This is a genomic window from Bacillus cereus, from assembly GCF_015071065.1.
Lineage (GTDB): Bacteria > Bacillota > Bacilli > Bacillales > Bacillaceae_G > Bacillus_A > Bacillus_A cereus_BA.
In genome coordinates, this window is record NZ_VOVA01000010.1 from 1 (window position 1) to 57,671 (window position 57,671).

Below are 57,671 nucleotides of genomic sequence, written 5' to 3' on the forward strand. Positions count from 1 at the left end.
ATCATCGATTGCTGGTAATAAAGATAATTGTTCCATGAAGGAATCCCCCTATTTCGAATTTGTAATTTTAATATCACATAAGGTACGTGAAATTTTAATATCTCCTTGTTGAATAAGGGAACATCACGCATTAACATAGCCCCCACCACACTATTGCACGTTGTTCCTTTATCCATTAAGCCTTTAATAACTTTCGTTTCTTGGTACTCATCTTCTCTTTCGCTGCTTCTATATTATTAGCAATCCTTGCATGATCCTGATCTAACTGAATCATTCCATCTAACACCCCTGGAATCAATCCTGATTCATCGATGTATTGTAAGTAATCAACTGGCGCTCGCTCCATCTGATCTACCAGGTATCCATAAATATTAAAGTCTGCTCTCGGTATAGACTTCTTGCCCTTCGGTTGATGAGACATCTTTACATAAGATTGGATCACTGATGACGGTACAAGAAATATCGCTTGATCTTTACTAAACTCTATAAGGAAGAAACAAACCGCTCCCATCTTCTCTGCTTTCTCCAAGTAATCTAATTGATGCTGTGCAATGTTACTTAAATCAAATCGTGTAAGATTCTGGGTTCTGTTGCAAAGTTTTTGAAAGTAAGCTAAACTTTTGCAAAACAAAGTGAGGAGAATCATAAATGAGATATTTTAAAGGAAAACAATTCAGGAAAGATATTATTTTGGTAGCCGTCGGCTATTACTGTCGTTTTTCTTGAAGTTATCGAGATGTAACTGAAATTCTGAAAGAACGTGGTGTATTGGTCCATCCCACAACCATCATGCGATGGGTCCATGAATATCCAAATTAAAATTCTTACTGCTATTTCACCAAGTCGTATTCTTCGATCAATTTTACGATTTCTTTTTTCATAAATCTCAGCCCTTTCTTGCTATGTATTTCATCTATGTATATCCACTTCCCCATCAAAAAAGTTTTCAGACACAGTGTCTATTTTCAGACAAGATGTTGTTTTTTACACTCATGTGTATTAACGTCCAATGCTAAAGGTCAAATTTACCCACTTCAAAAGGTACAAATTTTAAAGCATGTTTAACTTTCATATAGTGAAAATTAGTTTTGTAAAAGCATGAAAATAGAAAATTAATGAAAATGATTTGTTTTTATTGTAAATACGAAAGTAAACTTTTAGATAGAAGTTTACTTTCAGTTTCGTCAATAAGAAAAACCACAGCAATCGCTGTGGTTTTGACCAAAACTATGTTGTAAATGCTCATAGCATTGTATGTTGGATTTCAATTGCAAGTTCCAATGTAAACTTTTCAATATTAGTTTACTTTCAAATATTTATATTATTAATTTTTAATGAGATAATTAAAATACTTTAGGAGGTTGATGCACTTGATGAAATTTTTCTTTATATTATCCGCTCTTTCAGCAATAATATTACCTTTACTAAATAAAACATCATTAGCAATTTTATTTACAAGTTTATTTTTTATACTTGCTATATTTTTTAGTAAACCCCGGTTTATAAAAAAATAATACAATAGTTAACTCCCCAAGATTGTTATAAAAACTGAGATTTCAACTTATATTACCCTTTCTTGCGAATGTAAACTTTTTATTATTAGTTTACATTCATTTCACCTAAATCATTGACTTCATCCCAATTCCCCTGATATCCTCTAAATTAGCAAGGAAAGTATACATTCAAAACACTATAAATAAAGAGGTCCAAAATCCATGAATAAAAAATCACATCTTATTGACGTCCAACCCATACGAAGTAAAAAACAGATCGAAGATATGAAATGGGCTCTCAAACGTCACTGTTCTGAACGAGACTATATTTTATTTCTTATTGGAATTCATACAGGACTACGCGTTAGCGATCTACTCCAACTCGAAACACGAACTATATTAGAATTAAGACGAAAAAAAAGAAAAGAATTTAAAATCAAAGAGGGAAAAACGAAGAAAGAACGCATGATTAATCTCACTTCTATTTTTGATGAAGTTCATTCGTATGCCCAAACACTAGAAAGTACCTGGTTATTCCCTTCTCGAAAAGGAGAGCAACCCATTAGTAAAATCCAGGCTTATCGACAATTACAAAAAGCCGGAGATTTTGCCGGTGTAGAATCCATTGGTACTCACACCATGCGCAAAACCTTCGGCTATTGGTTCTATAGACAAACAAAAGATGTTGCTATGTTGCAAGACATACTCAATCACAGTACGCCACAAATTACACTTAAATATATTGGTATCAATAAAGAAGAGAAAGATAATATCTTAGATACATTTCAAATTTAAAAAATAAACCACGCTAAGCAAAAAATAAAATAAGCTGTCCATATGGACAGCTTATTTACATAATTATCGAAAGCGGAAGTTAAAAGTTTTTAGTTTCTTGCTCAATTAAAGCACCCGTTACTTTAAGTGTATTTCTTCACAATCTTATTTTTAAAATTAGAAAAAGATTTTACTCTTTTTTAAAAATAAAGCCAGTAGTTAATCAACGAGGGTTCAATCTCAATATTTTCTTGATTTAATGATAATAGAAGATGGTCTCCGTTTTTCATTTATTAATTCTGGCATTTTTTCTAATCCTGTTGGAGTTGACTCTGGCTCAATAATTTTCTCAATTACAAGACCGTTGTCTATAAGAGTATTAATTAATGTTGAAATTGTTCTGTGATATTTAACAACATCATCTATCCACCAATGTTCCTCCCTTTTTCCTTCTTCTTGGTAATTATCTAATGCCCAATGCAATCTGTTTCCATTATTATCCTTAAACCAATTATTCATTTCCTTTCGAGCTGTTACTATTGGATGTTCTGTTGAAAAGATAAATTCACCATCATTTTTTAACAGACCTCTTATTTTCTTAATTAGATGTGAGTAATCTTCTATGTAATGTATAACTAAAGAACTTGTTATTAAGTCGAATTTTTGATTTGGAAAATTAAGTTCTTCTATTGGTACACACATATAATCTATTTTTTCGTTTTTGTTATACATTTCAGCTTGTTCAATCATATTTCTTGAGATGTCCACTCCTATAACTTTCGAGGCACCACTTTCTACACAGTACATAGAAAAATGACCAGTTCCACATCCCAAATCTAATACAGACTTATCTGTAAGATTAGCAATTATAGATTTAATTGCTGGCTGTTCAACAAAATCATTAAAGGTAAATCCAGTTTCACGTAATGACTTATACTTTTTAAAGAAAAACGGATTATCATAAATGTTTTGTTTCATTATATACCTCCTATAATACAATCTATATTTTTTATATTCTAGGGGCATCCAAAAAATTCCTATATTAACCAAAATACACTTCAACTAACCTGCCATTTAGTTGAATAAGGAACAGTGTATATCCTATACATGTTAGGTTGACATAACGTATCATTATCGGTAGCAAAGAAAAAGGCGAGTCCCTTACTTCCATAAGGGATTCGCCTTTTTTTCTTTTTATCAATCTATGCAATTTTTTATACATTCCTATCATAGTGTGGGTTTTCGGGTTCTCATTTGTTATTGGATTAGCCAAAAAACTGTATAAAATCTTGCATGCTCTTAGCGTGGGTTTTTTCCAAAATGCTGGCGGTACCCCATTGCCATCAAGCTAAGGTTTCATGATGCCCCCAAAACGAAAATTTTGTGTCTTTTATAGCAACGAAGTTCATTTTTATCGTTTTTGGGGTAACCGGTTCTATTAGGTTGATGGGCATGTGGTAGCACCACACATCCATCAACTTAAGGATTTAGACTATTCTTGAAGTTAAAAGCACGTTACTATTCTTTTATATTAACGAGAAAGAGTGACGTACTTTTTATGCATAATTTCAGTGTACACAATGACATTATTTTTTGCACCAGAACCGGATAAACTACTGGTGTGCTATATTAATCTCCACTTTCCTCGTTATTACAAGCTAATAATGGTTCGTACATCATTATAGCGTGATTCTCAGTTACATATTGATCTTCTACAAACTGTTTCTGTTGGCTATATACTCTACGTTGAATAACATTGTGTCGTATATAACCACCCCAGTATGCAGATTGGATTGAGTGTTCTTTTTCATAAACTTCATATTGATAAAGCTGCGGATAGGCTGTTCTCCATTCACCAACTAAATGTTTATCTGTGATATAAAGGTGAAGTTGATACGATTGGTCCGTTTCATTTTTAATTTGCAAGTCCAAATAGTTATAGGAACAAGTCGCTCCGCTTCCAAACGGCTGGGTCCGCTTGGAATCAGGAAAGACATCAAAGCTATGACGATATCGCTCTGTTACTGTCAATGGTGTATGTAAGGTCATCCAATATATTAAATTTGAAAGCTGACAAAGTCCCCCTCCAATGCCTGCTTGAAAAGATCCATAGTGTAATATCATACCTTCTACATACCCTTTTCTCCTAGTAGGCTTACCTATTAAACGCCAGTAAGAGAATGTTTCTCCCGGTCTAATGACGATACCATCTAGCTGTTTAATGGCAATCTTTAAATTAACAACTTTATTCTGTTGATACCACATATCTACATCCTTGAGCTTACGAAGTAGTATCGTTCGGTGCTGAATCGCTGTACAGGGTAACTTTTCTTGTTGTAAAGTTTTTGCGTATGTTTTTCCGTCTGCTAACCACTGGATGTACCTCTTTGTAGAGTAATACCATGTTCCTAGCATAATACGATACTTAGACCGCTGTTTAGGACGTAAGTTCACTATATTCATTTTATTTTCTCTCTCTATCGTTTTCATATTTTGACCTGGTCAAGAAAAACTAGAACACTATTTTCTATTTCAGCATGGAAAGCATAACCTTTTCTAATTCAGCTTTATTTAAAATACTAACGGTGATTACTATTTGATACGCACTTTTTCCATCTTTCGCAGGAACAATCATCTTCATTCCTGTTATATTACTATCACTGGACTTACCAAAGGTCACTTGGTTTCCACCAAACATCTCCATACCTTGTACAAACTCTAGTTCATATTCTTCAAACATATGGAATCCTTTGCTAGTCCAAGGATCTTTTTCCGCTCCTAGGACTTCGGATTGTTCGATGATGATTTGGCCATCATCCCCATCTACATTTATATATTCAGTTCTAACTAAAGGTTTTGGTTTCTCTATTGTAATGTCTGAGTCAACCTGTTCTTTCACTAGATGGTATCCTTCTGGCATATAATTTGGTTGTTTTATCGGAAAATCAACTAGTTTTTTCGCATCTTCTATTGTAGAGGGGAAATGTTTCCTAACTTTTCCCCACAATGGGCCAAGAGATTTTCCAATTTCCTCCGATTTTTTTTCATCTTCTGGCTCTAAGTTCCCATGGATACCTAAAGCTACTATCTTTTTCTCTATGATATACGACTCTGTTTGCCCTTTAATCAATCGATCAAATTCATCCCTTGTCAAAAAATTTCGCGCCACTTCAAATTTTTCAAGTATAGATTCATATTGACTCTCAGAAACATGAAATTCTGTAAATGCTTGTTCTTTTGTACCAATCATCTTTTCTACGATTTGCTGAATAGGAACTTTAGTTTGTGTTTTTGCTTCTTGAATATTATTTTTCACTTCCGTTTGTTCTTTTTTCGGGTTAGTTGGTATATCTGCACGTGCATTTAATAAAGATACAGATGATACAGCAATAATAGCTACAATCCCCAATGCAGACCAACGATAAGAATTCTTTTTGAACTTTTTAATCATAAGAATTCTCCTTTTTAATGTTCTTTTATTTCTACTTAAGTTCGCTAAGCTTGGTACTTGATAATAACCTGAGTTCTGTTCTAAAAGGGTAATAATGGTATGACCATATGCAAGTTTTTCCTCTGAATCTATAAATGTAAGAGCAAACGCATCGCATGCCAGTTCCTGATCTTCCCGCATGCATGCGTAGGCATACCAAAGAATTGGGTTAAACCAATTTAGAATGAGTAAGCCATGCATAAGCCAATTCACACCAACATCTCTGCGTTTGATATGAGCCAATTCATGATGAAAAATGTATCGTAACTGTTGCTCATCTAATACTTTCATATGTACAATTGACAATAACACCTTTGGCCGAATAAATCCGAACACAGTTGGACTTGAAATCTTCCCAGCCAAAAGTAGTGGGATATCCTGTTGAACGGACATAGATTGTTTGCAGTTCTTAAAGATTTTAACAATTCTTTGTTCTGTAATTACAGGTTGTTTTTTTATGTAGAGTAATAAACGCCTATTCATAATGATGGTAGTAAAGCTCAGAATGATAATCCCAGCAAGCCAAATATATAAAAGGATTGTATAAAATGAAAACGTCACATCATCTTGCTTTTCATTATTGTGCGTTTGTTTCTTACTTTCCTCATCTTTTTGTGTTGAACTAGATGTATAGGTATCTTCATTTGTGATTACCTTTGTATCACCTATATCTACCGATCCTTGCATACGTTCTTTTGTAGGAGAAACAGTTACAGGGTCTTGGTGAAAGATAACTGGAGTTCCATTACTGTACGAAAGGATAGAATAGATACTATAGGAACTATCTGGTGACCATGGTAATAGAAGTCTTACAATTAAAATCATCCATAACATGTACTGCCATCGTGGAGTTAACTTGTTTCTAAGCAAGATTTTGACACATAAGATTAGACCAACTAATATACTTGCCATAATGGATGTTTCTATCACCCAATCAAAAAATCGAGGTAGATAGACGTTTACAAACATATCTATCATCATTATCTATCCTTCCTCTGATTTTCCTCAGACTTCTCATCCAGAATACGTTTGAGTTCGTTAATGTCTTCTGAAGATAGTTTTTCTTCCTTTAAGAAATTCACAAGTAAAGGTTTAAATGCCGCACCGTAGAAACGTTTGAGGAGGGATTTTGTTTCTACTTGTAGATATCTATCTTGCGACACTAAAGGATAATATTCATACATACGCCCTTTATCTTGCTGGTAAGAAACAGCTTCTTTTTGGACTAATCGATTAATAAGCGTTCGAATTGTTTTCGGTTTCCAGTCCATTGTTGCCTCTAGCGCTTCAATAACTTCGTTCGCTGTTTGAGGAGATTTTGACCAAAGAACTTTCATGATTTCCAATTCAGCTTCCGATATTTTAGGTAATTCTTTCATTATATAAAATTCCACCCCTCGTATTACATTTGTAATCTATAAATAAATATTACAAATGTAATCATTAATTGTCAACCATATTTTGGGTTTGTAAATACATTTTCATGAAAATTAAGAAATCAGCCCCAAAAAACAATGAAAATACGCTATTCTTTTTGTAGAAATATACAGGAAGGACGGTGTTTTTGTATGAATCTATCGATTCAAGATGAGTTTCATTTATTCGCTGAAGAACTACAGCGATATCTATCTCCACATATTCTTCAACAACTTGCACAAGAGACAGGTTTTGTAAAACATAAAAGTAAGTATGGCGCACGTGATTTGGCTGCTTTATGTATCTGGATTAGTCAACAGGTAGCAAGCGATTCTCTTACTCGATTATGTAGTCAGCTTTATGCAAATACAGCTACACTTATGAGTCCAGAAGGACTTAATCAACGTTTTAACCGATGCGCTGTTTTATTTCTACAGCGTGTATTTTCCCTTTTAGTCAAAAGCCAACTAAACGATTTGTCTCAAATCCCAAACCAATACACTTCTTATTTTCAACGTATACGTATTTTAGATGCTACTATTTTTCAAGTACCCAATCATTTAGCTCCTATTTATCCTGGTTCAGGAGGATGTGCACAAACAGCGGGTATTAAGATTCAACTAGAGTATGATTTACATAGTGGGAAATTCCTCAATTTTCAAATGGAGCCAGGTAAAAATAATGATAAAACCTTTGGTACAGAGTGTTTGGGTACCTCACGACCAGGAGATTTGTGTATTCGAGATTTAGGATATTTTTCTCTAAAAGATTTAGACCAGATGGATCAACGAGGGGTATTCTACGTTTCACGGCTGAAATTAAATAATAGAGTATATGTAAAAAATGAATCGCCAGAATTCTTTCGGGATGGGACAGTTAAAAAGCAATCTTTATATGTTTTACTTGACCTTGAAGATATCATGCATCAGATAAAACCAGGGAATACTTATGAAATTCGACATGCCTATGTTGGACAACAAAAATTACCCTCACGAGTTGTAATATACAGACTTACATCAACTCAAATTCATAAACGCAGGAAAAAGCAATCTTATGTTGAAAAGAAAAAAGGCGTTACATACTCTGAAAAAAGTAAACGTTTAACAGAAATCAATGTTTATATTACCAACATACCATGGGAAATTGTTCCGATGGAACAGGTTCATGAGATCTACTCACTACGTTGGCAAATAGAGATTGTATTTAAAACATGGAAATCTCTATTTGGTATCAATCATTGTCACAACATTAAGCGAGATCGTCTAGAATGTCATCTTTATGGACAGTTAATCGCTATTTTTCTTTGTTCTTCCACTATGTTCAAAATGCGACAGCTGTTACTACAGAAAAAACAAAAAGAATTAAGTGAATATAAAGCAATTTATATGATTCAAGATCATCTGCACTTAGTATATGAAGCTATACAAAAAAACACCCAAGAAGTATCAAAAATTTTCCTTCGTCTGTTTGCCCTCTTACAGAAAAACGGACGGAAATCCCATCGATATGAGAAAAAGACAGTCTTTGATATTTTAGACTACAAACACCATTTGTCCCTATTGATTCTTTCAATCCTTTAATACCACCCCAATTTATTTGTATACCGGCAGCTACAATAAGAATTTCATACTCAAGGATAGTTTCATCATCTAAAAGAATCTTATTTTCAGACGGAAACAACTTAACAACACTTTTAGGAGTCCAAATCGCTCCGTTGGGAACAAGTGAATCTTGATCACGCATCGTACATTCCTTTGAAACAATTCCCCCCCCACTAAACTCCACAGTGGTTGATAAAATAATGTTTTTTTGATGAATCAATAATCGCTATACTTCCTTTGAATAGGGATACATTACGTAATAAATGTGCAGTAAAGGAGAGTCCCGCAGTCCCAGCACCAATTACAATAATTTTATAACTATCTCTGGTCTTCATTATCCTCTTCCTATCTGATTTTAATTGTTTGGCTAATTTGTTATTATCCATATTTTAATCCTATTAACACTAATATAAGTTAATATCCATTTATTTTCATCTTATTAAAATGAATATTTAGTTAATTTTAACCATTAACGTTATACAAACATCGCTAGGTTAACTATGCACTTTGAAAACCTGAAAACTATACTCATGCCTCTTTATTATAACTTGTAAATTTACATTTTTAGTTAAAAATTCCAAACAAACCATTTTCTCAACTTTTCATTTCCCAAATAAACATACGCACACCCTCTTAATATTTCTTTTAGGTGTGCGTGTTTTTACATAGAATTATGATTACTTCAAAAAGTGTTCCTTTTGGGACGTAAAATAAGCCCAAATAAACGTGAACTACTCGCCACTTAGCTAAGCTTGAAGTGGGAGCTTCTCAGTTCCATGACGAAAGTAACCTTTCGTCTCCCTGAGCGTTACTTCGGGGTGTTCCCCCCCTAGATGTCCAACGCTTGGATGCTCTTTTGGTACGGTTGATATTTTACGCAGGAACCGAATGGCTTGGTTTTCGCACTCTATTTTCTTCCTGCAACCTCATATATCAAGTTATCAAAGAACTTCATATAGCTAGTTTATCAAAAGTTTTTGGCTATGCCAAACCGAAATTCATCTCCCACCTACCGTTGGGCTATCGCCCTTCACACGCTTGAGGAAGGAGAATTCTTTCGGTAAATTCGTTAAAGCATATAGGGTTCCCATCCAAGTTTCATTTCACTATATTCATTTATAAGTTTAAATAGTTTAATGTGAATTTCAGATAAAGGGTGATACCTAATTGAGGTCCATATTGATGAACCCATCGCATAATCGTTGTGTGTAATCTTCCTTCCTCCATCATCCCCACCAAATCACGAAAACTGAGGTTGTACCGTTAACAAATTAATATCCGGATGATAATGCTTCCATTTGAATACATTTTCCTTTTCCATCCCAATCACGCATCATTTCTAGAGTAATCGTATCAGTATGTCCAAGATTTATTGCAAGTGTCTTGAAGTTTTTGCACCAGAACCAAAAATCCGGTACTGATGATTCAGCACCGGATTCCTTATGAAAGAGTAATATAATTGCGACCTGTTGACTAAGCTATACACATTAAGCAACTAGCTCCTGTGCTTGATTTTGAAGGGCTCGCTCTCGAAATTCTCCATTCTTTCCAAAGTTATTCTTTCACAGGAATAACAGCACCGTTATATTCCTTATTAATAAAGTCTTCAATTTCTTTCGAATGCAATATTTCTACAAGTGCTTTAATTTCTTTCTTATCTTTATCACCTTTACGAACTGCAACTACGTTTACATATGGAGAATCATTACCTTCAATCGCGATTGCATCTTTCCTTGGATTTAATTTTGCATCAATTGCATAGTTAGCATTAATTAAAATAGCATCGCCTTCTTTATTTTTATACATTTGTGCTAATAAACCAGGCTCAATGTCTGTTTTGAATTTCAAATTTTTCGGGTTTTCTGCAATATCTTTTACGGTTGCTTTTACAGGGTCTATACCATCTTTAATTTTCAAAATACCTTCTTTTTGTAAAATCGCTAAACCACGTCCATGATCAGTAATTGCATTACTCATAATAATTGTTGCACCATCTGGAAGCTCTTTTAGGTTTTTATATTTTTGAGAATATAAACCGATTGGTTCAATGTGTATTTTTCCAGCTACTTCAAAATCATATTTTTTGTCTTTCATCTCTTTCTCTAAGTATGGAATACCTTGGAAATAGTTTGCATCTAATTCTTTATTCGCTAATGATTTATTTGGTAATACGTAGTCTTGGAATTTTTTAATTTCTAGCTTTACACCTTTTTTCTCAAGTAACGGTTTTGCTTTTTCCAAAATAACTGCATGCGGTACATTAGAAGCACCAACAACAAGCTTATCTTCACTTTTTCCTCCACAAGCAGCTAAACCAAAAATTGCCGTTGTAATAAATGCTGATAGTAATAGTTTTTTCATGTTGTAAACACCCTTCTTCTTTTTTATGTATTTATTTTTTTATCAATTCACGTTGTAACAAAATTGCTAATCCATTGAATTAGCAAAACAATGAGTAATACACAAATTGTTGCATTGATTGTCACATCGTTATTCCTGTGCTGAAATCCTTCTAAATAATCAAGTCTCCCTTGTCTACCAGCACTGATAACACCAGCCATTGCTGTATAATCTACAAGAGCGATTGGCGTTATTGTAATACCAACTACTAGTGCTAGTAAGGATGCCAGAATCAATACCTTCCTAATAATCGTGCTCGTTTTGCTCCTATTGCGTTTAAAGCTTCAATAACTTCTTTATCAATTTCAACCATTCTTGCATAGAATGGTGCTACTCCAATAATTAAAGCTGGCAGTTCTACACTTACCCCGAGGAGAATCTTCGTAAACGGAATCAATAAAATAACTAAACAATCAAAATATTGAATATAGAATGGAACAAAAGATTTTTATAAATACTCCCAATCACTGTATAAATCGCTATGTTTTCTCACAAAATATCCTTCACTCTCATTCGAACAACAAAAAACCTTTCTGCTTTTAGAATGAGCAGAAAGGTTTTTATGCATATATCAACATTATCCCTTCCTCTCATCTCTCAAAGCATTTGCTTTGCAGGAATTAGCACCATTCCAACGTAAAAGTTGATGGTTGCTGGGTTTCACAGGGCACAGTCCCTCCACCTCTCTTGATAAGAGAAATCAGATCTAATTTTCGTCTGATTTAAAATTTATGAAATTGTCTATATTTTATGAATTAAATTTTATCAATATACATTCGTTATGTCAATAGGAATTTTTGCAAAAAACAAAACTTCAAAATACCGTGCACCGATTTACATTATTTTACGCACATAGAACATCGGTTGAATTTTATGGTTCTGGTGCGAAAACTTCAAGATAATTGCAAGTAATCTCTAAATCTTGGATATACTGATATTATCACTCTAAAAAAGGTGCGTGATCAGTATGGAAAAGCGAAATCTATTCAAATGGAAGCATTATCAGCCTGATATTATTTTGTTAACGGTAAGATGGTATCTACGGTACAACCTCAGTTTTCGTGATTTAGTGGAAATGATGGAGGAACGGGGCTTATCCATTTCTCATACAACGATTATGCGTTGGGTTCATCAGTACGGTCCTGAATTGGACAAACGAATCCGACGTCACCTTAAACAAACAAATGACTCCTGGAGAGTCGATGAAACATATATCAAAGTAAAAGGTCAATGGATGTACCTGTATCGTGCTGTTGATTCAAAAGGAAATACAATCGATTTTTACCTAAGCAAAACAAGAGACCAGAAGGCTGCAAAGCGCTTTTTCAAGAAGGCCTTGCGGTCTTTTCATGTTTCAAAACCTCGTGTTATAACAGTCGATAAAAATCCAGCTTATCCTATAGCAATTGAACAGTTGAAAAAAGAAAAAAGCATACCTGGTGGTATGCGACTTAGACAACAAAAGTACTTGAATAACATAGTAGAACAAGATCATCGTTTTATAAAGAAGCGAATTCATTCTATGCTAGGGTTCAAATGTTTTGACACAGCTACATCCATTCTTTCTGGAGTAGAAGTCATGCATATGATTAAAAAAGAACAGGTTGATTTGCGGGACCTGATATTATCCCCTTAAGGTAGACAGTGTAAAAAGACCATGAATACACATGGATGTTACACTTTTACTTGGAGGGGATTTTTATTATGGTTAAAAAAGGGGATAAATTTCAAACTTATTCAGATGAATTAAAAGTACAAGTTGTAAAAAGTTATTTAAATGGTGAGGGTAGCCAATCAGCCATAGCGAAGAAATATAAGCTTAGAAGTAGAACACAGTTAATGAATTGGGTCCGGAAATATCAAGAAACAGGTGATATTTCAGACTTGCGGGGGCAAAATGGTGGTAATAACGGCTTAAAAAACCTCTTAAAAGGTCGTTCTCGCACGAAGTTCGATAGTATAGAAGAAGAATTGGAATACTACAAGGCGCAAGTGGCTTACTTAAAAAAGCAGTGTCCAAATCTATAGGAGGTGTTCTTGCTCAAACGGCTAGGTACGAGATTATTGAAGAACTACGTTCTCGGTACAAAGTAACCTGGCTTGTCGTCATTGCTCAGTTAAATCGCTCTAGCTACTATAAGTGGCGTTCAACATGTAATCAAAGGCAATTACGTCTTTCAAAGGATAATACACTGCGTGAACAGATTCAAGCAATTCACATAAAACACAAGGAATACGGTTATCCTCGCATGACAATCGCCTTACGAGAGGCCGGACTTTTCGTGAACCACAAAAAAGTATATAGACTTATGCGAGAGCTTCAAATTCAATCGATCATCCGTAAAAAGCGACGCTTTTTCAAAGGGAAATCCTCAAGGGTTTTCCCTAATGTAGTAGAACGGCAATTCCAAAACCGCAAAAAAAATGAGGTACTTGTCACAGATATCACTTATTTGCCATTCAAAGATAAATTTCTCTATTTATCGGTCGTTCAAGACCTTTACAATAATGAAATCGTTGCTTGGAAACTCTCACATCGCAATGATTTACAACTTGTTCTAAAAACATTAGATTTAGCAACACAAAAAAGAGATGTGTATGGAACCATCATCCACTCAGATCAAGGATTCCAATATACATCTCCTGCTTATTATCGTATGCTTCAACAGCTAGGCGCCATCGGCAGCCATTCTCGCAAAGGAAACTGCCATGACAATGCTTGCATTGAATCATTCTTCTCTCATTTTAAATCTGAAATGTTTTATCTTAATGACTATCAAACAAAGGGAGAACTAATTCAAGCAATTGAAACATACATCTATCATTATAACTACAAACGATTCCAAAAACGACTCAACCATCGAGCTCCGATCGAATTTCGAATTTCGATGGCTGCATAGTCTTTTTTACAGTTGTCTACTTGACGGGGATAAGTCCAAAGAGACTTCGCCTTTTCAACGTACTATGAACTTCAACAATTACTAGCTACTTCCTAAACATTGTTCCTCATTTACCAACCTGTTTATGCTTTTTTTAAAATTTGCACAGAACCAACAATTTCTTCATATTACTTATTATCCATTATCGGCTGGAGCCTCTCCTGTATTCCCATCATTACTTGGTTGCGTTGGTGTTCCATGGCCATCCCCATTGTTTGGCGGCGTTGTATTTCCTTGGCCACTACCATTGTTTGGTGGCGTTGTATTCCCTTGGCCACTACCATTGTTTGGTGGCGTTGTATTTCCTTGGCCACTACCATTGTTTGGTGGCGTTGTATTTCCTTGGCCACTACCATTGTTTGGTGGCGTTGTATTCCCTTGGCCACTACCATTGTTTGGTGGCGTTGTATTTCCTTGGCCACTACCATTGTTTGGTGGCGTTGTATTTCCTCGGCCACTACCATTGTTTGGTGGCGTTGTATTTCCTCGGCCACTACCATTGTTTGGTGACGTTGTATTCCCTTGGCCACTACCATTATTTGGCTTACTTTGCTTTTGCTCTTCTGGTTTCTTTAATTCCTCTTGTTTCTTTTGCTTTTCTTGTTGCTTATTTTGATTATTATTACTTGGCTTTTCAGTCGTATTTGGAGAAGAATCACGTTTCTCACCTTTAATACGTAATTCGCTACCTTCTTGAACTACACTGTTCGGCATTTTAAATTGCGACTTATCTGTAGCCATCTTGCTCATCATTTCTTTAAAAATCAACTGAGAAATTTTCGTATTTTTACTACTAATATAATCGTCTTTACTATCTTTTATATATCCAGTCCATACTGCCATCGTATATTGTGGTGTATAACCAGCAAACCAACTATCACGAGTTGCACTTTCTGGTAGATTATATTGTGCTATTTGTTCTAAAGAATAGTTTGTTGTACCTGTTTTACCCGCTACATCTAAAGAATCTATATTAGCTGCTGTACCCAATCCAGATGAAACAAAAGTACGAAGCATATCAGTAATCATATATGCTGTAGAATCCTTCATAACTCGTTTTGGCTTTTGCTCAAAGCTTTTTGATTTACCATCTGGATAAACTACTTTCTTAACAAAATGCGGCTTCGTATACTTACCATCATTACCAAATGCCGCATAAGCACCTGCAATTTCAGTTGGTGACGCTTCATTTGTACCAATCGCTGTTGACTCGGTCGGTGCTACATTAAAGGTAATACCTAACTTTTCAGAGAAAGCTTTTGATTTATTAATTCCTACTTCTTTTGCAGTTTTAATAGCCGGGATATTTCGGGATGTTTTCAATGCATCACGCATTGTAATTGGTCCTAAATGCTTTCTATCTGCATTTCTAACTTCTTGTCCTGTTGAATACTTAAATGGAGAGTCATCAATTTGATGGTAAGTAGCCCATTTTAAATATTCAATTGCAGGAGCGTAATCAAAAATTGGTTTCATCGTTGAACCTGCTGAGCGATCTAATTCAATCGCTATATTATGTCCTTTAAATACAGCTTTATTTTCACCGCGTCCGCTACCAATTGCACGAACTTCTCCTGTTTTCGTATCCATAAATGTGAAAGCCCCTTGGAATTTCTCATTTGGATAATTAATAATATTTTCATTTAATAGCTTGTCCGCAAAATCCTGTGCCTTTGAGTCTAATGTTGTATAAATTTCTAAACCGTCAGATCCAATATTAGCATCTGGTAATTCTTTTTCTACTTCTTTCACAACCGCATCCATAAATGCAGGATATGGCATTGCTTGAAGTTCTGTTGCAGATTTAAGCCCATCTGTTACTTTAACCTGTGAGGCTTTTTCCATTTCTTCTTTTGTTATATAACCATGTCGATTCATTAATTCTAGTACAACGTTTCTTCTTTCTGTTGCCCTTTGAACATTTTCTTTTTTCGTTGGATCATAGTTATTTGGTGCTTTCGGTAAACCAGCCAACATTGCAACTTCTGGTAATGTTAAATCTTTCAATTCTTTACCGTAGTAGTTTTGTGCTGCTGTTGCGATTCCATATGAACGGTTACCTAAATTAATTTTATTTAAATACATCTCTAATATTTCATGTTTTGAATATTGTTGTTCTAGTTTATACGCCAAATAAATTTCCTGAACCTTACGCTTTGACGTTTTTTCCATCGATAAGAAGTAATTTTTAATAACTTGCTGCGTAATCGTACTTCCACCTTGAGAGCCGTAATCCCCTTTTAGGCTGACTAAAACTGCACGTGCAGTACCTTTAAAGTCTACGCCACTGTGCTCATAAAAACGTGCATCTTCTGTCGCTAAAAATGCATTTTCTACTAATTTAGGAATTTGATTATACATAATATTCGTTCGTTTTTCTTTCCCATATTCATATATCAATTTTCCATCTTTATCATAAATTTTTGAGGATAACGGATTAACAAGTTTTGCTTTCTCAAGTTTTGGCGCATCCTTGATCATAACGAAAAAGGTAGCAACCCCTGCGACTAATCCTACAATACCAAGTAGTAAGCAACTGATTAAAAATTTGCGAAAAAACGATGTTTTACCTTGTTGTTTTTTCTTTTTAAATTGTCGTCGCTCCTCTCGAGAACGATAATTTTCTGACATGCTGCTTTCTCCTGCCTTTCAATTCTCCCGTTAATTTACTTAAAATTATTGAGGTCACCTTCAGAAATATACTTATATTTAAAAAGTGTGTTAATCGGAATCAGTCAATATTTTCCTAATCTATAGACTATAAAACTAAGATTAACTCTTGAACAAACTATTTTCATCTCTATTCTTTATAATAATGCTGCCCCTTAAAGCAAGGAAATTGTGAGCTGTTCCTCATCTCTTTGTACTATATCTAATATTTGTAATAGTGAGTTCTTGGACCACTCGTCTAATATAATGGTTCTTGTTAGCATAATCGTAATGAAATGAAAAGAATGTAAAAAACGATTCTTTTGATGTAAAAAAGAATCGACTTCTAATTTTATCCTATAGATGGTATGGAATATAGGGGATCAGAAAGCAAAAGGTAAAATCAATACCCTCACTTGAGAGCATCTATTGTAACCTTGGCAGTCTGCGCGATTAGCTCAGTATCATATATAGCATCTTGACTGGACAGAATTGCAATGATAATCGGTTCTCTGGTTCTCTATTCGGTGGCTAAACGATGGCAATATCATTAGGTGTTCCGTAGCTTCCGGCTCCAGATTTATCATCGACTTCCCAATCTTTTGGTACACCAGCATGGATGAGTTCGTCTCCTGTAGCGTTTCCGCGCATCCAATCCGTAGGGATTTTACGTTTATCAGTTTGGAGTGCATCTCTGACCGTGAAAGCCTTAAGATTGGTAGCAAGTGTTTTTGCTGTACTTGTATCACAAATGTCTCCCTGAATAGCTTCTTTCATATCTGGCTCAAAGCAATCAGCCAAGGTAACCTTATTACCATTCTGTCTAAGTGCTTTTTCAAATCCTTTAGGTCCGTCTAATTTCTTGAATAAAATGTTCCCCGCAGTGTTATCACTGTAACGAATAGCAGCCTCTGCAATTTCCCCAAGAGTCATGCCGGTATCCACGTGTTTCTCTGTAATTGGTGAATACTCTACTAAATCATCTTTTGTATAAGTGTTAACTTTGTCTAATTTGTCAATTGGATATTGTAGTAACAATGCTCCTGCAACCAGAGCCTTAAAGGTAGATGCGTAAACAAACCGTTCATTAGGTGATCGATAAGTAACTGCCCAGTTTGACGCTCGACTGGGTGTCAAACTTTTTCTCGAGTTGTGCGAATTCTCAATGAGCCGCATGATTTGCATGTTTAGTTTTCTCTACTTTTTCTTTTGCTTCCACCTACAATGGTTCACCTGTAAAAAGTTTTACACTTGCAAGACTTAAACTTAGTATTCCAACACACATCCCTATTTTTAACATCCTTGTACTTTTCAAGATAATCAGTCCTTTCGTATTTTGCAGTACTTAGAATAGATGTCAAATCAGATTCAGTGTATCAAGTTTGGGCACTAAGTTTTTAGGATTACACTTAATAGACAATCTAAGTAATAAATTTGTTCCACATTTACAAATAAATTAAATCTAAGATAAAATAAAATCTTTGGTTTGTATAGTAACGGAAAAGAAATGGTAATAGAGATACGGCAATATCGCCATCAAGCTAAGATTTTAAAGTACCCCCTAAACAAAAATTTGTGTTTTTTATAGCACCGAAGTTCATTGTACGTTGAAAAGGCGGAGTCTCTTTGAGGACTTCGCCTTTGTTTATATAGGGCATGATGATTGTTTTAAAAATCATATACAATTTCCTTTCTTACAATGCTTTTTTTAGTAAAATTAGGTAACGTTTTTACTGATAAAAACCAATTTTCAAAGATAATTATTTACATACTATAAACGTTGATCTTTCTGGAAATTCAGGTGGAAATGGTCTGCATCATTGTATACACCAAATTCATATCCTTTCTCTTTATAAAATTTAATAATTTCAGGAAGAGCTTGTAATGTCTGTGGTTTTTCATGCATCAAAACAACTTCTATATCTTCTGTCGTTTGTTTTTTTACATTTTCTGCAATCTGAGTTGAATTATCTTTTAATTCCCAGTCATGAGAATCAATCGTCCAATCCCAGACTTTTATTCCAGATTCTACAATTTGCTTACGAATTTCTTCGCTTTTTAGACCTGGTGCGGAACCATATGGCGGGCGAACTAATTTAGGGTTTGTACCTGTAATTTCATGTATAAGAGCTAGAGTTTCTTTCATCTCTGGTACAAATTGCCCATTTTTATATAACTTATTGCTATTATGTGTCATACTATGTGCACCAATATAATGCCCCTCTTTTATTGCTCGTTTTACATTTTCCTGAAGACTGGTATTTTGCAAATTACTTCCTTGCATGAAAAATGTTGATTTAACATTGTCCTCTTTTAATACATCCAAAAATTGACCAGTTAATGCGCTCGGACCGTCATCAAATGTTAAGTAGACTACTTTTCCTACAGGTTTTCCATCCGGCCTTTTTTGTTTTGTCGGTGGTGTTTCACTTTTCTTTTCTTGTTGCTGCGTGTTAACTTGTTTAATACTTTCTTGAGCTACCCCTTTCGCAGGAGTGGAATTAAATTTTCCAATTAATAAGAACATGAAACAAGCCGTTGCTAGAACAGCTCCTAGCGATATTATTGCCTTAGTTATTACACCTGTTTTATTTTTATTTTTTGTTTTTTTCATTATTTATCTATCCTTTCTCTATTGATTTTTATATCAATTATTTATAAATCCGAACCTTTATTTGGTTGACTCAGTATTTTCAACCGGTTCTTACAATAAATAGATTAATAGAGAGGGATAAAGATAAAATGCAGATAATGTCGAAATTAGTTAAAGAATACTTTAATTCACTCTTTAGAAAAGTATTTGCCTCCCTAATAAAGTTAAGTTAATTCCTGAATTCGAGAACTGGTTATACACCTAATAAATAGTGAACAAACAGGTTCTGGTGCAAAAACCATTTGATAGAAATATAGAACCTACATGGCCTATTTAAATTCTTCTAGAATGAAAAAGGCATAAAACGTTAAATAAAGGGGGCTGTGTAGAAATAGAACCAAATCTCGCAATAAGTATTAGCAGGCATTAGAAGTAATAAAAATGCCGCTTTTTCATGTTAAAACAGGGTGATTTTTAATTTTATAATCGATTTTTAGAAAATTATCAAAGACACATCCCAAGTGGAACAATATTTGAAAGTTTCCGTCCATGTTTAACTAGAAAAACAAAAAGAACTTGTAGGAATCACTACAAGTTCTTTTTGCGCAATGACCGCAAGGATGAAACAATATATTCCAACAGACACCAAAGGGACACTACCTATATAATAGTTTGACTCCATTATATAACAAATATTAACAGCGTCCCGACTTATTCATAGCTCTTGGTAAAGGCAGATCTTGATTCATCGTGATATCCTCCAATGTTTGCGTGAGATGTTCATCTTCATTTGCTGGTAATATGGATATTCTCATATTCATTAAAATAGTTAAATCCTATCTTAATTAATGTTTGAGACTTCTAGATTTCTATCTATACCCTTTTCTATTTTTCTATCTCTGTAGCATCTATGGGTCTTTCATTCCCATCATCAATCTCTGTATATGAGCCGTCTTCGTTTATACGAATAGACTTAGCATCTTTTTGTTCATTTGGTGATGAATCACCTGGCCTTTTATTAGGTGATTCAATCTGCTTTGGTTTATCAGCTTTCGAATCAGATTTTCCATCTTCTTGACTTACAGTACAGCCTCCTAATAATCCTATAATGAAAAGCAGACCTACTAATTTTTTTATCATTTTCACGATCTCCTTATTCTTCAAACTCTTCTAATCATAGAATTTGTTTTTTAGACGCTAGGGGCGTCTTTTACTGCTAATTTTTTCTTACTTAAATAAACTGCTCGATCCGATTTTTTTGCAACTTCTTGTGAATGCGTCACAACAATTACACATTTATTCTCTTGATGAGCGAGCTCCTGAAACAACTCAATAATCTCTTTTGCTGTTTCTCCATCCAAGTTTCCTGTCGGCTCATCCGCAATAAGTAAATCAACATTGCAAGATAATGCTCGAGCAATTGCTACACGTTGTTGTTGTCCACCACTTAGTTGCAAGACATTTCGTTTTGCTTCTACTTCTGTGAGTCCTACTTTCTCTAATAATTCTAATGCCCGTTTCTTTTTATTTTGTACCTTAACACCTGTAATTTCCATTGCCGTAAGTACATTTTGAACAGCGGTCATATAGGTAATCAAATTATAGGATTGAAAAATCACGGATACATATTGATTACGGTATCGATCTAAACCAATTTTTCGAATGTCCTTGCCTTTATACAGTACATGACCATTTTTAGGTATATCTAGCCCACAACCTAAGCTAAGAGTTGTAGTTTTACCAGATCCAGAGGGCCCTAAAATTGTATAGAAATGCCCTGTTTGAAAAGAAAAATTAACATTATCTAATATCGTTACTTTTTTTTCGTTACTTTCATAATAATAATTTAAGTTTTTAAATTGTAAAATCGTCTCCATATCGGGCCACCTTATTCATCCTTTAAAAGGATTTGTTTTGGATTTAATCGTAGAATAGATAATGCTGGAAGAATCGTTGCCAGTATAGCAATAGCTAGTCCAATTCCCCCCATTTTTCCTAGATCCTTTCCTGTTACACTCACATCAATTTTATCAATTGGATCTTCTTTTTCATTTTGCATCTTACCATTAGCTCCAACCATCATTACTGCCCCATTTTTTGCCTCATCTTTTTCTTCGCTTGCTGTAGCAATTTCACTAGAGAGTAAATTATCCCCTATTAACTGCGAAACTTTAGATCCTGTTGTTACAGATAATCCAAATGCCAAAACAGCAACACAGACAACTTCTACTACTAACTGTGCCATTAGTTTCCATTTTTTCTCTCCAATAGACAATAAAATCCCCATTTCCTTACGACGTCCTTTAATCGATAACATAATGATCAATCCTAAAATAACAGCACCTGCAATAGATACAATATAGATAATCATTTGTGAAGTAGAAGCGATGTTTTTAATCGGGCCAATCATTTGTTTATATACTTCGTCATGTGCGTCTAACTTGAATACTTCAAAATCAAGACCTGATTTCTTTGCCTCTTCTTTAAATGCCTCAACAAATAATGGGTCTTTTAAAGAATATACAGCGCTAAGTGAAGTAGCGTCAGGAGTACCCGCTTTTGCCTTCTCGTTCTTTTCCCCCGCGTTCTTTTGAGCGGATTTATAGGTAGTATATATGTTGTTAGCTGGTTCTAGCATAGCGAAACCAGCCATGAACCCATCCACTTTTTGACTCGTTTCATAGATTCCAATAATTTCGTATTCCAGTGTAGTTTTGGAATCCCTTCCTTTTACTTTAATTTTATCTCCCACTTTTAGGTTATTTTCAGCGGCTAATCTTTTTTCAATAACAGCAACATCTTTATCGGCTACATCCTTTGTAATGGGCTTTCCATCTACCATTTTACTTTCTCCACTTTTAAATGTTTCCAGTAAACTCATTTCTCTAACACCATTTATATTTAGGGCCGGTTGTTCTCCCCCTCCTATTTGCATCATAGAATTATTCTCTCTAGGCTTATCCGGTTCAATATGTTTAAATCCATCGGGAATTCCATCACTTGAGTACAAATAATTATAATTTTTAACATACTTTGATTTTGCTAATTGATCGGCTAATTGGTCAGTAAGAGGAGTAAATTTATCCTCCTGCCCACTCTCTATTAGCTTCATAGTATCAGGACCTAGATCAACCTCTGCCCCTAATTTTTTTCTTGCATCATCCGCCGCTTTTTGAGTTGCGTTTTGTACTGTGAACCCTGCTAATACTAAATTGACAACAATTAAAAAGATTGCCATCAAAATGAATGTTGTTCCTTTTCGTTGTTTCATACTGAGAATTGCTCGTTTTATAAAATTCATTTTTTTAACCTCCTTGATAACTTGTATTCTATATACGCTATCTGGAGTTTGTACGTAGTTATTCAGTATTTTATCTAGAGATATAAGGAGTTTATGTGTAGTTATTCATTGACTTGATCAAGAAAAACTGGAGCACAAATTAGAATACGCAATCGATTTTGAATATTGCTAAGGAGCCATTCCATTTAATGCACTTAGTAGTACTTAACTTATTTAATGTCTATAGCATACAAAATCCTTTTTTATAACCTAGTGCTATTATCTTGTGTTAAAATATTAGGTAGAGGGGACATATAGATTGAAGCATAATTGTAAAAATAACAAAGGAGAGAGAGCTATGCTTGATATTCAACAAATTAAAGAGATTATTCCGCAGCGCTACCCTTTTTTACTGATAGATCGTATTATTGAAGTAGAAGAAGGAAAACGCGCAGTTGCCATCAAAAATGTTACAATTAATGAAGAATTCTTTAACGGTCACTTTCCTGATTACCCAGTTATGCCAGGCGTCTTAATTATAGAAGCTTTAGCACAGGTAAGTGCACTTATTATGCTCATGAAAGAAGAAAACCGTGGAAATATTGGTTTTTTGACTGGTATTGATAATTGCCGATTCAAAAAACAAGTTCGTCCCGGTGACCAGCTACGTTTAGAAGTAGAGATGACACGTGTTCGTCGTTTATTTGCCAAAGCCCATGCTATTGCTACAATAGATAATGAAATCGTTTGTGAAGCAGACATGACGTTTGCTCTTTTCGATAACAAAAAAAGCTAAAAACTTGTTAAGTCTCTAGCTTCTTTTATCACGTAATATATACATTTCTAGTTATCATAAAAGTCATTATTGGAAGTAAAACAAAAAACACTGCTATTAAGCCCGTGTTTTTTGTTTTTTGTTTCTTCTTTCTTGAATGAATTGATTAAATATTTGAAATTTTTTTATTGAAGTTTATTAATGAACACAATAAATAATCTATGATTATCAGTACCTTATTAATAGGAGATGCTTTTATGAGGTATATTCGTATTATAAAAAGAGTAATATGAGTTTTGTATTTTTGATTCTTTCGATTTCTTTATTTATATTGTTTTGAATGTATACTTTTCTTTCTGTTTTGAGGATACCAGGAGAATTAGAATAAAGTCAGTGTTTTTAGGTGTGTGAAAGTAAACTAATGGATAAAAGTTTACTTTCACAAATACAAAAAGAATCCGGGGATTCCAGCATTCTTTTTGATAAACCAATAAGATATATTATTCAATTATTGAAAAGGAACGTCGTATATAAACCATGTTCCATTTTTTTGATACATATGGAATTGAATTTCTGTACCTATCCATGGGGGCATATTAATAACTGCGGGATCCTTGTAATTTTCGTTTATTACTACAGATGATCTTGCAAATCTAAAAGATGATAGAATTGTCTCATGAAATTCAGGTGCCTCTTTTAAAAATTGTTTCTTTTCCTCGGTCATTTTTTCATCATTTTTATAGAAAAGATAAGTTGTTTCATAATTTTTTTCTTGTATTGAATGTAAATATAATCTTACTACTGTTTTAGGTTTTTTCTCTTTTAGTGTATAAATATCTTGGGATTTTTGTAATTTATTATATAACTTTTGTTCTGTATGATTTAAATCTGTTAAATAAGGTGAAAGAGGAAATACAAACCAAAGAATAATGATTACTAAAATTAATAAACCTATTTTTTTCTTGTTCATTAAAAGCCCCTCATTCTATTATTGATAATATAAGGATATTTCAATGTATATAATGGGGTTTTGCTAGGCATTTTATTACAAAAAGATTTTCTTTGTTTGCCTTTTATAATTTACATTGAATAAGATAGATTGTTTTTGTGAATGTAAATTTATAATAAAAAGTTTACTTTCATAAAGAGGCGTACCGCCAACATTTTAACGAAAATATACGCTAAGCAAAATTCGACATGAGAAAACGTTGATTTTACTACTCTAAGCGATATCACCAGTAGGTATTTGAGACAAATGCACTTCAATGTAAAAGGTGCTGAAAAGAGCTTAAATAGTGTCTCAAAACTCATCTTTAAATCAAATTCTCAATTTAACTCGTGTTATGGAGTTTTGAGAATCCCTTAGCGTATAAAAACGTTAAAATGTGCGTCCTACCCCGTTTAGAAACAAAAAAAGACACTCTCAAGAGTGCCTCTCTTTATCAACCAACCGTCGTAACTACCACCATAGTCCATATGAATCCCTTTTTGATAATAGGAGAAAAAATAGAGTTCGAACATGTAAGTGTACATTAATGAATACACTTTACTTTATGTTTATACGAATTAATTGAGCAGGTCCTTTTGAAAATAAAGAAAAGACACCCTAAGGTGCCTTCCTCCGACTTGAACCACTTTAAATTTAATAATATGTATTGGATTCTGACCCAAATATTATTGTGCCATGTTAAGTTATTGTATTTTATTTTTGCACCAGAACTTTTTTCTTTTCATAGGGTAATCTGTCCAATTAAAAACTACTTCCACTAAAAAGATCAACTCTATTAAAGAATTGATCTTTTTTTTACTTTTGAATATTTTAATTTTTAATAACAATACAATCCTATATTATGTTAACATATAAGTATATCCCAAAATTACCAATAATTATTGAATTTTCCGCAGTAATATTTGTTACTAGAAACGTCCATTTCACTGCTTTTTTCGCTGTTGATCTCTCATAAAATAATAATAAAACCTCTTAACTTATTTGAAAGGCGTTATTATTTCAACTAACATTTAAATTTTAAAACACCCCTTTTTGATTCCGCAAAAATAATAAAGATGAATATATGAATAATGAATTAAAAACAATTATTATAAACTGAAAATTTACTTTTTATTTACAAAAAAATAAGGATATGGTAAATTTATGTTGTAAGATTTTCCTTTAATGTAAAATCTTAACAAAATATAAATTGATAGAAATGGGGAATTAGTATGAAAAAGGCTATTATCGGTGCAATTGCTGCAGGTGTTTTAGTAGTTCCAGCTTCAATGAATGTATTTGCCGCAGAAAAAACAGTTGGAAAGTCCGAAATTGTGACAGCGGATAGCACAATAACTGAAGGATTTGTAGCAGATGAAAACAATTCTGGCAATAAACCTCAGTTATACGCAGGTGTAACGTCTGGTAAAGCAGACGGTGGGTATTGGATTAGAGGAAAAAGAGATGGAAACGTCGTTTCCGAATATAAACATTATACAAAACAAGGTAGAGCAACAGTTACAAATGGAAAAGGCGTCTACAATGATGGCAAATGGCAGAAGAAAGATGTATTTAGCAAAGCAAAAGCTACATGGACATCTAGTGGTACAAATAAAGCGAATTACGATAATAAATAATATTCAAAAACAAGAGAAGTTTAAAAACTTCTCTTGTTTTTAAATATAGATAATTAGTGATATTAGATTTTTCTAAGAGGTGTTTGCATGAAAAAAATCATTTTTATTTTAATGGCAGCAACGCTGGCATTAACTGCATTTTTATCTTTAAATATTTTTAAAGAATATAAAACACAACAGTTATTCTATAAAAATACAACTAGTATTACTTTAAATTTTGAAGAAGAGAAAAGTTACACTAAGAATTACATTGAATTTTTACAAAGTTTATCAAAGAAATATAATGTGAATATTTCAAAATACATATACCCGGGAGAAAATGATTTACATATTTTTACAACTGATACTAGTTTAAATAACCATATCAAGTTAAAATCAGGGAGGTTTCCAGAAGTAAATTCAAACAAATTTATAAGTACTTCTGAAATTGAGAGCACAGATCAAATTGGTATTATAAAAAGAATAGATTCGAAAACTAAAATAACTATCCAACCTTTAAGTACAGATGAAAATTTTGATGGAAGTGGTATGTACTATATCTCGACTCAAGATAAAGAAAAAATAAGTGCCATGTTAAAAGAACTAAATGAAAATGTAGCTAAAACAGAAATTTTCGGCGAAAATAAAGCTGACTTTATAGATTTACTTGAGAGCAATGTGTTTCAGATGTTTTGTATATTTTTGATTGTATTATGCATCTTTGTTGCGATTATCCACTATATCATTCGTAGATTGAAAGATATAGCTATCATGCAAACATTGGGCTATACAAGAAAAAAAATAGTTAGCTTTTTTATCTTTAATTTAGGGAAAATCATGATGCTATCAAGTCTTATGATTTATGTATTATTTATTATGTATTGTATATTTACAGATAGTACGGATTTTTATTTTGAATTATCATGTATTTTTTGGATTATAGCAATTACATTGAGTTTTATTTTAATTATACCTATCACAATAATTACGATAGTAGCCTTTACTAAAAATATAAATGTTTCAAAAATAAAAGGTAACAAGCCATATATATTAGTTAGCACATTAAATTTCACTTTAAAATTTCTATTTATAGTCGTAATGTTATTGTCCACGTATCATTGGAACATCCTATCGAATGAACTCAATCAAAAGGTAGATAATTTATCTAATTGGTCAAAAACTAAACATATTTATAAAACTCAAGTTACTTTCGCTAAGGGCGACGATTTAGGTGCGGAAGAAAAAATTAGCAAAAAAATGAAAGACCTTTACTTGGATATGGAAAAACAACATGGTGGCTTTCTAATTAGCACGTCAAATTATGACAAAATAGATGGAAAGTATATCTATGATTTAAATAATGAAAATGGGGATCCGAAGTTAGAACCTTCCGGAAATAGTGTTACTATAAATTCAAACTATTTATCTTATAATCCTATTAAATCAGTTGAAAAAACAATCAAAGAGCAAATTGTTCATGATTCGAATACTATGAATATATTAGTACCTGAAAAATTAAAGGAATATGAGAAGGAAATATATAAGAATTATAGAAAACATTTTTATTTCCAAAAAGTTGAAGTTGATAACATTTATAATGAGGAACTAGGAAGAGAGAAAAATAATACTAAAGAACAAGAGTTAAATATAAATATTATATATGTAAAAAATAATCAAGATTATTTTACTTATGATTCAACTATAAAAGCGGAAGATAAAAATCTCATTAGAGATCCTATTGCAATTATTGATACAGGTATCTTCAATCAATCCTTTTATTTGTCATATGTTGCATCTGAATTTTATTTTAAAACTGATAGTGAGCAACCATACGATAGTATAAGGGCTACTATTACTAAAAATGAGGCTCAATCAACTATCCAAAATATCACCTCAGTATATGATCGTTTAGCGTTTGAAATTCAAAACCTAAAAACAGAAAAAGAAAAGTTATTGATCGCAATGATTATATTAATCGTCTCGAATTTTCTAATAACTTATAACACTATTTCTAGTTACTATGAAAAAAATAAGTTCAATTTGTATATTAAACAGTTATTTGGATTTAGCGCTATAAAGCGCAATAAAATTATGATTACTTTATTGTTATTAGTAAATATTATACCTATTATATCTGTATCTATATATGTTATTGATACTTATGTGATTTCTATAGGTATTTTGATTCTAATCTTAGAAATTTTAATAAGCTATTTCTTTGATAAGAAATTAAGCAATCAAACATTCAATGCTATCATAAAAGGAGAACATTAGTAATGATTGAATTAGTGAATATAAATAAGAAATTTGGTAATAAAGTTGTATTAAAAGACTTCTCATTGAAGATTGAAGATACAGATTTCATCGCAATCGTTGGGGAAAGTGGAAAAGGAAAAACGACGTTATTAAATATTATTGGCTTATTAGAACAAAGCGACTCTGGAGATATAATTATAGAAGAACAAGTGAATCCAAACAAAAAGCAAACCTTACTATTGCAACGTGAAAAATTAGCGTATCTATTTCAAAATTACGCTTTAATGGAAAACGAAACGGTAGAGAAAAATTTATTAATAGCCCTAGAATATCAAAAAAATATTGATAAAAGAAAAATAATAAAAGAAGCTTTACAAAAAGTGAATTTGCTTAATTATGAGAAGAAAAAAATTTTTGAGCTTAGTGGTGGAGAACAACAAAGAATCGCTTTAGCAAGAATACTCATTAAAAAATGTGATTACATTTTAGCTGATGAGCCAACTGGTAATTTAGATAACAATAATCGAGATTTAGTGTTTAATATATTAAAAGAACTTAATGAAGATGGAAAAACGATAATATTTGTTACACATGATATGGAATTGGCCTCTAGAGCAAAAAAAATTATAACAATTTAGCGCAGGTTAAAAAGAAACTATTTTTACCCATACTATTAAAATAGTATGAGACTGATATTAATGCATCATTTCCAAAACGAAAGGACGATTCTTATGTATTTATAGAATCGTCTCTTCGTTACTATACGTATCCTTATTAAAGGCATTAAAATGGGTCCTGGTGCAAAAAATCGAGAAGCTGATATTGTGTATGAAATATTGTATAAAAGAAGCTTATAACGATTTAATAGTGATGAATTATTAAATCAGTTGGAATCTGTTCGTAAAAAAGTAAGGTATGTAGAAAACAGCGCTAGTAATTGGTCTATGATTAATCCCACTCTGTTCTTAATTTAAGGAATTCCAAAACGTTCTAACTTTAGTTGGTAAGATCTCAGGTATATAAGGCGTACCGCCAACATTTTAACGAAAATATACGCTAAGCAAAATTCGACATGAGAAAACGTTGATTTTACTACTCTAAGCGATATCACCAGTAGGTATTTGAGACAAATGCACTTCAATGTAAAAGGTGCTGAAAAGAGCTTAAATAGTGTCTCAAAACTCATCTTTAAATCAAATTCTCAATTTAACTCGTGTTATGGAGTTTTGAGAATCCCTTAGCGTATAAAAACGTTAAAATGTGCGTCCTACCCCTACTTGGTAGAAAGCATTAAAAAAGAGCCCTTTGGAAAGGGTTCTTTTTTAGTGAGGTAAATAATTTCAACTTAGTTCCAATAAATTAGTAAAGATATTGATGTTATTTTGCTAAATTACCAGTAAAAACCCATCCATTAACTTCTTCACCTAAAGTATTTATATACATTATAAATGACCAATTTCGTTTTTTTTCAATAATAATGACTGGCTTATTACAAGGTATACTATCAATTGTTCCAGAAATACGTTGATGTGATTGGAAAACCGGTGTTTCTCGATTGGTCACACGTATTTGATTTACAGCTGAAAGAGCCATTCCAAAATCTTTTTCTATAGATTGTTTTAATTGTTTAGCATTTTCTTTAGGCTTCTCTTCTGTAAATTGTGAAACATGTAAAACCTTCTCTTTCCAGATATCTTGAATGGCAGGTGGTAATAATTTCCATCCATCAAGGGCAATACGATACATAAAAACAAATATACAGCTGGTGCTTTTTCTTTTAAAGTAGTTGGTGCATTCATAATCTTTAAAGCCCAGTCATTTATAATGTCCATGACGTTTTTTACACTAGTTTCTTCCTGTATAGAAATAATCTCTTGTTGGATCTCCTCTTGTACTTCTCCCTCTTCTAGGAAAGTCTGAATCTCGCCCATATCAATTGTCGAAAGTAATTGAAAAGTAGATGATAGTATCTGTACCATACGAAGTGCATTTTGTATTATTGTAGAATTAGACATGGTATCTAACATGGGCATTGTTGTTTTATAGCTTCTAATTAATTCATCTAATTTCAGCAATTGATCTGTATTTGGTAATAATTGTTGCAATGTTATCTGATTCATTCCTAGATTGTTCTTTCCCACTTGTATCCTCCTTAAGGGGGTACGGAAACGATTATAGGGATGAGGGGCCACTCTGGGATTTAATTACAGCAATTATTCATAACCACCTAAACGGTGACTATATTTTGTAAACAAGTTTATGTTTTTTCAAACTTTGCAACAGAACCTGCTTAGTTTATTCAAAAATTTTAAAGTTGGTTCCTAATTAAGGAGCCAACTTTTTTTATTTAATCTCCAAAATATGTAATTATGCATATTTTAGATTATTAAATCGCTATAATATACCATTTATTCTAGAATATTATGAGATTGTAAATTAAGGAGATGCGATATGAAACCTATTATTAAAGGATTAAGCATGAGTGTTTTAGCAATGAGTCTTTTACTTCCTTCTAGTGTCAGTTTTGCGGATGAAAACATTGATCCCAGTCAAGCAAAAAAAACTGTTGTTACATCAAAATCGCCATCATTAGATCCTGAAGATGGTTACCATGGATCAGATAGAACAATGCAAATTGTAGATCCTAATCACAAATTAGATAGGGACGGAGAAGCTTTACGTGGTGAATACGAGGAGAAAGTAGATGAAGATGGAAAAGGAGTAGGAAAAGCTGTTCTAAATGCGACAGGTGGAAATCCAACATTAGTATATTGAAAAATCTAAAGGTAATTTCCACTATTATCTGCCTTGGAATATTAGGATCTTGCAGTCAAAACAAACAAAATATCATACAAATCAATAGTACTTATCCAGAATTAAAAATAAATTATGATACATTTTATATGGCATCTACTTCTAATAATAAAATGTATTTGCCTGTTGCTGATGATAGTAAAGAAAGGCTACCTAATAAAATCCTTTCATATAACCTTTCAAACAAAGCAGAGGAAACTGTATTTCATTCAAAAATGGGTAGTGATGCAAATATACAAGGGGTACATGTTAATGAAAAATGGCTATTATGGAATGATAAAAATGCTGTTGGCTCAAAAACTGTTCTTTATGGAAAAAATTTAAGTAATAACAAACAAACTAAAATTCATAAAACTAATGAAATTATAGAACCGTACCTTTATAAACATTATGTATCCTGGATGGAAATTAATGATCAGAAGAAAAATGCGGCTATTATACTATATGATTTAGAAACCAATACACAAACACAAATTGCCACCGTAAATTCCTATGACACAGCTAGTACTACTCTTCATATGAATGAAGATAAATTAATCTATACGAACTCTAACGAAAAACAAACTACCCTAAGCATATATAATCTTAATAGTAAACATACAAGCACTTATTTAGTTCCACAAAATAATGTTTTAGCACCTAGAATTGTGGGTGATAAAATCGTCTATGTGAGCCTGTCTATCGATGAAAAAAACACTAACACTCAAATTGAAAATTATTTTATTTTGGATATAAACTCTAAACAGTTAACGCCTCTTTCTATTGAAGGTGTAAATAACAAGCAAGGGGAAACCATTGGGGCTCTGAGTGCAACTATGAATTATTGGGCTTTTACTACAGACGATCAAAAAGTTTGGGTGTACCAATTTAATAAAGAGGGTTACAAAAAAATCAAATTGGACATTCCAAATGTATTTCAATTACGCATGTCCGAAAATGGGGACACTAATATTATATGTGACAACCCAGATACTTTTCCAGAAAAAGTGCACGATTCTATCGTATCTGTTTCATATACTAAATTAACAGCTAAATTCCAAAATGAAAAAAACGAATCCTATATTAAGTAGAAGTTGGTATAAACATATATAATTATTTTATTTATAAAAAGTAAAACTAAGTTCATGACTTTGTATCTTTTATAAAACTAGTTTCACCTTTACAAAAATTTAAATATCAAAAAATGTGTACTTTTACGGACATAGCTTGTATCCCTATAAAATCAAGGGTTATCACGTTTATAAATATGATTGAAAACATTTATAAACACTTGTTAAGTGATTACAACCTTTATAAACTTCTTAGCGTACAATTTTCTCGAAATGATATGGAATGTAGTTTCAGTGAAAGTTGATGTAGATACAAAAGAAGCTAACGAAAACATTAAGGAATTAAATACTGCAGTTAATAACTGTGTGTTAAACCGTTAGAACGATTAGAATAGAAACTCGGAAGATTCTTTGTCTTCTCCCATCCTCTTTAGAGCTGTCACTTCGGTGATGGCTTTTTGTTCATTAAAATAAAAGGATAATTATGGTTTATGTTGAATGAATAGATTGGGAAAGGGGGATAAATTATGCAATATGAAGAAATGTTGAAAGAATTAGCGGTAGCGGGAATATATACCGAAAAACAAATTTCTAATTTGTTATGCAATAATAGAAAAGAATTAACTATTTTATGCGACTCTGTAACAAAGTTCGGTGAATCTGAAACAGAAAGATTTAAAGTGATGGGTAAATACGAAATATATGTTCATAATAATCAAGGTTACTCTTATCATGCACCATCAAAAAAGACATTGGTTTATATTATAGAAAAGATTTAAAAGCATCCAAAACGGGTGTTTTTTCTTTGTTATATAGAAATTACACATTAATTGACAAAATGGACATTTGATTCCTAACATGTTTATAGGAATTACTGTAAGAAAATAAGCACATCTTGTTATAAAAACAGATGTGCTTATTTTTTAATTTCTATGCATTTTTACGTTTTAAGAAAATTACTCCACCAACTATTAACAACAATGCGCCTGCAGCCATAGAGATCCAACTTGTAAGGTTAGTACCTGTTTGCGGTAACCATCCAATTTTAGATTGAATTTCTTTCTTAGGTTGTGGTTGTTCTTTTAGTTGCTCTGATGTTGGAGTGTTTTTATCTGGATTCGGCTGTTCTGGTTTAGGTTGTTCCGATTTTACCTCTTTAAATTTCACTGTTTGACCCATATCTTCAATGTCAGAGTGAATTGCTACTAAGACATTATCTTGATACAGTTCTTCAAATACTACTACTTCTTTACCTTGTAGTTCAGAAGCATTAAATGTGAAGGCTAGTGTGATAGAACCATTTTTCTCTTTTGCAGTAAACTTAGATTCTGCTGTTACTTCTTGACCATTAACTAATAATGGTTTGTTTGTTGCTTTATCCATTAGTTTACCTTTTACAACGTACTCTTTACCCACGATTAAGTCTTTGTATTCCACTTTATCTTGGATAGTTACAGATTTAGAAGCATCTAACTCTTTAGAACCATCAGCTTTGTTTGTAGCTGTTGTTTTAATTGAAGGTTCTACGAATCGAACTGTTTGTCCTTCATCATTGATGTCAGCGTGAGTTGCAATTACTTGACCTTCATGTAATAAGTCTTCAAACACTACGACTTCTCTTCCTTGCTGTTCAGCGCCAACGAAAGTAAAGTCTAATGTTACAAAACCATTCTTTTCTTTTGCAGTAAACTTAGTCTCAGCTGTTACTTCTTTACCATCAATTAATAATGGTTTGTTAATAGCTTTGTTCATTAGTTTACCTTTTACAGTGTACTCTTTACCAACAACTAAGTTAGTATACTCTACTTTGTCTTGGATAGTGATAGAATCGTTTGCATGAATCTCTTTTCCACCATCAGCTTTGTTTGTAGCTGTTGTTTTTACTGAAGGCTTAACAAACTTAACTGTTTGACCTTTGTCGTTGATATCAGCATGTGTTGTAACAATTTTTCCGTCTTTCAGTACATCCTCGAATACTACTACTTCTTTTTCTTCTAAACCAGTTGCATCAAATGTGAAGTCTAATGTAATAGAACCATTTGCTTCTTTTGGTGTAAACTTAGTTTCAGCTGTTACTTCTTTACCATTTACAACTAATGGTTTATTAGTTTCTTTATCCATTAATTTACCTTTTAAAGTGTACTCTTTACCTACTTGTAGGTCTTTGTATTCCAATTTATCTTGGATTGTTACAGACTTAGAAGTATGCATTTCTTTTGTACCATCGTTTTTATCAGTAGCTGTTGTTTTTACTGATGGAATCTTTTCATCTTTGACAATATGTTTAATGATTTGACCATTCTCTTTGATCTCAAAAGAGAACGTTTCTTCATTCAATACATAACCTTTTGGTGCAACAGTTTCTTTATATGTGTATTTTCCAAATGGTAACTTTTCAAACTTCGCGATACCTTTATCGTCTGTTTTTCCTTTTACTATTTCTTTTCCTGCTTCGTTATAAATAGTAAATTCTGCATTTGGAAGCTTGTTGTTTCCATCAGCTACATCAACTTTTGTAATTTCTAGATCACCTTTAATAAGATGATTAACTGCTAATAACTCAATAATTTTTCCATGTTCCTTTATTTCGAACACAATTGGTTCTGTAATAAGAACGTAACCATTCGGAGAATACTTTTCTACAAATGAATATTTACCATACGCTAAATCTTTGACGTTAACTTCACCATTTTTATCTGTCTTATATTCGCCAATTACTTTCCCGCTTGCATCTTTTAGCTCGAATACTGCACCTTCTAATTTTTTACTGATATCTTCATTATCTACTTTAAGTAATTTTACACTACCTTTCACTTCTGTATTTTCCACTGTAAAAGTAAGTGTTTTATTGTGTTCTTTAATTTCAAAAGGATACTTTGTTTTATTTCCAATATATCCATTAGGTGTTTTTGTCTCTAAGAAATAATATTTACCATACGTAAGACCATCAACATTTGCAACTCCATTTTCTTTTGTTACTACTTTTTTCACTTCTTTACCATCTTCAGTGAAGACTGTGAATTCAACATTTGGTAAAACCTTTCCTGAATCACTAAGTTTTTTAATTTCGATGTTACCTTTTACTTTGTTGTTTACTACTTGAACAGCCCCTATTTCCCCTGTCTTAACTTCAATAGTTTGTGGTTTATCACCTGAAACATAACCTGTTGGTGCTTTTATTTCTTTTACTGTGTAGATACCAATTGGTAGGTTATTTAATTCTGCAGTACCATCAGCACCAGTCGTGATTTTTCCAACTGATTCATTATTTGCATTAAAGACTTCAAATACTGCACCAGCTAAAACTTCCCCATTTTCTCCAACCTTTTGAATTTTTAAAGAACCAGCAGCTTCCCAATTTACTGCAAGGTCACTACTAAGCTTCTCCTCATTTCTTTCTAGTAGTACTGTAGCATTCTGAACAGTATCAGTACCGCGGTAAGCAATTGCTTGAACTTTTGTCAAGTTAGCAGCAACACTTAGATTAAATTCGCCTGTTTTTGTATCTTTAGGAATCTGGATACGGAATTTTTCCCCAACTGAAAGCTGATCTTTCACTTCTCCATTTTCACTAACAATTTTAACTCCATTAGGTGCATTTTTCGCTACTACCTTATAAGAACCACTCTTAGCATTTGTTTGTACTGTGTATAGGCTTGTTTCAAAAAACTCACCCTTTAACTCAGCCTTTTGCTTTTCAGCAGGAATCACATTCATAAAAATATCTTGAGTATCTTCACTTGTATTTGCAGCATTAATAATTGCCTTAGCCGCTTTTTCAACATTTTTATTCTCATGCTTTAATTCATTTACATCAAGTTGACCTAATGCATTCCAAACCGCAAGCTGAGTTGCATAATGTGCTTCATTCTTATTAGCTACTCCCAGCTGTTCAGTACTTTTTTGTGGAAAACCATTTAATAAGACCCTATATACTACATTATCTGTTTTCCCCATTTCAGGAAGATCTTCACCATTTGGTGATTTTAATCCAAGAGTTAAGCAATAAGCAATTTGACCGCTTGAATTTTTAATAATTTCGGTTCGAATGTACTTACCTAAACTGTTGCTATAACTCCAGTTCATTGAATACTTTTCATGCGTCATAACCTCCGCATTTGCCTTCGGTAGAAACACATTAAAGAATAATGCTAGTACTGATAATAATGCAAAAACTCTTTTAACAACTCTTTTTCCCAATTTTAAAACCTCCCTAGATAAAATGAATTTGGTTAATTATTAAAATATTAAAAATAATCACAACAAAGATATTTCATATTATAAGACATAAAGTTACAAACATTACATTATTTTTACAAATTATTTATTTTCTCAACATTCATTATAAATTACAATATTAAAACATATCATTTCACAAAAGTAACAATATTCGGGGTACCTTAACAAAATTAGAAGATGGGTAAAATACTAGAATAACATTAGTTGGAGTACGGAAACTATTCTGGGTATGAAGGACCACTACAAAGATATTTTAATATGTAAACAGATATTTTTAGCTTGAATATAAGGATTAATAATGAAATTTTATTGCATTTACACCTGCAATGTTTATATCGAAGATAGTAAATTATGTTATTATAGGATTTTTCTATTAGTTTACGGGGAATTTGCATTATTATGTGACAATAAATATCATTGTATTTAATATAAAATGATAAGAAAAAAGGGGGGTTATGCAACTAATTATTAGAACTTTCAGTCAATGAGCTATACTAAAATTAGTAAGAAGAATATGAGTAAAAAAGTAGCAACGTTATTACGAAGTTCGACTATTGGTCTAAGTATCCTAGCATCTCAATCATAACCTCTTGAATACTTTTTCGTTTTTAAATAAATTGAACTAACAAAAAAATAATAATTTTTAATTTTTTCTTTGTAATTTAATAAATTACATGTTAATATGGCGAAGGTTATAAAATAGATTTCGCCATATACAATGTTTTTTCGGAATATTCACTCCAGAGAAACGTAACTATTTCAGTAATTCGTTTCATGTTTTACCTATACAAGGGCTACTTTCAATTTTTTTGTTCATAAGTAAAAGTAACCTTTTTATTTCTATCTTCCTCATCGGTTCTAATATAAATGGTAAAAAAGCACTTTTTCAAGTGCCCTTCCTTTTCTCTTTTAAAGATAGAAAATCTAATAAAACCAAACACCTAGATTAAACACATTCATAATCCTACTTACAAACTCTCAGAGAGGCATAAACTATGGGAATTCCTACACTATTATTAAATACCTTTATTATTATTATTTGTATCCTTAGTTACCAAGTATTTTGGCTGGAACATAAAGAAAAAATGGCATGTAGTAATATATTAATTTCTGTTCTTTCCTCCATTGCAATTATTTTTTGTATGACTTTCCCTTTTCATTTACATGCTGGGTTTATTTATGATTTACGTTTTATTCCCATCATATTAGTTTTTCTATATGGAAATACAAAGAGCATTATTTGTATTGGAGTTTTATATCTTTCTTATAGATTTTACTTAGGTGGAAGCGGAGTCTTCCCATCATTTATTATCTTTACTATTATTTCTGTTATTACAATCATGTTTCATTACTTGTCACCTGCTTATTTCAAGGAAAAGAAGATATTATTAAGTAATCTACTTATTTTAATATGTACAACTTCCCTTTCTATCTGCGGTATTGTAACGCAAATAAATACAGGTGGTAAAATTGACTCTACTCTCATCGAATTTTTACTTAATTATATAGTCATAAATATTTTCACAGTATTATTATCAGTTTATTTAATAGAAGGAATGATCGAGAAATATAAAATAAAAGAAAGAATACAAAGAGCAGAAAAATTTTATATAGCTAGCGAACTAGCTGCATCTATCGCGCATGAAATTCATAATCCACTGACCACGGTACATGGATTCACTCAATTACTAAATGAAGATGAGAGTGCTAAGATGTCTCAAGATAAGTACTTAGAAATTATGTTACTTGAAATGCAGCAAATACAATCTACTATTAATAACTATTTATCTTTAACCAAACCACAAAACATTATAAAAGAGAAACTAGATATTAATTACATATTAAATCAAGTGAAAGATACTATTTCACCACTCGCTCTTTCATATAATGTTGAAATAAAGCAGCATATTACAACAGATTCCCTTTATATAAATGCTAATCCTGAAAAATTAAAACTATGTCTAACCAACATCATACAAAATGGAATTGAGGCTATGAAAAATGGTGGAGTATTACAAATAAATATACAAAAAATAAAAGATAATATTGTAATTGATATTATTGATACAGGAATAGGAATGTCTTCCCAACAAATAAAACGTATTGCCTTGCCATTTTATTCAACAACAGAAAAAGGTACTGGGCTTGGTACTATGATTGCGTACAGTATTATTAAAGAATTAAACGGAGATATAGAGATAGAAAGTAAACTAGGAAAAGGAACACACTTTTCTATCACCATCCCCTGCTAATATAATAGAAGATTTATTTAAATGATAATGTTTGCTCCGTATTTACTAATATGAAATGTATTAAATAAACAAATAAACAGAGGACGTAAATAATGCGTCCTCCTTTTAGTTCTACCCTCCATAATTCAATACTACTTCCATTTGTTTCGCCTTCGATATATCCCAGAAAAGCTGAATTCACTTTATTTTTTATCGTTTTTAGCCAAGAAGACTCTTTCCCCAATTTTTGTGTAGGTGTATAACACCAACAAATTGGTGGGAGATGAAAAGTCTAATCATATGTTTATGTTTAAAAAGGGAGGACCACCACATCACCATTAAGCTAGGAAATGTAAATACCCCCTGAACTAAATCCTCAAAATAACTAACTGTAGAAAAAGATTATTTTCATTTCTCCCTATTATCGCACTAAAATCATAATTGGTACTAGCTTATTTTACAATCCGGTTACGGATTGCTATTACAACTGCCTGCGTACGGTCTTCGGCACCAAACTTTTGAAAGATGCGGTGAACATGTGTCTTGACCGTACTTTCACCAATATAAAGCTTTTTGGCGATTTCTCCGTTACGCAATCCGTACGCCATCTGTTGTAGCACTTCCAATTCCCGATCCGTTAACGGCTCAAACGGCTGGGCGTCAGAAGTAAACTCCGCTGCCTGCTGCAACTGTTGAGATGAGCGGACGACCTGACTGATCACTTTTGCGGCGACCGTTGTACGGAAAATTGCTTCACCTTTCCACGCAGCTCGAATGGCATCTACGAGCTCTTCTGGCTCCGCATCCTTAAGTAAATAACCTACCGCTCCCGCCCGAATGCCGTCGTAAACATAATCTTCCTGATCGAACGTGGTCAAAATTATGACTTTGCACAACGGATTAACCTCAATTATGTTACGAGTAGCTTCAATCCCACCGCCCTCCGGCATTTGGACGTCCATCAGTACCACATCAGGATGAATACGATTAGCCAACAAAGCAGCTTGGTTTCCGCCAGCTGCTTCCCCAACAACCTCCATGTCCTCCTGTGCGTTTATAATGAACCGTAAACCATGTCGGACCAACTGCTGATCATCCACAATTAGGACCTGAATCGAATGCATCGTCAATTCCCTTCACCTTCCTTTTATCCATCCTCATGCAGCGGCATTAAAACTACGAGCTTTAGGCCATGGGGATCTACCCCATGAATCCGTAAAGTCCCGCCTGCTCTCTCACTTCTCGCCTTCATGCTCGTCAGCCCTAAACCGGACAAAATTGGAGTTCTATCAGTCCATATCCCATTGTCAGCTACCGACATTGTCAGTACTCCCTCACTTTCCGAGACCTCAACATCAACGTGGGAAGCATGAGCATGACGGATAACATTGGTGAGCGCCTCCTGAAGAATCCGGTATAAAGATTCTGAAATTTCCGGATTAATACTACTAATCGAACCATCTACAGTAAGTGCAATGTCTAAGTGCCCCTGCTCCCGGACTTGCTTCACCAAACTTTGCAAGGCTACCAAGCCAAGCCCCGCTTCATTAACCGCCATCTGGTGAACGACCGTACGTACGTCCTGCAAGCAGCGACGTGCCACTTCCAAAGTAGTTTTCAGCGAAATATCTGCTTCCGCCGCATCTTTTTTCATGATATAAGGCAGTGCCTGAAGCTGAACGATAACTGACGTTAATCCATGTCCGATGCTGTCGTGAAGATCACACGAAATCCGATTTCTCTCTTCCAGTACAGCAAACCATAGCAAGCGAACAGTCGCCTCCTCCAAATCTTGGTGTGTCTGTTGAAGCTCTTTATGAGCCTTCTCCAATTCGGCATGTACTTCCCGCAACTGTTCGTAGTGTCGTTTGCTCGTTTCGGTCGCTTCCCGTTTCAATCTCGCTCCCCAAAACATCACGTAAGTACCTGCATGCACGATTGAATAGACAAGAATCTTTTCTGTTTGCTCTCTCAGCAGAAAGAAAACAAGTGCATCCGCCGCGATTATAGCGCCTGTTAACAAAACGGATGATTTGGTGGGCATCCGTAGTACTATATATCCTACAAGATATAAGACGAGGACGACGGCTGTACTTTCCGCATCAAAAATTACCCAATACATTGCCGTCAACATCCACGTTCCAATAACGGAAGCAATGCGGGTACGTTCACCCCACATCCTTTCGGGTAGCCAAAGTAGAGCCAAATAAGCACAGCTGACTAGCAATCCAGCTGCCAATTTAGGAAAAGATGTTACTTTTGCTTTCCCTATGAAGAAGTTGTACAGCAACAACAAACTTAAAATAACAGTTCGACTACGATTGAGCACATATTTCCCTAACGCTGCAAGCTGCCGTTTGATTTGCATATATGAGCCTCCCGCAGAATTGTTATTCCTATTATAACAACTTACACACCAGCTAACTAGCAGCTCTGTCCCCCCGTTAGTTGTTTATATTTCAAGTAGATAACATAACGACGGGTGATAACACTGCCAAGCGGAATAAACAGCAATGCTGTACTTAAGGAAAGCAAAGCATGTTGTGCTCCCCAACTGCCCACAAGCAAGCGTAGCAACATGACTACCAGGAAAATAACGACGCCGGCAATGGAACCTTGTGAGGTTGCTTTCCCCGTTACTGGATTGATACATACTTTCTCCAGCTTTCCTCTCCATGCGCCGATTGTTAGCCCGACAAACAGACAGATCAAATAAAGAAAGAAACTACCTCCGCCCAAATCAATCAGTTTCATGCTGGAAAAAATTAAATAAACGAATAGTGCCGGTGTAATCCATAAACGGGACGGCCGGATTTCTTTCTCCCTTAAAGATAACAAAATGACAATAGCCAAAATGATGAGATAATTAATCATGTTTTTCCTACTCCTCTTCCTTTTTTAGGGTACATAATCAGTGTAACCACCAGCGGCCAAATAAAAGTCCATCTACAGGTTGATTTTTTCGCTCCATCTTCAGATTGAATACCAGCAGTTGATTGATTTCACCCGCTGGCACACGTATGTTGTCGGATTATCCCAAAACAGTTTTTATGGCTCTAGTACAAAAACTATAAAACGTATGCTGTGAATCTATAAAGCATAAAGATACTGATATTAATACTTAAAAAATAAAAAATTAGATATTTTTTTATGAAGTCAACAAAATAAGTATAATTTAATCAACTGAATGTTAAAATTTCACTCGAAATTCTCTTTATATTCATAAAGGAAAGCTCTTAGTGTTCTAGGCTCTTTCCCAATTAATTCTTTCACAGTGTCTGTTGGATTTTCCTGAACTTTTATTGACATAGTCTGGATTTCCACAATGTGATTTGCTAACCAAATGGGCATTTGTTCATAGTGAATTAGATTCCTCCTTAAGTTCTTGCACCAGAACCATGAATTGTATAGATGCAGTAACAGCATAAAAAACAAAACAGCTACCATTCGTGAACTACCCGCCACTTAACGTCCTTGCGGACAGTTTGAAGTGGGGGCTTCTTGGGAAGTAGATACTTTTATTAGCTATCTATATTTACCAAGCTATAAGGGCAGTCCCTGCACACGCTTGAGGAAGGAGAATTCTTTCGTATACTTCGTTAAAGTAGCTGTTTCCTAATCTATTCATCTCCTATGCATTTGTAGTAATGTTATAGTTAAATTTTCTAAATCTCCATCATTTTTTATTTCCTGTATGACTTTTCCTTCTTTCATAAAGAGTATCCGATCACCAATTTCAGCAGCTACATCCATCATATGTGTGGAAAAAATAATCATTGTACCATTTCTTTTTAATGTCTTTACTATTGTTAAAAATTCATTTACCCAATACGGATCCAGCCCATTTGTAGGTTCGTCTAGTATCAAAATTTTAGGGTTTCCAAGACACGCTTGTCCAAACAAAATCCTCTGTCTCATCCCTTTGGATAATCTATGCAAGCGTTCATTTTGTTTCTCATTTAATCCTATTGTTTTAATAACTGCTTGTACTTTTTCTTTTCCTATATTTCGAAAAGCTGCATAAAACAATAAAAACTCTTGAACTGTCATATCTTGCTGTGCATGAAAATCATCTGGCATATAACCTATTTCACTCACATACTGTTTTCTATCTTTCTGTAATTCTATATTACCTAATTGAACGGTACCAGTTGTAGGAGTTGTAATTCCAGCTATAATATCAAGGAGCGTACTTTTCCCTGCTCCATTCCCACCACATAATACGATACACTCTCCTTCTTTACTTTGAAACGAAATCGGAGATAATGCTAATTTCTTTTTATATCGTTTACATACTTCGTTAAGATTTAATACTGTCATTTTTTTCTTCTCCTTTCCATTTGCCATCCCGCCACAAACAAGAAAATGGTTGTATAGATAATACCATATATTAATAAAACTAAAATAACAGCATTACTTTGAAGAAACATAATCAGTTGATCATATGCTTGTCCAAATATTGCTCCACCACCTAATTGAATTACAAATATAATTCGAAGTAATTCAGCTGGGTTGCAAAACAATAACATTTTTATTAGTGGTGCAATCATCGTATATGGAACAAAATTAAGGATACTAATTAAAGCCGTTGGCCACATCATAATAAGAAGGAACCAAACTACAATACTCATCGCTAAAGCTTGCCACCTTGTTATAGAAAAAGAACCGATCGTTATTCCTAGCAATAAAAATAAAAAGATAAGTAAAACAGAGAAGATATACGTTGCTAATATCCAAAACATATCAAAATTACTACCGCTTAATAAACCAATTATTATACTTACTCCAAAACTCATTGAAAAAATAGCTGTTTGCGCTATAAATTGACCGATTGTTTTACCTATTACATATGAAGTACTCTTTAAAGGATACGTACATAAAAGTCTCCATTTCCCATTTTCCACCTCGCCTGCAATAGAAAATGCTCCTATAATTAACATAAGTAAAGGTACAATATATAAAATAAGGTTTACCATTGTCCCAGTTACATTTGTATACCCTGCTAAAGCCGGGGTATTTCTTTCCATAACAAATATTAAAGAAAACATAGTTATCCAAAGTAACAAAAACGTGTATGCAGATTTACTTCTTACTGCGCTACGCCATTCTGAATATAATATATTCCACATACCTACTCACCTCTCTACCGAAAAAGACAACCATAGTTGGTTGTCTTTTTCTAACTATTTTGTTCATAGTAATAGTCTCTTGTTAATGAGAATGTCCACTACCATGATCTTTCTTTTCTTTTCCCATCATCTCTTTATTCATTTCCCATTTGTGTTCCCCAAGTTCTTTATGAGAGAGAATTTTCCCAGTATGTTTTTCTACAAAACTGTCTGCGTCTTTCTTATCTTTAAAAGAAATCACATTATAAGCCATTGGAGTTTTAATCGTTTTATCATACACATATGTCGCTTTATCTACTGCAACCCAATCTTTTGTATTGTAATCTCTTACAAACTTTTCTTGTGTTTTTTCATTTTTATGCTCATCCATCCATTTATACATACAACCAATATCATCGAACTTTAAAGCTTTTCCATTTTCTAAAATTACCTCTGTTGCAAATTGATTATCCATTACTGCCATATTACAAACATCACACTTATCATTTTTTTCATTAATTGCAACTGCCTCAATCTCTTTCTTGCCACATCCTACTACTGCAAACACAAAACATAAACAAATAGCAAATAGCATATACTTTACTCTCATCAATTTTTCCTCCCTAAAAAGAACAATATACTTCCCATTAGTAACATGCTTACACTTACAACCAAAATGTTAGACTGAAATCCCATCCCCTCACCTTTTTGCGGAACAATTTTTGTCCTCATACTAGGCTCTTTGTCTAGCAATAAAGATTGATCTGGAATTTTTATAAAACTTTGCAAAATACGCATCCCTGGTGACTGAAAGAACAACTGATATTCTGGAATATCTTGTGTTAACAAAAGAAAATAGGCATCTGCTTTGTATGGAATATTACTAGTACCTAAACCATCTTTATCTACTTTTAAAGAAGCATCCCAATAATTTTTATAGATATTGTTTTCCCTACTTTGTGTAGCTTGCGACTCATTAACATTCCCTATCATTACATTTTGAGTAAATTCATTTGCACTGGCATCTTTAAATTGTAAACCGATAAAATTATTAAAAATTGCATTACTCATAATAAAATTGTGCTTTGCCTTTTCTACATAAATCCCTACTCTATTATTAGCAATTTCATTTTGTAAAACTTTTGTTTTTGTCGCATCATATAGTAATAAGCCTTGTGCATGAACATTACTTTTATTGTTAATAAAGTGATTTCCTACTACAGATGTTTCCTTTGTCCCCATAATCATAGCACCTGTTGTATTTTCTTTTGATATATTATTTTCAACAACCGTTTTGTCAGAATACATAAGATGAATGCCATAACGAGACTGCCAGATTGTATTATCCTTTATTGTATTATTGTCGCTTTGTTCTAAATAAACACCATCACGGGCATTTTGTATTTTGATGTTCTCAATGAGATTGCGATTGGATTTCCATAAATCAATTCCATTGGCACTTCCTTTTCCGATGATTACACTGTTCTCAATCTTTATATTTTTGGCATCTTCTAACTTAATCCCCATGTTTGACGTGCGAACTTCCAATCCACTAAAATGATGTTTTTCTCCCGATACAAATATCGCTGACTGATTTTCATTTTCATTACATTGTTCTATTTTCAAATCTTTAAGGGTAGTACTTTCCCCTTTTACCGTGATAATAGGAGCCTTACCGCAGGAGATTATCTTTGTATTCTTTTCCCCTTTTAATGTAATCGGTTTTGATATTTCTATAGTTTCATTATAAGTCCCACTTTCTAATTTAATGGTTTCATGTGGAGAAGCCGCGTCAATTTTTGATTGTATTGTAGACTCAGCATGACTACTAAATTTCGGAAAACATAATACTAAAAATAAAAGAAGAGAAAAACGGGTTATTTTCATATACAGTTCCCTTCTCTCAAACCTATTAGTTATTACTATATAAAAGAATACCAATGATTTGTGTGAAATTTGTGAAAAATAAACGTGTTTTTTGTGATACATATAAAGTTATTTTAGCCCAAGAGATTATAATAAACGCTTTTCAAAAAGGACAATGGCTAATTTTTGTGAGCTTATTAAGTTGAGTACGTAGAATTCCCGAAACTTAAAATTCACAAATTCCCTAAAAATCCCAAATACCATACCAACGTATTATAAAACGTTGCTGGTCTTTTTCAATTTGAAATCCCCCTTAAAACATAATATAAGCCTTTCTACAGCAACGTTTCCCAAGTATTAGGACGTTATTCTCGATACTCACATAGGTCATAGGCGTACAGTAGTGAACCTATGACCGGTTCTGGTTCGAAAATGTTAGTTAGAAACATAGAGTAGCAATTTCCTCTTCATTTCTATCTTATGAAGCTAAGCCAAACAATTTATGAATAAATTGTTTCTGGTTTTGGACAGACTTATCCGGTAAAACAAGTTGCCCTTTTTTCATCATATACATGGCTTCAACACCACTCAATATAGAGATTGCTGTTTTAAATGTAGTGTAGTGCTTTGGAAATAAACTATAATTACCAAACATAGACAAAATCCCTGATTTCGATCAAAAACAGGGATTTTGGGCATTTTAATGGACTTAGGGGAAATGAATAAACTAATGTTGTTTATTCGAGAAAAGCACCCATTACTTAAAGAAGATCATGTTGATATTTCTATCTAATAGGGGAAGTGACAGGGTTGCTGTCATAGACCGCAAAGTAAAAGCACAGAGAGTTCTGTGCTTTTACTGTTATAAGCTGTTTTCTTTATTCCGCAATCTGGTCGCTAGCTGAATAAATTGGTTATATAATTTCCGTTGAAAAATAAGATTAAGTCTCCAATTGCCCCAATACAAAAAAATATAAAATAATAACTTGCAATTGTCACCTTTTTGTTAAATAGTTCCTTGAGTGCTTGAATAAATAACTCGTCAAACTTAAACCAACTTAATATCCAACCAGTTAAAAGAAAACTTATAATCATCATTTCCTTTTTCTGCCCCCTGTTATATGAACCTTTTAGTAAATACATCTTTTCTGTTTATTGATTTCTTAAATCTTTTGCACAACAACAGCTTTTGAAAACGGAAATGTATAAAAAAATTGCTTTATTTCAATGCGATTGGAAACTGAATTCAATATTTGAATGTATTCAGCAGTTTTACTGAAATCAGAAATGACTAATCGACCATTTGGGCTTAAAACTCGCCACATTTCAAGAATCGCCTTCCTTCTTCCTTCTACACTTTTAATGTTATGGACTACGAAGTTTGAAACAACAACATCGAAACTTCCGTCCGAAAATGGAAGTTCCCGAGCGTCAGCATCCACGATGTCGATTTCTGCCACACTTTCAGCAACCATATTAGCTTGTAGTTTATCTTTTCCATTCCCTCCCAAATCCCATTTTGACCAAACATCAGTGGCTGTCACCCTACAACCCCTTTGAGATGCGGAAATAGCTAAAAGTCCACGACCTGTTCCCACATCAAGAAGTTCATCACCTGATTTAGCTTGTGCAAGGCTCAAAATCACCTCTCTGTGTGCGATTTTGATTGTTGTTGAGTATGTAAACATCCATAGGCCCGTCACAAGACAAATCAAACCATAGCCCAATACTAACCCATTGACTGAACCAAACACACCCAATAACGTAAATACCATCCCGATAATAATTAAAAAGGCAACCCAAAATGGAGCGTCAACCCCATATCGCATGGTAATTTTCATTTATCTTGACATCCTTTCCTACCCTGCATACGAAAAGCACTACATCCCAATATCTATCCCAACATAAAACTGATAAAACTTACGAGTATCTTGAGCTTTATCATCCGAATGATTCCCATAACTAGAAGGAGTAATCGTATTTTCCATGATTTCCTCTCCGAACAGTAAGCAGTATGATTATATCTGACCATCCAAGTTTCTGTTAGAGCTTAGGCCCAATGTAGCATGTTAGGATTATATCGCCAGATATTTAATCTCAGATTTAACAAAAGAGTCTAGACTCACTAGCTCCATACATTTTTAGAGTTTCAACTGCACACTATTCACTATATTTATTTTAAACTTTCTCTATATAATCTAATAAATAGGAGTATTCGACATTAACCATAATATTCCTTTTTTAAAAAAGGCCCTGTCGAATTGACAGGGCTATTCATTATTGTATATTAAACTTAATGTGCAGTGCCATCTTTCTAATTGAATGGAGTGCCTCACATCAATATTAGAGGTCTATGAATAATAGCCCCAGTCCAGTTAATGGTCGGAATCACCTAAAGATCATTGCACAATTTTATAATATCGCATCTAGTAAAATTAATAAACCAATGTCCTCAAACAACTTTCAAAGTTTCTATAAGAGAACTCACGTTTAATTCAAAGGTACATTGGTTCTTCTTAAATTATATATTAATTATTTTCCTTATTCATTATTATGCATCTTACAATTATAAATTATGGACTTAATTTAGTAGCATGTAGTTCATTAAAATAGTACTTATATTTCTTTAAACACTACAGAAACGACTTTAATCCTAACATAGAACGAACTCGCCTTTTAATAAACCGGTGGTCTTGTTCCACTATATTATTGAGATATTTAACTTGCCTTAATTGTATGCCTTCAGGCATATGTTTCTCTTCTTTTAACTCTTCAATCGCTACAGGATAGGCAGGGTTCTTATCTACTGTTATCACGCGAGTTTTAGAAACATACGAAAAAGCCAAGGCTTTTTTGAAAAAGCGCTTGGCTGCTTGTTTATCTCTTGATTTACTTAGATAAAAATCAATTGTATACCCTTCTGAATCGACTGCACCGTATAAGTACATCCATTGACCTTTTACTTTGATATATGTTTCATCGACTCTCCATGAGTCATTTGTTGATTTAAGATGATGTCGTACTTTCTCTTCTAATTGAGATCCATATTGATGAACCCAGCGCATAATCGTTATGTGAGCAATTGATAATCCTCTTTCCTCCATCATTTCCACCAGGTTACGGAAGCTCAAATTGTACCGTAGGTACCACCTTACTGTTAATAAGATTAGTTCAGGCTGATAATGCTTCCATTTAAACAAATTTTCCTTTTCCATACTGATCACACACCTTTTTTAGAGTCATACTATCAGTATGTCCAAGTTTTATAGATTCATTGTAATTATCCTGAAGTTTTTGCACCAGAACCCTTAAAAAGGCAAGAAAAAAGTGGAAGGTAAAAGGAATTCTCTTACATAGTGATCAAGGGTTCCAATACACATCCCGTCAATATAATCAGTTACTAAAAAAATATCAAATGAAGGCTAGTATGTCTCGAAAGGGAAATTGTTGGGACAACGCTTGTATAGAAAATTTCTTCAGTCACTTTAAGTCAGAGTGTTTTCATTTATACTCTTTCCGCAAGGCTGATGAGGTTAAAGTTACCGTGCGGAAATATATGCACTTTTATAATCACCAAAGATTTCAAAAGAAATTAAATAACCTGAGTCCATATAAATATAGAACTCAGGTTGCTTAGTTGTGCTTTTTGAATACTGTCTACTTGACAGGGGTCACTTCAAACTTGGGGACTCTTTTGATATATTTACAGGGATTATCTTTGCTATTAAATTAAATCTTACTCTCTATTGCAGTTGTCTTGTTCTGATGAACATTTGAAATATTTTTGGTCATCAAACTGACTATTACTAAAACTACAATATTCACAAATAAAGCAATAATTCCTTCATTCAAATCTTTAATTACGTGAGGAAAATCAGGAAATATTTTACCAATATTGAGATTTCCTAAGTCCATAATTGAGACTAACAATCCACCTGTGATAATCCCAGCAAACGCCCCTTGTTTAGTCACAAAGTTCTTTCTCATCAAACTCGCAAAAAATGCTGGAGCGAGTTGTGTAATGAAATTATAAGCAATTAGAGCTAGACTAAACAGGGTATTTCCCCCTTTAAAGGTCAAGTAAATTCCGACAAGAGAAATAAAAGGAACTAAGTATTTTACCAATTTGCCAAGCTGATTTTCCGTTACAGATGGATTAAATACTTGATATATATTTTTGGCAAGCAATGTTGATATTGCCATTAATAATAATGAACTTGGTACTAGTGCTGCTAACACTCCCGCTCCACCAATTAAACCAACAAACCACGGATCAAAAGCTTGTTTAGAAAGCTGCAGCAAAATAGAATCAATATCACTACCTTTTAAACCTGGCATCCTCAAGATTGCAGCAAATCCGACGAAAAAGGCAAATAGTAAAATCAATTGGTACATTGGCATTAAAACTGCATTTTTTCGTAAAGCTTTTTCACTTGATGCAGCAAAAATAGGTGAAAAACCATGTGGCCACATATAAAATCCAATAGAACTTAATATTACCGTCGATATATACCATGATATACTCATTCCTTGTTCAGGCAGTATGGTAAAGTTCGGTTTTATTTTTTCAATAGCCTCAAACATAGGTTGAATTCCTCCGTAGTAATGAATAGGAAAATAAATTCCTAAAAATACGACAATGCCAAGAATCAGAATATCCTTTAAAATCGATGTTTGAGCAGAGCCATGAATACCGGAAACCATCACAAAAATAGTTACCCCTATCGCACCAAACCAAATGGCTGTTGTAGAAGGTATGACACCATAAGATGTTGCAGAAACTATATATCCTAGTCCCTTCAATTGCAGAACTAAATAGCATGTACAAGCTATAACACCAATAACTGCAACAAGTACTCCAAGATAAGGACTTTGATATTTTTTCACAAAAAAGTCCGATTGTGAAACTAAATTATGTTTCTTTGCATACCTCCAAATAGCAGGAAATGTCCAGTAGGAGATTACTGTTGCTAGACAACCATATGTTATGATACTAAAGATGGAGCCTCCCTCTCCATAAGCTGAACCACTTGCCCCTAAAAAGGTAAAGGTAGTATACATTTCGCCTGCAGACAGAAGGAAAATTAACAGAGCCCCCATCCCGCGACCTCCAACCGACCATTGCTCTAAATTCATTTCTTGTCCTTTTTTAGCTCGAATACTAATCAAAATAGGGATGACGAAAAAACATAAAATGAATACTACGGCAATATTCATCTTGAATCCCCTTTCTGATTAATGGGATCTATTATATATATAATTGCTAAGATAACTGTGGTTATAAGTGACCATAGTACAATCCAAAAGTGAAAAAATGGCATTCCAAAAACATAAGGAGTTACCTTATTTGTAAACAAAGCCCCTACAATAAACCCCAAAAATGGAATACAACTAAGCCAATGTATGATTTTCATACTTTTATCCCCCTAATATGCTAGGTTTAACATCTTATAAGTACCGTGGACAAATAACTGCACTCCATGTTGTAAAGCCTGTTCATCAATGGTAAATTTCGGATGATGGTGAGGATAGATAATTCCTTTTTCTTCATTACGAGCCCCTATGAAAATATAAGATGCTGGAGTCATATGTTGATAGGCAGAGAAATCTTCACTCCCCATAATTGGTTTTAAAATCTCTCGATTTTCTTCACTAAATATTTCACATACTGTCTCATCCATCAATCTTGTTACTTCTTCATCATTTATAGTCGGAGCATAGCCAAACTGATAATTGAATTCATATGTAGCTCCATGTGCTTCTGTAATTCCTTTTACTATTCGTTCGATAAATGTTGGAACCTTTTCCCTCAGTTCTGGATTAAAACTTCTAACAGATCCCCCAATGCTTATCCTATCTGGGATAACATTAATCGCACCTCCCGCATTAAACTGAGTCACTGAAATTACAAGAGTTTCCTGAGCGTCTCGATATCTCGAAACAATGTGTTGGAGATTGGTAACAATCTGAGTCCCAATTAAAATGGGGTCAATGGTTAATTCAGGTTGCGATGCGTGTCCTCCTTTACCCAAAACCGTAATATTAAAAGTATCTGCTCCAGCCATCATTGGACCGTAACTCAACCCAATTTTCCCCAAAGGAAGCGCCGACGAAAGATGACTTCCAATAATCATATCTACTCCATTTAGTACACCAGCTTGCACTAGCTCTTGAGCACCACCAGGTGGGAGTTCTTCCGCGTGTTGAAATATAAAACGCACCTCCCCTTTAATTTGGCTTTTCAGCTGTGTAAGAACCCATGCCGTACCCAGTAGCATTGCTGTATGTCCATCGTGTCCACAAGCATGCATTACACCTGTCTTCTTGGACACAAAGTCAAAATCATTCTCCTCTACAATTGGAAGCGCATCCATATCTGCTCGTAATGCAATTACCTTTCCTGGTTGATTACCAATTAAACGGGCCATAACACTTGTTTTTGTCGGACGTGAAATTTCTAAATTACCAAAAGTTTGTAACGTTTCAAAAACAAATTGTGCAGTATTTTCTTCTTGAAATGATAGTTCAGGATATTTGTGTAAATGCCTCCTCCATCTAACAACTTCGCCTTGAATATTTTCGATTAAATTATGAATCCTTTCTATTTGAGACACATATTTCAACTCCTTTTTAATTAAAAGTACCTTAGAAATTTTATTTTCGGTTCATTTAAGGAAAAAATTCCTTAAATGAAGTATATTAGTTCTTTTATTAAATTTCAATATTTTCAGAAAAAATAAATATTATATTAATTACACAAAATAAATAAGCACCCACAATGGATGCTTATAACAATCGATAAACTTTACTAGGTCTTCCACGTGTAGCATAGGTCTCTTGACCGATACATTGTACCAAATCAACTTCACACATATCCGTGACAATGCGTCTCACATTACGTTCTGTCATCTCAAGATGCGCCGCCAACTCCTTTGTTGTGAAGCAATTCCATTTCATTTTATCTATAAGGGCCGATATTTTTTTGTACGTTTTCACACTGATATTCCCTTTTTTTAACTTCTCTAAAAGGACTTCACTATGGGTACGACTAGTAAAACATAATTCTTTTTTATCACCCGGCGATTCAACGATTTTACCATCATCTTGAACAATTACAATTCCACGCTTCTTCATTCCCCTAGAGTGTTGAATTGCACGAAAAGCATTAATTTCTGCCGAATATGCAGTCTCACCAAAACCAATTCCAACGGCAACGGTTGTATCTGCTTCAAACGCTAATTTTTGAACAGTATCTTGTAACATCTGTATTTCTCTTTCAATTGCACCGCGAGAACTAAAAACCATATATCTACCGTTTCCCTTATCTGAAAAAGATCCGTTAATTGTTTCACCGAGCTGAATCAATATTTCTTTCAATCTAATCTCCAAATATTGCAAATGATATGGAGTCTTCATTTCCTCCGCTACTTTATTAAAATACTCGACTTCAATGATTTCGACACCAATTTGTGCATCTTTAAAATAGGAGGCTTTTACTTTCTCAGAAAGTATTCTGAGCGTCTGTCGTATTTCCATCTTACTCATCGACATCCTGTAAGATGGAATTCCATGCTCTCTTAGGGAATCACATACTGATGGGAAACAAGTTAAGACTCCCGCTGTTTTTCCTTTTTTCCATAAATCCATGTGAAAATTCAATAAATCATCCATATCAATATCCAAATCAAATACTTTCGTATAAATTTGTGGTTTCTTTATATGTAACTGTGATAAAGCTTCTTCACTAATATTGTTTAAAGACATAGTATCGATACTTAGTTTCTCAATAATTCTCCCTTGCTCATAGATCATTTCTAAAAGAGATTTATATAAACCTGATTCTGTAGCAGGAACATAAACCATTATTTTATCTGTGCCTATATATTTTTTTGCAATTTCATAGGGAAGCGGTCCTGAAAAAAGCCATGCATGAACATGGGTGGCGTGTTCAATTACAATTTTCTCTATCTCTTCTATTTGTTCATAGGTATAAGAGATAAATTCCAACTCGTGTTTGTATTCTTCTACCATGCCTGAAATTTGATCTATAGAAGTTTTTAGACCAACTAATCCGATTTTATACATACTATATTCACTGCCTTTATTATATATAATATACTCTCATAGGCTGTAATTCACATTTTCTAGGATACATATAGTATACTAGAAATCCTAGACTTACGCTTACCAAACATTTATCTTTCACCTAAAGTAAACGTTTGATTATTTTTTAGTAGTCCTTATTTAATTAAAGCCCTTCGTCAGTTTAAAATGTTTAACCAATTTATACATTTATATAATCTTAGCTTAATGGGCATGGCGTGCTACCCCTATAATGTAATCAGAATTTTTGTGATAGACGGATTCACGAATACACAAAAATAGGAAGAATAATAATGAGTAATTACTAATAATACAGATTATATGAACGAAAAGCCCTTTCAGTTCTTAAAACGTACCTTTTGTAAAGGACATTAAAAAAGCCTAGGTAGCTCGAAGAAGATGATTTCCGTATTGTAGTATTATCCCCTCATAGTATACAGTTGAAAGAAAGTTACTGTACTGTTTATTATGGAGGGGATTTTTCGATTGATTTTAAAGTAAACAAAAAATAACTTTAAAATCAACTTTTATTGTATATTTTGGAGTTACTTTACGCTTACCCTCAGACCAGAGATGTAAACATCAAATAATCCCCATCCTTTTGCATAGGTGGGGATTATTTGACGCTTACTTATATAACTAGAAATGTATATATTATGCGATAAAAGAGGCTAGAGACTTAACAAGTCTTTAGCCTTTTTTGTTATCGAAAAGAGCAAATGTCATATCTGCTTCACAAACAATTTCATTATCTATTGTAGCAATAGCATGGGCTTTGGCAAATAAACGACGAACACGTGTCATTTCTACTTCTAAACGTAGCTGATCACCGGGACGAACTTGTTTTTTGAATCGGCAATTATCAATACCAGTCAAAAAACCAATGTTTCCACGGTTTTCTTCTTTCATGAGCATAATAAATGCACTTACTTGCGCTAAAGCTTCTACAATTAAGACGCCTGGCATGACTGGATAGTCAGGAAAGTGACCGTTAAAGAATTCTTCATTAGCTGTAACATTTTTAATCGCAACTGCGCGTTTGCCTTCTTCTACTTCAATAATACGATCTATCAGTAAAAAAGGATAACGCTGCGGAATAATCTCTTTAATTTGTTGAATATCAAGCATAACTCTCTCTCCTTTGTTATTCTTACATAATCACGATTATTTATAGATAGATTAAACTATAATTTCCTTAATAATTTGGATAATCTCTTTCGGATCTTTTCTATACATAATTTTCTTTATAATCTAGAATTTTCTTTGTAAGATTATGCTTCAATCTATATCTCCCCCTCTACCTAATATTTTATCACAAGATAATAGTATCAGGTAATAAAAATAAAAGAATTTTTTATAGCACAGAAGTTCATTTTTATCGTTTTGGGGGCAACCTGTTTTGTTAGGTTGATAGTCATAGGGTACCGTCAGGAAAATACGGATTTACAACGATAAGTCCATTGGTTCTGGTGCGAAAACTTCAAGATAATTGCAAGTAATCTCTAAATCTTGGATATACTGATATTATCACTCTAAAAAAGGTGCGTGATTAGTATGGAAAAGCGAAATTTATTCAAGTGGAAGCATTATCATCATGATATTATTTTGCAAACAGTAAGATGGTACCTACGGTACAACTTGAGCTTTCGTGATTTGGTAGAAATGATGGAGGAACGGGGCTTATCCGTTGCTCATACAACGATTATGCGTTGGGTTCATCAGTATGGTCCTGAATTAGACAAAAGAATCCGTCGTCATCTCAAGCAAGCCAATGACTCTTGGAGAGTCGATGAAACATATATCAAAGTAAAAAGTCAATGGATGTACCTGTATCGTGCTGTCGATTCGAAAGGAAGTACCATCGATTTTTACCTAAGCAAAGCAAGAAACCACAAGGCTGCAAAGCGATTCTTCAAGAAAGCTTTGCAGTCTTTTCATATTTCAGAGCCTCGTGTCGTGACAGTCGATAAGAATCCAGCTTATCCTATAGCAGTTGAAGAATTGAGAAAAGAAAAAAAGATGCCATTAGGCATCCAACTAAGGCAAGTGAAATATCTCAATAACATAGTGGAACAAGATCATCGGTTTATTAAAAAGCGAGTTCGTTCGATGTTAGGATTGAAATCCTTTCGCACAGCTACATCCATTATTTCTGGAATAGAAGCTATGCATATGGTAAAAAAAGGGCAACTTGTTTTACTGGACAAGTCTGTCCAAAATCAAGTGAGGTTCATCCATCAACTATTTGGAATTGCTGCTTAAGACTAGATTCCACTAGGGAACTTTTCGCCTCTTTATATCTTTCCTAAGTATTTGCACCAGAACCTTATATAATCCATTAAATGATTCCATAGTTACCAAAACAATTCACAATTATTCAGGTGTACAATTTAAATGATTCACTTGGACAAAAGGGAATGGGAAGAAATAAAAACTAATAAGGACGTGTAAAAATGAATCACAATAAAGTACCATTTGGAAAGAAAAAAGGCCTACTTTACTAGTCGTAGATATTAATTGCTTGTCTTCTATGGAAATTGATCACCTATTGTATGTACTTAACGAACAAGCAACTAAATATACGTATGATAATACAACCTTATATGACATTAGAACATTCCATCTAGCAGATAAATTAACAAAACAGCAAACCTTTTCAAATATCGAATTAGGAATTCTAAACAGTTTACTTATAAACAGGGACCTACCGTATAAAGAACGAAAAGAATTAGGAGGTATTGTTTTGCTAAGTGAAATTAAAAAGTAGAACAACCCCAACGAATTTATTTACAAATTAACACAAGAGGGATTTCATTTAGTTGAAAATATTGCCTATGTAAGGGTAAATAGCGAAATAGAATGTGATTAAAAAACCTGTATTTTCATACGATAGGTTATAAAAATACATAGTAAGAAATTAACCATTGATTATTCAAATAAAAAATCCCCCGTATCATTAAACAGATACGGGGGATTTTTTTATCGTTGATTCTCTATATTTCCATACGTTTCATATAACTTATGCTGTACCATCTCACTGTTAATAAAATAATATCAGGATCATAATGCTTCCACTTGAACAACTGTTTTGTTTCCATACCGATTACAAGCCTTTGTAGAGTAGTATTATCAGTATGTCCAAGTTTGATAGATTTTTTGCACCAGAACCATTTTCCTTATACTTTTTTAATAATCCTATTAAGTTTTTTGTAAAATTCACCTTTGGTTTTTACATGATTAAACTGATTCGGATTAATATTAGCTTTTTGAGAGAGTGCTACAATCTCTTCTTTTGTAATTGAATCTTTAGTATTTATAGATGCTATATTTGTATATTTTCCATCTTCTGTTTTTGGAATTTCTAAAATTCCTTTATTTACAAGATCCACTACAGCCTTATGCTCTGAAGAATGTGTATCTACACCAGTAATTTTCCAATTATGCATAACTTTTGGCATGTATACACCATTCTTTACCTCTTTTAAATATGTAATAGCAAGGTTACGAATGGTTCCACCTGTTTCTCCGAATGCATTCTCTTGTTTAGATGACCAAATTTGTTCAAACTTACGCCCCTCTAAAGCTCCCCCTTTTGCCTGAAGAGCCTCCATTCTATATGCATTCATTCCCAGCGTCATAACATCGCTCATTTTGATTGGTTTATTTGTACGAATAGAGCGTAAATTTGTAATTCTACTTCCATATGGTTTTGTTAAGTCAATTTCGTATTTTACGCCTCCAAAGAAATCGTTCGTACTGTATTTAGACGCACGGCGGTTTTTATCAAAGCTAACTGTTACATCTCCGGCACGAGATGAGTTAAAATATCCTGCTGCCCATTCCATATAGTCTTTTAAATCTTTTCCAGTTATCTTATATACTGTAATTTCTCCCAAGGCATATTGGTAATTGTACGCAATATCTTTTTTCTTAATAGGACCTATATCCAAACGGGCATAATCATTATCAATTTGATGGGCTACTACATCTG

At 33.4% G+C, this 57,671-nt stretch carries 42 protein-coding genes, 11 pseudogenes and 1 riboswitch (1 of these 54 running past the window's edge); of the genes and pseudogenes, 17 read left to right on the plus strand and 36 right to left on the minus strand.

Going from position 1 to position 57,671, the window contains the following annotated elements; genetic code table 11:
• Nucleotides 1-175 precede the first annotated feature (175 nt).
• Nucleotides 176-586 (minus strand): annotated as a pseudogene (locus tag FT637_RS20650) (Holliday junction resolvase RecU); the annotation flags it as partial.
• Between the two features lie 62 nt (nt 587-648).
• Here FT637_RS20650 and FT637_RS20655 point away from each other — a divergent pair.
• Together FT637_RS20655 and FT637_RS20660 are read left to right on the plus strand one after the other, a co-directional pair.
• Nucleotides 649-810, plus strand: a pseudogene (locus FT637_RS20655) (IS6 family transposase); the annotation flags it as partial.
• Nucleotides 811-1,715: 905 nt separating this feature from the next.
• Entirely contained in the window at nt 1,716-2,288 is a 573-nt protein-coding gene (locus FT637_RS20660) for a tyrosine-type recombinase/integrase (RefSeq protein ID WP_193647889.1), read from the plus strand.
• Between the two features lie 219 nt (nt 2,289-2,507).
• On the opposite strand, the gene FT637_RS20665 is transcribed toward FT637_RS20660, so the two are convergent.
• From FT637_RS20665 to FT637_RS20680, 4 genes are all read right to left on the minus strand, one after another.
• Nucleotides 2,508-3,245, minus strand: a complete 738-nt coding sequence (locus FT637_RS20665; protein WP_193647890.1) for a class I SAM-dependent methyltransferase — start codon at nt 3,243-3,245, stop codon at nt 2,508-2,510.
• A 651-nt stretch (nt 3,246-3,896) separates the two neighbouring features.
• Nucleotides 3,897-4,730 (minus strand): VanW family protein, encoded by an 834-nt coding sequence (locus FT637_RS20670; protein WP_016119196.1) that lies wholly within the window; start codon nt 4,728-4,730, stop codon nt 3,897-3,899.
• Nucleotides 4,731-4,794: 64 nt separating this feature from the next.
• Nucleotides 4,795-6,735 carry a M56 family metallopeptidase gene (locus FT637_RS20675; RefSeq protein ID WP_193647977.1) on the minus strand — a complete coding sequence of 647 codons (1,941 nt, stop codon included), beginning with the start codon at nt 6,733-6,735 and terminating at the stop codon, nt 4,795-4,797.
• Nucleotides 6,736-6,737: 2 nt separating this feature from the next.
• On the minus strand, nt 6,738-7,139 hold the full coding sequence (locus FT637_RS20680) for a BlaI/MecI/CopY family transcriptional regulator (protein ID WP_413773240.1): 402 nt from the start codon (nt 7,137-7,139) through the stop codon (nt 6,738-6,740).
• Nucleotides 7,140-7,325: 186 nt separating this feature from the next.
• Here FT637_RS20680 and FT637_RS20685 point away from each other — a divergent pair, with 186 nt between their 5' ends.
• Nucleotides 7,326-8,753 carry an IS4 family transposase gene (locus FT637_RS20685; RefSeq protein WP_193647892.1) on the plus strand — a complete coding sequence of 476 codons (1,428 nt, stop codon included), beginning with the start codon at nt 7,326-7,328 and terminating at the stop codon, nt 8,751-8,753.
• Here the strand turns inward: FT637_RS20685 and FT637_RS20690 are convergent.
• The 4 genes and pseudogenes from FT637_RS20690 to FT637_RS20705 all read right to left on the minus strand — a co-directional run.
• A pseudogene (locus tag FT637_RS20690) lies at nt 8,674-9,109 on the minus strand (FAD-dependent oxidoreductase); the annotation flags it as partial. The gene FT637_RS20685 and the pseudogene FT637_RS20690 sit on opposite strands and share 80 nt — an antisense overlap.
• Nucleotides 9,110-9,938: 829 nt before the next feature.
• Nucleotides 9,939-10,095: pseudogene (locus FT637_RS20695) on the minus strand (IS6 family transposase); the annotation flags it as partial.
• 233 nt (nt 10,096-10,328) lie between these two features.
• Entirely contained in the window at nt 10,329-11,135 is an 807-nt protein-coding gene (metQ, locus tag FT637_RS20700) for a methionine ABC transporter substrate-binding lipoprotein MetQ (protein ID WP_193647893.1), read from the minus strand.
• Between the two features lie 47 nt (nt 11,136-11,182).
• Nucleotides 11,183-11,613: pseudogene (locus FT637_RS20705) on the minus strand (ABC transporter permease); the annotation flags it as partial.
• Nucleotides 11,614-11,761: 148 nt separating this feature from the next.
• A riboswitch (SAM riboswitch) is annotated at nt 11,762-11,871 on the minus strand.
• A 270-nt stretch (nt 11,872-12,141) separates the two neighbouring features.
• Between FT637_RS20705 and FT637_RS20710 the strand changes: the two are divergent.
• The 3 genes from FT637_RS20710 (at nt 12,142) to FT637_RS20720 (ending at nt 14,074) form a co-directional block, all read left to right on the plus strand.
• Nucleotides 12,142-12,810 carry an IS6 family transposase gene (locus FT637_RS20710; protein WP_193647894.1) on the plus strand — a complete coding sequence of 223 codons (669 nt, stop codon included), beginning with the start codon at nt 12,142-12,144 and terminating at the stop codon, nt 12,808-12,810.
• 68 nt (nt 12,811-12,878) lie between these two features.
• The gene (locus FT637_RS20715; RefSeq protein ID WP_193647895.1) at nt 12,879-13,202 is read left to right on the plus strand and encodes a helix-turn-helix domain-containing protein; all 324 of its coding nucleotides are present in this window, start codon (nt 12,879-12,881) and stop codon (nt 13,200-13,202) included.
• Nucleotides 13,187-14,074 carry an IS3 family transposase gene (locus FT637_RS20720; protein ID WP_193647896.1) on the plus strand — a complete coding sequence of 296 codons (888 nt, stop codon included), beginning with the start codon at nt 13,187-13,189 and terminating at the stop codon, nt 14,072-14,074. The genes FT637_RS20715 and FT637_RS20720 overlap by 16 nt, the downstream gene beginning before the upstream one ends.
• A gap of 174 nt (nt 14,075-14,248) precedes the next feature.
• Here FT637_RS20720 and FT637_RS20725 read toward each other — a convergent pair whose 3' ends face one another.
• The 7 genes and pseudogenes from FT637_RS20725 to FT637_RS20750 all read right to left on the minus strand — a co-directional run bounded on the left by FT637_RS20725 (nt 14,249) and on the right by FT637_RS20750 (nt 22,656).
• The gene (locus FT637_RS20725; RefSeq protein WP_193647897.1) at nt 14,249-16,744 is read right to left on the minus strand and encodes a PBP1A family penicillin-binding protein; all 2,496 of its coding nucleotides are present in this window, start codon (nt 16,742-16,744) and stop codon (nt 14,249-14,251) included.
• Between the two features lie 430 nt (nt 16,745-17,174).
• A pseudogene (gene bla, locus FT637_RS20730) lies at nt 17,175-18,062 on the minus strand (class A beta-lactamase).
• A gap of 471 nt (nt 18,063-18,533) precedes the next feature.
• On the minus strand, nt 18,534-19,376 hold the full coding sequence (locus tag FT637_RS20735; RefSeq protein WP_193647898.1) for a polysaccharide deacetylase family protein: 843 nt from the start codon (nt 19,374-19,376) through the stop codon (nt 18,534-18,536).
• Nucleotides 19,377-20,065: 689 nt separating this feature from the next.
• Nucleotides 20,066-20,158 (minus strand): annotated as a pseudogene (locus tag FT637_RS29985) (Rpn family recombination-promoting nuclease/putative transposase); the annotation flags it as partial.
• Between the two features lie 82 nt (nt 20,159-20,240).
• On the minus strand, nt 20,241-20,495 hold the full coding sequence (locus FT637_RS20740) for a hypothetical protein (RefSeq protein WP_193647899.1): 255 nt from the start codon (nt 20,493-20,495) through the stop codon (nt 20,241-20,243).
• Between the two features lie 50 nt (nt 20,496-20,545).
• Nucleotides 20,546-21,232, minus strand: a complete 687-nt coding sequence (locus tag FT637_RS20745) for an ABC transporter ATP-binding protein (RefSeq protein WP_193647900.1) — start codon at nt 21,230-21,232, stop codon at nt 20,546-20,548.
• Nucleotides 21,233-21,243: 11 nt separating this feature from the next.
• Complete coding sequence (locus tag FT637_RS20750; RefSeq protein ID WP_193647901.1) at nt 21,244-22,656, minus strand: ABC transporter permease; 1,413 nt, start codon at nt 22,654-22,656, stop codon at nt 21,244-21,246.
• Nucleotides 22,657-22,993: 337 nt separating this feature from the next.
• Between FT637_RS20750 and fabZ (FT637_RS20755) the strand changes: the two genes are divergently transcribed.
• The gene (gene fabZ, locus FT637_RS20755; RefSeq protein ID WP_193647978.1) at nt 22,994-23,431 is read left to right on the plus strand and encodes a 3-hydroxyacyl-ACP dehydratase FabZ; all 438 of its coding nucleotides are present in this window, start codon (nt 22,994-22,996) and stop codon (nt 23,429-23,431) included.
• 487 nt (nt 23,432-23,918) lie between these two features.
• Here the strand turns inward: fabZ (FT637_RS20755) and FT637_RS20760 are convergent, their stop codons facing one another.
• A complete protein-coding gene (locus FT637_RS20760) occupies nt 23,919-24,380 on the minus strand; it encodes a hypothetical protein (protein WP_193647902.1) in 462 nt (153 codons plus the stop codon).
• Between the two features lie 1,250 nt (nt 24,381-25,630).
• Here FT637_RS20760 and FT637_RS20765 point away from each other — a divergent pair.
• The 3 genes from FT637_RS20765 to FT637_RS20775 all read left to right on the plus strand — a co-directional run bounded on the left by FT637_RS20765 (nt 25,631) and on the right by FT637_RS20775 (nt 28,908).
• Nucleotides 25,631-26,035: a hypothetical protein gene (locus FT637_RS20765; RefSeq protein ID WP_098858189.1), complete on the plus strand. Its 405-nt coding sequence runs from the start codon at nt 25,631-25,633 to the stop codon at nt 26,033-26,035.
• Nucleotides 26,036-26,122: 87 nt separating this feature from the next.
• Nucleotides 26,123-28,288 (plus strand): DUF1430 domain-containing protein, encoded by a 2,166-nt coding sequence (locus tag FT637_RS20770; protein WP_193647903.1) that lies wholly within the window; start codon nt 26,123-26,125, stop codon nt 28,286-28,288.
• A 2-nt stretch (nt 28,289-28,290) separates the two neighbouring features.
• Nucleotides 28,291-28,908, plus strand: a complete 618-nt coding sequence (locus FT637_RS20775; protein WP_088037657.1) for a putative bacteriocin export ABC transporter — start codon at nt 28,291-28,293, stop codon at nt 28,906-28,908.
• A gap of 981 nt (nt 28,909-29,889) precedes the next feature.
• Here the strand turns inward: FT637_RS20775 and FT637_RS20780 are convergent.
• Nucleotides 29,890-30,411, minus strand: coding sequence for a hypothetical protein (locus FT637_RS20780; protein WP_227493891.1), 522 nt, complete (start codon nt 30,409-30,411; stop codon nt 29,890-29,892).
• 310 nt (nt 30,412-30,721) lie between these two features.
• Here FT637_RS20780 and FT637_RS20785 point away from each other — a divergent pair, with 310 nt between their 5' ends.
• The 3 genes from FT637_RS20785 (at nt 30,722) to FT637_RS20795 (ending at nt 32,912) form a co-directional block, all read left to right on the plus strand.
• A complete protein-coding gene (locus tag FT637_RS20785; protein WP_193647904.1) occupies nt 30,722-31,045 on the plus strand; it encodes a hypothetical protein in 324 nt (107 codons plus the stop codon).
• Nucleotides 31,042-32,154 (plus strand): hypothetical protein, encoded by a 1,113-nt coding sequence (locus FT637_RS20790; RefSeq protein WP_193647905.1) that lies wholly within the window; start codon nt 31,042-31,044, stop codon nt 32,152-32,154. The genes FT637_RS20785 and FT637_RS20790 overlap by 4 nt, the downstream gene beginning before the upstream one ends.
• Before the next feature lie 506 nt (nt 32,155-32,660).
• On the plus strand, nt 32,661-32,912 hold the full coding sequence (locus FT637_RS20795; protein WP_193647906.1) for a hypothetical protein: 252 nt from the start codon (nt 32,661-32,663) through the stop codon (nt 32,910-32,912).
• A gap of 151 nt (nt 32,913-33,063) precedes the next feature.
• Here FT637_RS20795 and FT637_RS20800 read toward each other — a convergent pair whose 3' ends face one another.
• On the minus strand, nt 33,064-36,333 hold the full coding sequence (locus FT637_RS20800) for a VaFE repeat-containing surface-anchored protein (protein ID WP_193647907.1): 3,270 nt from the start codon (nt 36,331-36,333) through the stop codon (nt 33,064-33,066).
• A gap of 1,034 nt (nt 36,334-37,367) precedes the next feature.
• On the opposite strand from FT637_RS20800, the gene FT637_RS20805 reads away from it, so the two are divergent.
• Nucleotides 37,368-38,624 (plus strand): ATP-binding protein, encoded by a 1,257-nt coding sequence (locus FT637_RS20805; protein ID WP_193647908.1) that lies wholly within the window; start codon nt 37,368-37,370, stop codon nt 38,622-38,624.
• Between the two features lie 431 nt (nt 38,625-39,055).
• Here the strand turns inward: FT637_RS20805 and FT637_RS20810 are convergent, their stop codons facing one another.
• From FT637_RS20810 to FT637_RS20855, 10 genes and pseudogenes are all read right to left on the minus strand, one after another.
• Nucleotides 39,056-39,733: a response regulator transcription factor gene (locus FT637_RS20810; protein ID WP_309137446.1), complete on the minus strand. Its 678-nt coding sequence runs from the start codon at nt 39,731-39,733 to the stop codon at nt 39,056-39,058.
• 17 nt (nt 39,734-39,750) lie between these two features.
• Nucleotides 39,751-40,971 (minus strand): sensor histidine kinase, encoded by a 1,221-nt coding sequence (locus tag FT637_RS20815; RefSeq protein WP_193647910.1) that lies wholly within the window; start codon nt 40,969-40,971, stop codon nt 39,751-39,753.
• A 56-nt stretch (nt 40,972-41,027) separates the two neighbouring features.
• On the minus strand, nt 41,028-41,477 hold the full coding sequence (locus tag FT637_RS20820) for a hypothetical protein (RefSeq protein ID WP_193647911.1): 450 nt from the start codon (nt 41,475-41,477) through the stop codon (nt 41,028-41,030).
• Nucleotides 41,478-42,227: 750 nt separating this feature from the next.
• Complete coding sequence (locus tag FT637_RS20825; RefSeq protein ID WP_193647912.1) at nt 42,228-42,923, minus strand: ABC transporter ATP-binding protein; 696 nt, start codon at nt 42,921-42,923, stop codon at nt 42,228-42,230.
• Nucleotides 42,920-43,732 carry an ABC transporter permease gene (locus tag FT637_RS20830; RefSeq protein ID WP_193647913.1) on the minus strand — a complete coding sequence of 271 codons (813 nt, stop codon included), beginning with the start codon at nt 43,730-43,732 and terminating at the stop codon, nt 42,920-42,922. The genes FT637_RS20825 and FT637_RS20830 overlap by 4 nt, the downstream gene beginning before the upstream one ends.
• Nucleotides 43,733-43,814: 82 nt before the next feature.
• Nucleotides 43,815-44,321, minus strand: coding sequence for a nitrous oxide reductase accessory protein NosL (locus FT637_RS20835; RefSeq protein WP_193647914.1), 507 nt, complete (start codon nt 44,319-44,321; stop codon nt 43,815-43,817).
• Entirely contained in the window at nt 44,321-45,598 is a 1,278-nt protein-coding gene (locus FT637_RS20840; RefSeq protein WP_193647915.1) for a nitrous oxide reductase family maturation protein NosD, read from the minus strand. The genes FT637_RS20835 and FT637_RS20840 overlap by 1 nt, the downstream gene beginning before the upstream one ends.
• Nucleotides 45,599-46,055: 457 nt before the next feature.
• Nucleotides 46,056-46,199, minus strand: a pseudogene (locus FT637_RS20845) (IS6 family transposase); the annotation flags it as partial.
• A gap of 541 nt (nt 46,200-46,740) precedes the next feature.
• Nucleotides 46,741-47,418 carry a class I SAM-dependent methyltransferase gene (locus FT637_RS20850; protein ID WP_193647916.1) on the minus strand — a complete coding sequence of 226 codons (678 nt, stop codon included), beginning with the start codon at nt 47,416-47,418 and terminating at the stop codon, nt 46,741-46,743.
• 798 nt (nt 47,419-48,216) lie between these two features.
• Nucleotides 48,217-48,792 (minus strand): annotated as a pseudogene (locus FT637_RS20855) (IS6 family transposase); the annotation flags it as partial.
• A 92-nt stretch (nt 48,793-48,884) separates the two neighbouring features.
• Here FT637_RS20855 and FT637_RS30660 point away from each other — a divergent pair.
• Nucleotides 48,885-49,214: pseudogene (locus tag FT637_RS30660) on the plus strand (IS3 family transposase); the annotation flags it as partial.
• Nucleotides 49,215-49,306: 92 nt separating this feature from the next.
• On the opposite strand, the gene FT637_RS20865 reads toward FT637_RS30660, so the two are convergent.
• The 5 genes from FT637_RS20865 to fabZ (FT637_RS20885) form a co-directional block, all read right to left on the minus strand.
• Entirely contained in the window at nt 49,307-50,794 is a 1,488-nt protein-coding gene (locus FT637_RS20865) for a sodium:solute symporter family protein (protein WP_193647917.1), read from the minus strand.
• A complete protein-coding gene (locus tag FT637_RS20870) occupies nt 50,791-50,991 on the minus strand; it encodes a DUF3311 domain-containing protein (RefSeq protein ID WP_193647918.1) in 201 nt (66 codons plus the stop codon). Before FT637_RS20870 ends, FT637_RS20865 begins: the two co-directional genes overlap by 4 nt.
• A gap of 12 nt (nt 50,992-51,003) precedes the next feature.
• Nucleotides 51,004-52,191, minus strand: coding sequence for a M20 family metallopeptidase (locus FT637_RS20875; RefSeq protein ID WP_319805958.1), 1,188 nt, complete (start codon nt 52,189-52,191; stop codon nt 51,004-51,006).
• A 172-nt stretch (nt 52,192-52,363) separates the two neighbouring features.
• Nucleotides 52,364-53,662 (minus strand): hypothetical protein, encoded by a 1,299-nt coding sequence (locus FT637_RS20880; RefSeq protein ID WP_193647919.1) that lies wholly within the window; start codon nt 53,660-53,662, stop codon nt 52,364-52,366.
• Between the two features lie 708 nt (nt 53,663-54,370).
• Entirely contained in the window at nt 54,371-54,808 is a 438-nt protein-coding gene (gene fabZ / locus FT637_RS20885) for a 3-hydroxyacyl-ACP dehydratase FabZ (protein WP_193647920.1), read from the minus strand.
• A 426-nt stretch (nt 54,809-55,234) separates the two neighbouring features.
• On the opposite strand from fabZ (FT637_RS20885), the gene FT637_RS20890 reads away from it, so the two are divergent.
• A complete protein-coding gene (locus FT637_RS20890) occupies nt 55,235-55,942 on the plus strand; it encodes an IS6 family transposase (protein WP_193647921.1) in 708 nt (235 codons plus the stop codon).
• 268 nt (nt 55,943-56,210) lie between these two features.
• Nucleotides 56,211-56,447 (plus strand): hypothetical protein, encoded by a 237-nt coding sequence (locus tag FT637_RS29995; protein WP_227493892.1) that lies wholly within the window; start codon nt 56,211-56,213, stop codon nt 56,445-56,447.
• Between the two features lie 259 nt (nt 56,448-56,706).
• On the opposite strand, the pseudogene FT637_RS30000 reads toward FT637_RS29995, so the two are convergent.
• Nucleotides 56,707-56,778, minus strand: a pseudogene (locus FT637_RS30000) (IS6 family transposase); the annotation flags it as partial.
• A gap of 78 nt (nt 56,779-56,856) precedes the next feature.
• Nucleotides 56,857-57,671 carry the 3' portion of a bifunctional metallophosphatase/5'-nucleotidase gene (locus FT637_RS20900; RefSeq protein WP_193647922.1) on the minus strand. The gene runs 1,138 nt beyond the window's last position, so only the last 815 of its 1,953 coding nucleotides appear in the window; its start codon lies off the right edge, out of view; the stop codon is at nt 56,857-56,859.

What these genes read in the sequence shown, in the direction of transcription:
- FT637_RS20675 (WP_193647977.1), bottom strand. Translation starts at nt 6,735, where the DNA reads ATGATAGATATGTTTGTAAACGTCTATCTACCTCGATTTTTTGATTGG.
- fabZ (WP_193647920.1), bottom strand. Translation starts at nt 54,808, where the DNA reads ATGCTTGATATTCAACAAATTAAAGAGATTATTCCGCAGCGTTATCCT.
- FT637_RS20835 (WP_193647914.1), bottom strand. Translation starts at nt 44,321, where the DNA reads ATGAGAGTAAAGTATATGCTATTTGCTATTTGTTTATGTTTTGTGTTT.
- FT637_RS20770 (WP_193647903.1), top strand. Translation starts at nt 26,123, where the DNA reads ATGAAAAAAATCATTTTTATTTTAATGGCAGCAACGCTGGCATTAACT.
- FT637_RS20710 (WP_193647894.1), top strand. Translation starts at nt 12,142, where the DNA reads ATGGAAAAGCGAAATCTATTCAAATGGAAGCATTATCAGCCTGATATT.
- FT637_RS20740 (WP_193647899.1), bottom strand. Translation starts at nt 20,495, where the DNA reads ATGATAAAAAAATTAGTAGGTCTGCTTTTCATTATAGGATTATTAGGA.
- fabZ (WP_193647978.1), top strand. Translation starts at nt 22,994, where the DNA reads ATGCTTGATATTCAACAAATTAAAGAGATTATTCCGCAGCGCTACCCT.
- FT637_RS20765 (WP_098858189.1), top strand. Translation starts at nt 25,631, where the DNA reads ATGAAAAAGGCTATTATCGGTGCAATTGCTGCAGGTGTTTTAGTAGTT.
- FT637_RS20865 (WP_193647917.1), bottom strand. Translation starts at nt 50,794, where the DNA reads ATGAATATTGCCGTAGTATTCATTTTATGTTTTTTCGTCATCCCTATT.
- FT637_RS29995 (WP_227493892.1), top strand. Translation starts at nt 56,211, where the DNA reads ATGGAAATTGATCACCTATTGTATGTACTTAACGAACAAGCAACTAAA.
- metQ (WP_193647893.1), bottom strand. Translation starts at nt 11,135, where the DNA reads ATGAAAAAACTATTACTATCAGCATTTATTACAACGGCAATTTTTGGT.
- FT637_RS20870 (WP_193647918.1), bottom strand. Translation starts at nt 50,991, where the DNA reads ATGAAAATCATACATTGGCTTAGTTGTATTCCATTTTTGGGGTTTATT.
- FT637_RS20840 (WP_193647915.1), bottom strand. Translation starts at nt 45,598, where the DNA reads ATGAAAATAACCCGTTTTTCTCTTCTTTTATTTTTAGTATTATGTTTT.
- FT637_RS20815 (WP_193647910.1), bottom strand. Translation starts at nt 40,971, where the DNA reads ATGCAAATCAAACGGCAGCTTGCAGCGTTAGGGAAATATGTGCTCAAT.
- FT637_RS20850 (WP_193647916.1), bottom strand. Translation starts at nt 47,418, where the DNA reads ATGAAAATTACCATGCGATATGGGGTTGACGCTCCATTTTGGGTTGCC.
- FT637_RS20880 (WP_193647919.1), bottom strand. Translation starts at nt 53,662, where the DNA reads ATGTATAAAATCGGATTAGTTGGTCTAAAAACTTCTATAGATCAAATT.
- FT637_RS20665 (WP_193647890.1), bottom strand. Translation starts at nt 3,245, where the DNA reads ATGAAACAAAACATTTATGATAATCCGTTTTTCTTTAAAAAGTATAAG.
- FT637_RS20785 (WP_193647904.1), top strand. Translation starts at nt 30,722, where the DNA reads ATGAAACCTATTATTAAAGGATTAAGCATGAGTGTTTTAGCAATGAGT.
- FT637_RS20660 (WP_193647889.1), top strand. Translation starts at nt 1,716, where the DNA reads ATGAATAAAAAATCACATCTTATTGACGTCCAACCCATACGAAGTAAA.
- FT637_RS20775 (WP_088037657.1), top strand. Translation starts at nt 28,291, where the DNA reads ATGATTGAATTAGTGAATATAAATAAGAAATTTGGTAATAAAGTTGTA.
- FT637_RS20890 (WP_193647921.1), top strand. Translation starts at nt 55,235, where the DNA reads ATGGAAAAGCGAAATTTATTCAAGTGGAAGCATTATCATCATGATATT.
- FT637_RS20745 (WP_193647900.1), bottom strand. Translation starts at nt 21,232, where the DNA reads ATGGAGACGATTTTACAATTTAAAAACTTAAATTATTATTATGAAAGT.
- FT637_RS20805 (WP_193647908.1), top strand. Translation starts at nt 37,368, where the DNA reads ATGGGAATTCCTACACTATTATTAAATACCTTTATTATTATTATTTGT.
- FT637_RS20725 (WP_193647897.1), bottom strand. Translation starts at nt 16,744, where the DNA reads ATGTCAGAAAATTATCGTTCTCGAGAGGAGCGACGACAATTTAAAAAG.
- FT637_RS20795 (WP_193647906.1), top strand. Translation starts at nt 32,661, where the DNA reads ATGCAATATGAAGAAATGTTGAAAGAATTAGCGGTAGCGGGAATATAT.
- FT637_RS20830 (WP_193647913.1), bottom strand. Translation starts at nt 43,732, where the DNA reads ATGTGGAATATATTATATTCAGAATGGCGTAGCGCAGTAAGAAGTAAA.
- FT637_RS20685 (WP_193647892.1), top strand. Translation starts at nt 7,326, where the DNA reads ATGAATCTATCGATTCAAGATGAGTTTCATTTATTCGCTGAAGAACTA.
- FT637_RS20750 (WP_193647901.1), bottom strand. Translation starts at nt 22,656, where the DNA reads ATGAATTTTATAAAACGAGCAATTCTCAGTATGAAACAACGAAAAGGA.
- FT637_RS20715 (WP_193647895.1), top strand. Translation starts at nt 12,879, where the DNA reads ATGGTTAAAAAAGGGGATAAATTTCAAACTTATTCAGATGAATTAAAA.
- FT637_RS20820 (WP_193647911.1), bottom strand. Translation starts at nt 41,477, where the DNA reads ATGATTAATTATCTCATCATTTTGGCTATTGTCATTTTGTTATCTTTA.
- FT637_RS20670 (WP_016119196.1), bottom strand. Translation starts at nt 4,730, where the DNA reads ATGAATATAGTGAACTTACGTCCTAAACAGCGGTCTAAGTATCGTATT.
- FT637_RS20825 (WP_193647912.1), bottom strand. Translation starts at nt 42,923, where the DNA reads ATGACAGTATTAAATCTTAACGAAGTATGTAAACGATATAAAAAGAAA.
- FT637_RS20760 (WP_193647902.1), bottom strand. Translation starts at nt 24,380, where the DNA reads ATGAACAAGAAAAAAATAGGTTTATTAATTTTAGTAATCATTATTCTT.
- FT637_RS20735 (WP_193647898.1), bottom strand. Translation starts at nt 19,376, where the DNA reads ATGAAAAAAACAAAAAATAAAAATAAAACAGGTGTAATAACTAAGGCA.